The following is a 57,671-nucleotide window of genomic DNA, read 5'->3' on the forward strand; positions in this document are numbered from 1 at the left end:
TGAAATCAGTTTCACTTGATACATAACTTCCTTCACTGGCACTGATACTTTCAATATTTTTGAAATATAGTTTTATTGTAATAGCATCTCCAGATAACAATTGTGGAAATGGCATTCTTATTTTTAGTTCGCCATTTTTATTTACTGTTTCTACTTCATCTGCTCGGTCTCCAGTGATAACTATTTTATTTTCTGAAGCTGGAATTAATTTTACATTGATTTTATCAAATACTTTTACTTCATCAAAATCTCCTAAGTTTCTGCTTACCTGTGCATTTGTTATTTGGGTTAACAATACAAAGGCAATAATCACTAATTTTTTCATTTTTTTTATTTAATTGGTTCTTCAATTCTTCTTAAAAAATTAAAATCCAGTTGTTTTTTAACTAAATCGGCATTTTTTACTTTAACGTAAATTTCATCTCCTAATTGTAATAATTTACCAGAAGTTGCGCCGGTTAATGCATATTGTTTTTCATCGAAGGTGTAATAATCGTCTTTTATATCTCGAATTCTACACATTCCTTCACATTTATTTTCGATTATTTCAACATAAATTCCCCATTCCGTCACACCAGAAATTACTCCTAAAAATTCTTGATCCTGATGATCCTGCATGTATTTTACCTGCATGTATTTAATAGAATCTCGTTCTGCATTGGTTGCCAAGCCTTCCATTGTGGAAGAATGAACACATTTTGTTTCATACGTTTCTTCATCAGCTGATTTTCCTCCATCAAGATAATGTTGTAATAATCGATGCACCATTACATCGGGATAACGACGAATTGGCGAAGTAAAATGAGAATAATAATCAAAAGCTAAACCGTAATGTCCTATGTTGTCCGTAGAATATTTGGCTTTACTCATACTTCTAATCGCAAGCGTATCAATTAAATTCTGTTCTTTTTTACCATTTACTTCTTCCATCAAAGCATTCAATGATTTAGAAATATCTCCTTTGTTTCTAAAATCAATTTTGTAACCAAACTTTGCAATTACCGTTTGCATGGCAATTAATTTATCTTCGTTTGGTTCATCGTGAATCCTGTAAATGAAAGTTTTCTTTTGTTTTCCAATGTATTCCGCTACTTTTTTATTCGCCAAAAGCATGAATTCTTCAATCAGATGATTCGCATCTTTGGAAACTTTAAAATAAACTCCTTGAGGTTCTCCAGCTTCATCTAAATTAAATTTCACTTCTACTTTATCAAAAGAAATCGCTCCATCAGCCATTCTTCTTTTTCTGAAAATTTTAGCTAATTCATCCATTTTTAGCGTCGCAGCAACAATTTCTTTCGAAACTTGATATGAACTTCCAGTTATAGAAATTTCTTCCGGAATCACATCATCCTTGGTTTCTATAATGTATTGCGCTTCTTCGTAAGCAAAACGTTGATCGGAGTAAATTACTGTTCGACCAAACCATTGATTGACCACTTGCGATGTTTCAGTGATTTCGAAAATAGCCGAAAACGTATATTTTTCTTCATTTGGACGCAAAGAACACGCAAAATTTGATAATACTTCCGGTAACATTGGTACTACTCTATCTACTAAATAAACCGAAGTCGCTCTTTGATACGCTTCATCATCCAGGATTGTTCCTTCTTGAAGATAATACGAAACATCGGCAATGTGAATACCAATTTCGTAATTACCGTTTTCTAATTTTTTAAATGAAAGTGCATCATCAAAATCTTTGGCATCTTTTGGATCAATCGTAAAAGTCAACGTATCTCGCATATCGCGACGTTTGGCAATTTCACTTTCTTCTATCGAAGTATCAATTTTTTGTGCAAATGTTTCTACTTCAATAGGAAACTCTGAGGGTAATCCATATTCAGCAAGAATAGCGTGAATTTCTGTATCGTGTTCTCCTGGTTTCCCTAAAACTTTTATTACAGAACCAAAAGGACTATCGGCTCTGGCTGGCCAATCTTCGATATGAACCAAAACTACATCTCCTTGCTCCGCCTCGCCTATTTTATCCTTTGGAATAAAAATATCAGTATACATTTTTGGATTGGCTGTAGAAACAAAAGCAAAATTAGCTTGAATGTCAATTACACCAACAAAGTCGGTTTTATTTCTTTCAATCACTTCAATCACTTCACCTTCAGGTCTTTTCCCTTTTCTACGATTGTAGACATACACTTTAACAATATCTTTGTCTAAAGCGTGGTTCAAATTGTTAGTAGGAATAAAAACATCCTCTTCCATTTCAGGACAAACAAAATAAGCGGTTTTACGTCCTGTCATGTCAATCTTACCTTCGTAATACTCTTTACTTTCAGCTTTCACTAAGTATTTACCCGGTTCTGATTCTATAATTTTATTTTGAGAAGCCAAAATCTTCAAATCTTTGATAATTTGATTCCTGCTTTCGGTATCATCAAGCTCCAGCTTTGCTCCTATTTGTTTATAATTGAATGCTTTATTAGCACTTTGCGATAATATTTTTACAATTTTTTCAGAGAAATCTTTCTCTTTTTTTATCGGCTTTCTTAATCTTTTACTCATAAATCTGTTCTTAAAAGTCTAAAATTACAAAATACTAAATTGTTTTTAGTAAAGAGTTCACAGTTTTAAAGAAAATATAACTTTACAGAATAGTTGTATCTTTATAAAAACAATCAAAATGGAAGACTTTCAAACAATTGCGATTTTTAATTATTCACATGAAATTGTAGTGCTGAAGCATTTATTGGAACAAGAAAAAATTAATTATTTTTTTGAAAACGAAACCTTAGTTTCTGTAGATCCATTTGGGAGTTTTGCTTACGGTGGAATAAAGCTTAAAATTCACATCAATGATTTTGAAAAAGTGCAAAAATTTTTAGATGACTTGAATAACAATCTAAAGATCGTTTAAAACAAAATTAGAACCCTAAAATCTATTTTTTGAATTTTAATTTTTTCAAAGTTGTCAACATATATTTAAATAAACAAAAAGAAAAATTAAATTTAAATTCTTTCTTGGTTGTTATTATAGTGTGTTAATAGTGGCAATAAATTTATTTTAAAATGTATTGAAATCAACTTAAAAGATGTTATACGGACTTATCAACATAGTTATTTTATACTAAAGTCTTCGTTTTAAAGTCTTTTCTAATTTTAATTAACAATGGTTAATAATCTAAAAAGAATTGATTTTGTAAATAAGTACTTTTTTAAAATTTGTTAATAAACTACTTTTTAATAATGATAACTATTCTAAAAATTCAACAAACTAAATTTGGATTTCTAATGTGGGTTTTGGATTACTTATTTTTTGGTTACAACCATAAAAAACTTCTAATATTCTATCTAAAGTTATGAACATTGTATGTTAATTTAAAGTTAACTGAATATCAAGCAATTGCATTTTGCTATTAACAATGTAAATTTTTAACATTTTAAATATAAAATCTACATTGATTCACAGCTATTTATAAACTTATTAGAATTGTTGATAACCGCTAATCAAATAGTAATCTGACAGTTATAAAATCTATTGTCAACTTTTATTTTTACTGACTTTTATCAATTGTAATAATCAATTAAAGAAGCTAAATTTAATTTCTGCAAAACTAGATTTCTTTATTTAAATTTGCACCACACAACTTAATACATACAAGATGAAAATCTCCATAGGAAACGATCACGCAGGACCAGATTACAAAAAAGCAATTGTTGAGATGCTTAAAGCAAAAGGACATGAGGTAACTAATTACGGAACGGATTCAGCAGACAGTGTTGATTATCCTGATTTTGGTCATCCAGTTGCGACTGATGTTGCTGAGGGAAAAGCTGATTTTGGAATTGTTATCTGCGGTAGCGGAAACGGAATTTCTATGACAGTGAATAAACAGTCTAAAGTACGCGCTGCTTTATGCTGGATAAAAGAAATTGCGGTTTTGGCGCGTCAACATAATGATGCAAATATTATTAGTATTCCTGCTCGTTTTACTTCAATTCCACAAGCAGTAGAAATGGTAGAAGCGTTTTTAAATACTGAATTTGAAGGTGGAAGACACCAAAATAGAGTAGATAAAATTTCTTGTTAGAATCTTTTATTGACTGAATTTACATTAATTTGGTCAACGCACTGACTGAATTAGTGTAAATTCAGTCAGTGCGTTGACCGAATTACTATTTTTTGATTATATTTGGTTTAGATTTCTAAATCAAATAGAATGGAAAATTATTTAAAAAGAGCGCTATTTCAAGATTTTACTAAAAAAGTACTTCCTAATAAAGTATTGATTTTACTGGGCGCTCGTCGTGTTGGAAAAACTGAAATACTAAAAAATTACCTTCAAACCATTCCTAACGGAAGTTATTTACAATTGAACGGAGAAGACATCAATGATGCTAATTTGCTTAAAGAACGTTCCGTAGCTAATTATAAGCGATTATTACATAATATAGATTTATTAGTAATTGACGAAGCACAAAATATTCTTGATATTGGTTTGATTTTAAAACTAATTGTGGATTCTATCGAAGGAATTAAAATAATTGCCACAGGTTCCTCTATATTTGATTTAAACAATACTCTTGGAGAACCACTAGTGGGACGAAAAAACACTTTATATCTTTTTCCATTAGCACAAATGGAATATTCCCAATACGAAAATTACAAACAAACTACTGAAAAATTAGAGGAAAGATTACTTTTTGGAAGTTATCCGGAACTGATTCAATATTCGGATTGGGAGGATAAAAAAGAGTATTTGTATGAAATTATTAATTCCTATTTACTGAAAGATATTTTGGTATTTGAAGGAATTAAACATTCAGATAAAATTTATGATTTGCTACGTTTGATAGCGTATCAATTAGGAAAAGAAGTTTCGTTGCAGGAATTAGCAAATCAGTTGCAAATGTCTAAAAATACGGTGGCTAACTATTTAGATTTACTTTCTAAAGTGTTTATTATCTTTAAAGTAGAAGGGTTCAGTCGTAATCTTCGAAAGGAAATTGTGAAATCCAGTCGGTGGTATTTTTATGACAATGGCATTAGAAACGGCATCATTAATAATTTCAACCGATTGGATTCCAGAACAGATGTAGGTGATTTATGGGAAAATTATTTGGCAGTAGAACGCGTTAAAAAGCAAAATTACCTAAAAATAAAAACCAATAATTATTTCTGGCGTACTTATGATCAGCAAGAACTAGATTGGCTTGAAGAAAAAGGAGAAGAACTGGCTGGATTTGAGTTTAAGTGGAGTGAATCTAAAAAAGTCAAAATCCCTGCTGCTTTCGCAAAAGCGTATCCGGAAGCTACTTTTGAAGTAATCAATAAGAGTAATTATTTAGATTTTATAACATAGAAATACACTATAAAAAACTGTAGAATACCAATTAAAAAAAACTTCAATAAAAAAGTTTTTTTTGAGGTTTTATGTTTAAAAAAAAGCATCGCTAACCCGGAACCAATTGTTCCGCCCAGAATACTTGTAAACAATAAATTGCGTTCTGAAATTCTCCATTTTTGCTTTACGGCGAGCCATTTGTCTAGTCCTGTTGTTGAAAATGCAACTAAATTAATAAGCGGAAAATACCAGAATAAAAAAGACATAAATAAGGAGTTTTGACTCAAAGATACTATTTTAGCAATATGATTTTATAATCTTAAATTTAAAATGACTAACATACAATTCATAGCTAAGTCTGTTCAAACAGCAGCAATTAACATTCAAAATACCGTTCAATTATTACAAGAGGATTGTACGATTCCTTTTATTTCGCGGTATCGAAAAGATAAAACCGGTAATCTGGACGAAGTTTTTATTGAGCAAATTGCTAAATTTCAAAAGGAGTATGAAGCGGTGGTAAAACGCAAAGAAGCGATTTTAAAATCGATTCAGGAACAAAATGCACTTAGTCCAGAATTACAGAAAAAAATCCAATATAGCTTCGATTTACAGGAATTGGAAGATTTTTATCTGCCTTTTAAAAAGAAGAAAAAAACCAAAGCTGATGTTGCCCGTGAAAATGGATTAGAACCGTTGGCTAAAATCATTATGGCGCAAAATAATGAAGATGTAGATTTTATTTCAACACAATATTTGAATGAAAATGTCATCAATGAAGAAGCGGCGCTACAAGGAGCCAGAGACATTATCGCCGAATGGATTAATGAAAATATTTATGTTCGAAAGCAACTCCGAAGATTGTACGAACGTAAAGCAACCATTATAACCAAAGTAGTAAAAACAAAAAAAGACGACGAAGCGGCTCAGAAATTCAATCAATATTTCGATTGGTCAGAACCGTTGACTAAAGCACCTTCGCATCGATTATTAGCGATGCTTCGTGCCGAAAATGAAGGCTTTATTAAGTTTAAAGTAGCAGTTGATATTGATGAAGCGTATGATATTATTGATGCTTTGGTTTTAAAAGATCAGAATAAAACCACACCACACGTTCAATTAGCTATCGAGGACAGTTACAAACGATTGTTGAATCCGGCCATTTCAAATGAAGCTTTGCAAGAAGCAAAAGCGAAGGCTGATGCCAATTCTATTCAGGTTTTTGCGAACAATCTTGGGCAGTTATTATTGGCTCCACCTTTGGGTGAAAAACGTATTTTGGCGATTGATCCTGGATTTAGAAGCGGTTGTAAAATTGTTTGTTTGGACGAAAAAGGAGATTTGTTATATAACGAAACCATTTATCCGCATGCGCCACAAAAAGAGGAAGCGATGGCGATGAAAAAAATTCGTTCGATGGTGAATTCGTATAAAATCGATGCGATTTCCATAGGAAATGGAACGGCTTCACGTGAAACGGAATTCTTTATTAAGAAAATAGCTTTCGATAAACCGGTTCAAGTTTTTATCGTTTCAGAAGCGGGAGCATCGGTGTATTCTGCTTCGAAAATTGCCAGAGATGAATTTCCTAATTATGATGTTACGGTTCGAGGTTCAGTTTCTATCGGGCGACGATTGAGTGATCCATTGGCCGAATTGGTAAAAATTGACCCGAAAGCCATTGGCGTAGGCCAATACCAACACGATGTGGATCAAAATAAATTAAAAGAAGAATTAGATAGTACGGTGATCCGTTGTGTGAATTCGGTGGGAGTAAACATCAACACGGCGAGTAAACATTTATTGAGTTATGTGAGTGGAATAGGAGAGAAGCTTGCCGAAAACATTGTGCAATACCGTTCTGAAAACGGTCCTTTTCAAGATAGAAAACAACTGAAAAAAGTGCCGCGTTTGGGCGAGAAAGCCTATCAGCAAGGGGTCGCTTTCATCCGAATTTCGAATGCAAAAAATCCGTTGGATAATTCGGCTGTGCATCCGGAAGCGTATGGAATTGTGGAGAAAATGGCAAAAGATTTGAAATTGACAGTAAATGATTTGATTGCCAATAAAGAAAAAACCGCATTAATAAAACCAGAAAATTACATTACGCCAGAAATAGGTTTATTGGGATTGAAAGACATTATAAAAGAACTCGAAAAACCCGGATTAGATCCAAGAAAATCAGCCAAAGTATTTGAATTTGACCCGAATGTAAAAACGATAAAAGATGTAAAAACAGGAATGGTTTTGCCTGGAATTGTGAATAACATTACCAATTTTGGTTGTTTTGTGGATATTGGAGTAAAAGAAAGTGGTTTGGTTCACATTTCCCAACTGAAAGCAGGTTTTGTAAGTGATGTGAATGAAGTGGTAAAATTACACCAACACGTACAGGTAAAAGTGACGGAAGTGGATGAAGATAGAAAGAGAATTCAGTTGAGTATGATACTTTAAAAAACAAAAAAAAGGCTTTTCAAATTATGAAAAGCCTTTTTTTTATTTTGTTTCTTCTTCTTTTTTATCAGCTGGTTGACTGTCTTTGGCTGCGTTTTTAAATTCTTTAATTCCGCTTCCTAAACCTTTCATTAATTCTGGAATTTTTTTACCTCCAAAAAGTAATAAAACAATGGCCAATATAACAAGGATTTCTGTAACACCTATACTACTCATAATACGATAATTTATGCCGAAGCAAATTTGTAATAACTTTAAAGGCAAAGGTATATAGAATTAGTTAACAGTAACTCATTTTGACACATTTATTTGGTTTCAAAAGCGTTAAAAATTTATTAAAAATAAATTTAGCTTAGGAAAAGTGAACAAAAACAAGCGAATACAATCAACGACAATAATTGTTATATTTGTTCAATAATAAAAAAGTATGTCAAAAAAACGACTAAAACGGCGCAAACTCAAAGAAAATTTATTCAATAAACGACGTTTAATAATACTTAACGAAGATACTTTTGAAGAGACATTTTCTTTGAAACTTACTTTAATGAATGTTTTTGTGGTAGCGACTTTGGGAGCAATAATTATTACATTTGTTACTACTTTTATTATTGCTTTTACTCCTTTACGAGAATTTATTCCAGGTTATTCATCCTCAAAATTAAAGAAGGACGCAATGGAACTGGCTTTGAAATCAGATTCCTTGTCCCGAGCCTTAAAGAAAAATGAAGCGTATATCCAGTCGATTCAAAAAGTGTTGACAGGAGAGTTAGAATATGCAAAATTCAATAAAGATTCCATACTTTCGGCTGCGGATGAAGTACCTTCTCAAGCTGATTTATCTGCATCAAAGCAAGAATTGGAATTGAGAGAGCAAGTGGCTAAAGAAGAAAAAAAACCAAAAAAAGAGTAAAAAAACCAACTTTTATCTTTTAAAGAACAAAAATAAAAATGTCAATAAAATCGAGTGCTGCAAAATTATTTGCACAAAAAATATACAAGAAAACACAACTTTGGGCCAATAATCCTATTGAAACTCAAAAGAAGGTTTTACAAAAACTAATCAAAGAAGCGAAGAAAACACAATTTGGTATTGACCATCATTTTGACCAAATAAAAAATGAGAATGATTTTGCAAAACAAGTTCCAGTAAGAGATTATGAAGCATTGAAACCTTACGTAGATAAGGTGGTAAAAGGCCAGGAAAATATTCTTTGGAAAGGAAAACCGCTTTATTTTGCAAAGACTTCAGGAACTACTTCCGGGGCCAAATATATTCCGTTGACTAAGGAATCCATGCCTTTTCATATTGAAGCGGCTAGAAATGCAATTCTACATTACATTCACGAAACCGGAAATGCTGATTTTGTGGATGGGAAAATGATTTTCTTGCAAGGAAGCCCAATATTAGAAGAAAAAAACGGAGTCAAATTAGGAAGATTGTCTGGAATTGTGGCACATTTTGTTCCAAAATACCTTCAAAAAAACAGAATGCCTTCTTGGGAAACCAATTGTATTGAAGATTGGGAAACCAAAGTAAATGCGATTGTCGAGGAAACATTTAATAAAGACATGAGGGTTATTTCGGGTATTCCGTCTTGGGTTCAAATGTATTTTGAAAAATTAAATCAAAAAGGTGGGAAGCCAGTAGGAGACATTTTCAAAAACTTCAACTTGTTCATTTACGGCGGTGTAAATTATGAACCGTATCGCGCCAAATTTGAGAATCTTATTGGACGAAAAGTAGACAGTATTGAGTTATTTCCTGCTTCGGAAGGTTTTTTTGCGTATCAGGATTCGCAAAAAGAAAAAGGAATGTTGCTGCTTTTGAATTCCGGAATTTTCTATGAATTTATAAAATCGGACGAATTCTATACTGAAAGTCCAAGACGTTATACGATTGGCGAAGTAGAATTAAATATAAATTATGTTTTAATTATTTCTACCAATGCAGGACTTTGGGGGTATAATATTGGCGATACCGTTCAGTTTACCAGTTTAAAACCATACCGAATCATAGTATCCGGAAGAATCAAGCATTATATTTCGGCTTTTGGGGAACATGTGATTGGTAAAGAAGTGGAAAGTGCCTTGCAGGAAGCAATTCTTGGAACAGATATACGCATTAATGAATTTACCGTTGCGCCACAAATCACACCAGCAGAAGGATTGCCGTATCACGAATGGTTCATAGAATTTGAGAACGAACCGGAAGACAGCGTATCTTTTGCGGAAGCGATAGATAAAGCGATGCGAAAACAAAACATGTATTATGATGATTTAATTGTTGGGAAAGTGTTGCGGAAAGTGGTTGTCACCAAAGTGGCTAAAAATGGATTCCAAGATTATATGAAATCGATAGGCAAACTGGGCGGACAAAATAAAATTCCGAGACTCTCCAATGACAGAAATATCGTAGATTTATTAAAAAATAAATAAAAGAGTTACCTTTGAAGGTTAGAAAATAAGTAAAAAATGAAAGAGACTAAAAATATATCACGCTCCAGAGCGCAAGAATCATCTGCGGCAATTGAAAAAATGTACATCACTATGCGTCATCTTTTCAATAGAGGATTTTATAAGCCAATGGGAGTTTCCGGAGATACATTGAGAGAAGCATTATTGGCATTAAGCCCAGAAATATATGGAAATATTGCAGATGAAAAAGTAGAATTGAATGGGCTTTTGTATGTTATAGAGCGTCTTCCGGTAGGAATTGAAGAATGTAGATTCATCAATTTAACTTCGGAAGAAGGGTATTCAAAATCTCATTTTCAAGCGATTGTTCCGCCAAAAAGACGCCGCAATTGTTACCGTATCGATGAAGAACAAATGAACGTGGAAATCACTCGCGGACGTTCTGATATTTATGATATTTTGACGCATTTGACGTTTATTTTCATTGAATCACACAAAATTAGAAATAGGGTTTTACTGGATGATGCCGGTGAAGTTTCCCGTGATTGGTTCAAACTGGAACAAGCAGTATCTCAAAAGAAAAAATTGACCCTTGTAGAAAAAGAAAAAGCCATTTCACATGCTGCGAATATTCTGGGAAGAACATTTGAGGAAGTATTAGATATTTATGATGCATTTGGTTCAACCGCGGCGCCAGATCGATTTTTACACGTTATTTTTTGGTTGGGAAAACTGGCTATTGAAGAAATAGTAGATGACAATAAGAGAACAATAACTTTCAGTCCCATTCTAAGAGAACGATTGGGACATCATATTCACGGCGAAATTTGGGCTACTAACATTAAGGAGGTTTTGAAAGACAACGAACTTTTGGATCGTCCAATTCACGTGATTAGCGCGAACATGCACAGTGTGATGAACTCTATTTTTGCCACTGAGGTTTTAAAAACGAAGTTTAAAGACAAATCTGATTTCTTTATTTATGAAGAATTGAGTAAATCTGGGGCTGATGAAGTTCGAAATCAGGTTTCGGCAGTAGCTTTGAAACAAGGAATGATATCGTTGCCGGATACTTCCGGAACAAATATAGATGTACAGATTTTTGATACAGCCAAAATTGATTGGTCCAAAACATCATTTCCAAACGCAAATACCGGAGATAAAAAACCAGTTTTAATTGTTATGGATTACGCTTTTGGGGAGCAAGCTTACGAGACCATTGATGAGTTATTGAAACCCTATAAAAAAGCCACTTTGCTTAATGTAGAATCAGTTTCTATCATGGGAAAAGCGGGAATTCTGGAAGGTGGAAAAGGAGATATTATGATTCCGAATGCACACATCAATGAAGGAACGGCGGATAATTATTTTTTCGAAAATGAATTGACTGCCGATATGTTTGAAGGAAATGATATTGCTGTTTTTGCCGGACCGATGGTTACCGTTTTGGGAACTTCTTTGCAAAACAGAGATTTATTAAAATTTTTCCATGAATCAACTTGGGGAATTATTGGATTGGAAATGGAAGGTTCTTACTATCAAAAAGCGATTCAATCTGCTTCAAAAATCAGAAAGAGTGTTCCTTGTGATGTCAAAGTGAGATATGCGTATTATGCATCAGATAATCCTCTAGAAACGGGAAGTACATTAGCTTCAGGCGGACTGGGAACTACGGGTGTAAAACCTACTTATTTGATTACAATAAAGATATTGGAACAAATTTTCAACGTAAAATAAAAAACATAGGATGAACAAAAACCAACCCAATAACCAAGAGGATCAAGAGATTGATTTGATGCAAATTTCTAGAAAAATAGGAAGATTATTTGAATGGATTAATACCTTTTTATTCAAATGTATTCAGTTTTTTGTAAAAAATGCGATTGTAATTTTGATTTTGCTGGTAATTGGAGTTGGATTAGGGTTTTATTTAGATGTGACAAAAAAAACCTATGATCATCAAATTATAGTTACTCCAAATTTTGAAAGCACGGATTATTTATATTCAAAAATTGAATTGATTGAATCTAAAATCAAAGAACAGGATACCGTTTTTCTTAAAGAAATTGTAAGGATAAAAAGCCCTAAAGAAATAATTAAAATTGAAATCAAACCTATTACTGACGTTTATAAATTCATTGAAAACAAGACAGAAAACTTCGAATTAATTAAGTTGATGGCTGAGGGCGGAGATATAAAAAAAATCCTCGAAGATAATTTGACAAGTAAGAATTACACGTTACATACTATTACTTTCAAAACCAAAAAACAAACAAAGAATACCGAAACTGTCGAACCTATTTTAAATTATTTAAACGAAACGGATTACTATAAAAAAATCCAAAAAGAAACGGTAAATAATGTTCAAATAAAGATGATTCAAAATGACACTATTATTTTACAAATAAATGGTGTTTTGAATGGATTTTCTAATATGGTAAATGGCGCTCAAAAAAGTGACAAACTGGTTTATTATAATGAAAACACGCAGCTTAACGATGTTATTAAAACGAAAGAAACTTTAATTAATGAACAAGGAGATCATAGAGTAGAATTAGTTGGATTAGATAAAATTATAAAAGACAATAGTGCAACATTAAATATTGAAAATACGGACTCAGTCAATGGAAGATTAAAATTGGTTTTGCCTATTTTATTTTTGTTTTCATTTATTTTGATTCGTTTATTTATCGGTTTTTATAGAAAGCAGTCTGTAAAAGCAAACTTGAGCAATTAAGAAATTAGGATTTAGAGTAGTGTTTAATACATTTAAAAAGCGCAAAATATGATCAATACATAGTATTTCAATGAATATAAGTAGAACAAGATTAAACATGATATCTAACTTTTTTTACATTGGCGTAATGAAGTTTTTGAATATTGGTTCTAAGTATATTCTGGTGGGTTACTTGATTAGAGTTTTGGGGGAGAATGGATATGGAACATTAACTTGGGTAGATTCAATTGTTCAATATTTTATAATGCTAATCAATTTCGGTTTTGATTTGTATGCGGCTAAATATGTAGTCGAAAACAAGAACAATCCTAAAAAGCTGAACGAAGCAATTTCTGCCATATATTATATCAAAGGCATACTATTTCTCATTTCTTTTATTTTATTGATTCCACTGACTTTTAATACAGAAATTAACACTGTTATTAATCTAATTTTTCTGATGCTTGTAATGGGAATCGGTGAAGTGTTGACTCCCATTTGGTTTTTCCAAGGTATTGAGAAAATGAAAACCATTACCATTATCACTTTTTTCTCTAAACTAATTCTAGTTTTACTGACTTTTTTCTTTATCAAAAATAATACAGACATTCATTTGTATATTTTATTTTTAGTATTTACAAATATCATTTGGGGCTTTTTTGGTTTTTTAATGATGAAAAAAGAAGCAAACTTTAAATTTGTTGTGGTTACTTTTGATTTAATAAAAAACTATTTAAAAGAAGGATATCTCTTTTTTATAGGTAAGCTTTCTACTTTTTTGTTTAATCTGGGGACGGTATTTTTAATAGGTTATTTGTTTACCAAAGGTCAAGTTGCAGGTTTTGATATCGCTATTAAAATCGTCTTTGTTTTTATTATTCCTTTTGAAGTTTTGCAGCAAGCACTTTTCCCTGTTATAGTCAGGGGAGTAAAGAAAAGTGTACTTAGAAATATTACAGTTGCAACATTTATTATCAGCACAGCTACCTCAGTTTTGTTATATATTTTTTCTGAAAATGTAATTGTAATTTTTGGAGGAATTGAAATGTATAAATACAGCTATGTTCTTGATTTACTTTTGATTTTAATTCCTATTGTTAGTTTAACAATAGTCGTGGGAAATTGTATTCTTGTGGCAAAGGGATATTACAAGCAATACAATTGGTCTTTGATAGTATCAGCAATAGTATTTGTTTTCTTACTGGTTGTATTAAAAACTACCAATCAATTGAATTTTTTAAATGTTATTTTAATTCGGGTTTTGGCAGATTTCATCCAATTATTAATTAGATTCTACTACAATTTTAAATTTAAAATAATTTAAATAGTACTATGAAAGTGATTAAAAAAGTTAATTTTGAAAAAAAGTATTAAAATGAGAATAAATAACTTATTTGCTTTAGGGCTTTTTTCTTTGTTTTTGGTTTCTTGTTCCAAGAGCCCAAAGGAATTAGTATTAGAGGCAAAAAATGGCAACATAGAAGATGCTTTAATATGTAAATTTTTACCCTATCAAAATTTTTCTGAAGAAGAAAACATCCATTTATATTCCTCAAAACAAGGAGATTCAATAAATGTTAATAGGGTAGTTTTAAGTTTCAAGGAAATTCCTGCTAATATAAAAATTGATAGTGCTTTTTTACAATTAAAATTTAATGCAAAATCTGTAATAGGAAAAGAGAGTTTTGGCGAAAATGGTTTTATTATTCAACGTATAATTTCTCCATGGGATGAGACCGAAGTGAACTGGGCGAATGCACCTGTTACAACAGATCATAACCAGATTTTCACGGATAAAACTAAACTTAACAAAGACCCAAACAGAATTAATGTTACAAGATTAGTTCAAGATATTTCTGATGACAAAGACAATAGTTATGGGTTTTTATTAAAGTTGATAAATGAAAATAGTAGTTCTTTAGTTCTTTTAGCGTCAAGTAATAATAGTGAGGCAAGTTTAAGACCTAAATTAAAAATATATTATTCAGATAAACAATAAAACCATTTTTTTTTTATTTGATGAAACTATATTTTAGAAAAACATCTTTGCCAGTCCTATTTGAATTTATATTATTTATAAGTTTAGTGGAGACTGGTTTTTTTTATTTTTTTAAATTACTTGGCCTTCAACAATTCCAAATGATACCTTACTTGAGGTTAATGTCGTTATTCTTCACCTTTTTATTCTTCTTCAAAAACAAATTTTATCTCAATAATTTTTTTAAAATCAGTTTAAAAGCAAACTCAGAAAACCTTTTGGTTCTAGTATGGGTCAGCTTTACTATTCTAGGTTTTTTCGTGGGTATAGTACACCGAAATTCTATTTTATATCTTTTTACAGATATGATCTATATTCTTTTTGGGTATTTTTTATATCGGATTTTTTATAGCAATCAAAAATTACTGGATGAAATTACAGTTGAATTAACGCTACCGCAAGAACACTATTTTGTTATCTCTATTTTATTTCTTTCAGGAGTAGCATTTGTTTTAAACATCGACTTGCCTTCTTTCACAGTAGTTTTCACCTTAGTATATGCATTATATCATTACAATAAAAAAAACTATGGCCTGATGTTTTTGTATTCACTGCCTTTCTTTTTTCAAATACTTAAATCAAACAGAGCTTTATTGCTAGTTTTTATTTTAGTATTGTTTTTTGCCTTTGTACAAAAAAGATTTTCAAAAAAAAACAGCAACGATTTTCTGCTAATAATTGTAGTTTTTCTGTTGTTGTCTTTTTTCTTTTTAGATGATGTATTAAAAGTCATAATTAGTTATTTCCCGGAGAATTCTGCTTTAAAGGACCGATTGGTTCAAGTGTATTTATTATTAAAAGGCAATATAGATTGGAACTCTCCTGCATTACTATCTCTTAGCCAGCGAATTGATGAAGCAAAAGTGGTGATAGCATATTGGTGCTTAAATCCTTTTAATTTTTTATTTGGAGGAGGAATGGGAGCTACAATTGAAGGTTTTTCTTTTAAAGATATTGGCGTTGCGGACTCTGCGTTATTAGGAAAAACAGCTATTCATAATATTCATTTATTACCATTTTCCTTAATTTTTAGATATGGAGTTATAGGAATTGGTCTGTTTTTGATTCTAATATATAATTTATTTAAATATTTATTTCGGATCATTTTATCGGAACAATCCTTGTTTAAAACATTGATTGTGTTTCAGTTTTGTTGGATATTATATTCCTTTCCTGCAGCTTCTTATTTATGGACCTGCCCATTATTTTGGATAACATTAGCTTACGTCTCAAATGAAAAAAGAATCAACTTTTCTTAATTATATTTTATATTCTATAGCTTTTTTTACACTGTTACCTAATAGTGTAAAAGAATTGCCATTTATGTTATTGGGACTATTTTCTATTGTTGTTTTTATAAGAGAAAGAAAGATCGACACCAAAACGTTTACAATACTAGTGCTTTTTTTTGTTGTAAATCTTTTCAGTTTGTTATATACCAAAGATTTATTTTATGGATTAAAACGAATAGAAGGATTCCTTCCTTTGCTCTATCTTGCTTTTTCGTATTGTGTATTCTCAAAAATGGAATTAAGATTTGAAAGAAAATTTGTAGAGAATTGGATATTAATTTTTAACGGCTCTAATTTTGTTTTTTTAATTGTCGTTAGCTTGTATTTTTATTATCAAAATATTCCAATAACGTACAATACAATCCGGACGGTTTTCAATGAAATCCCGTTGATTAATATGCATCCTATTTACCTGTCGATTACTTCAGTTCTGGGTTTGATGTCTTGTATTTATATTTTCAGGGATAACTTAAAAAAATGCTCTTTTTTGATAGTGGTAAATATTGTTTTGCTTTTTCTAACTGGGGCAAGGGCTACTTTTATTGGTTTTTTTATGATTTTATTTTTGGTGTTATTTTTTGGAAGATTATCTTTAAAAATAAAATTTTCGGTGGGAGTAATTTCTTGTTTTTTGATTTATTTCCTTTTTGCTTTTAATAGTGATTTTAAGAAAAGGTTTATAGAAATGATTATTCCGGTTTCCTATTCAAAGGTAAATCCAAACAATTCCACAAGTGTTCGAATTGCGGTTTGGGATTGCGGAATTCAAAAAATTAAAAGCTCAAATACTTTAATTGGAAATGGGATTGGAGATGTTCCTTCTGTTTTGCAACAATGTTATGATGTACAATACCCTGAATTAGAGAAATATTATAATACACACAATCAGTATTTCAGTATTCTTTTAGGAACGGGTTTGATTGGCTTACTAAGTTTCTTGCTTTTTTTTATGTATCTTTTCGTTAATGCTTTAAAAAATAAAAATAATTTTCTGTTAGTGCTTGTTTTATTTTATCTCTATATATTTAATTTTGAAAATATTATAGAAAGAAAATACGGAATTTTATTATTGCTGTTCTTCTTGTTTTTCGTTTTTAATATTTTCACTAAACCGGCAAATAAACCTGTTGAAACTGTTTAATTTTTGATGCAAAATAAAATTTTAATTATAGGCCCTTTTCCGCCACCAATATCTGGAGTGAGTATTGCAAATCTGGTTGTTTCTAAAGGACTGCGTAAAAAAAACTGGAAAGTTGACAAGATAAATTCAGAATATTCAGAATCCATTACCCATAAACACGGTAGAATTAGTTTTAAAAAATTATATTTTATTAGAACGTATTTACTTGTTGGGAAAGTCTTATTTTCAAAAATCACTTACATTACCATAGGTCAATCTTATTTTGGAGTTTTAAAATATCTCCCATTCATAGTATTAGCTAAGATTGCCAAAAAAAAATTGGTCGTTCACTTACACGGAAACCATCTACTCAAGGAGTATAATGTATTGAAAGGATTAAAAAGAATCATTTTCCGTAAGTTAATTTCAATGTTTGATTATGGAATTGTTTTGTCAGAATCATTGCGCAATAATTTTGAACCTTTTTTAAAAAAAGAATCTATTTTTGAGTTGCATAATTTTTTTGAGGAATCATTAATTCTGCCTCCAGAAAAGTTAATTCAACAAAAAGAGTACTCAGAGTTAAGAGTCGTATTTTTGAGTAATTTAATAGAAGAAAAAGGAATTAATATTTTATTGGAAGCGGTAAAAAAATTAAAAGCAAAAGGAATAAATATTCAGTTAAAAGTTGCTGGTAACAAGATTAAAGAAAATAATCTATCTAATTATTTTAATACTTTAGACGGTGTAGATTATGTGGGAGTAGTTCACGGGGAGGAAAAACAGAAATTATTGCTTTGGAGCAATGTTTTTTGTTTGCCAACCTTTTATAAAATGGAAGGTCAACCCATAAGCATATTAGAGGCAATGGCGATGGGGAATTTAATACTCACAACCAACCATGCCGGAATAACAGATGTTTGCAAAGAACAAAATGCTATCTTTTGTGAAAAAGAAAATGTAGAAGATTTAGCAAATAAATTAGAAGAATTAGTCGATGACCAAAATCAGATTCGACAAAAAGGACTGCTAAATATGCACTATGCTAATGCATATTTCACTGAAGAAATGTTTATTGAAAACGCAAATAAAATTTTATTGCAATGTATCAACTAAAAAAGTTTAAACTTCCCGAGGGATTCAGAGGAAGAAATGCATTTACAGTACAACTCTGGTGGTTGGTTTACTTTTTTTTATTTAAACCATCTCCTCAGGTTATGTATGGCTGGAGACGATTTTTATTAAGGCTTTTTGGTTCGAAAATTGGAAAAAAGGTAATTTTGAGACCATCATGTCAAATAACGTATCCATGGAAGTTGGAAATTGGAGACTATTCCTGGATAGGAGATGAAGTTGTTTTGTATACTCTGGGTAAAATAAAAATAGGAAGCAATACCGTAATCTCACAAAGAAGTTATTTATGTACAGGTTCTCATGATTATACGAAAACTGATTTTCCGATTTTTGCAAAACCAATACTTATTCATGACTCCTGCTGGTTAGCGACAGATGTTTTTGTGTCTCCGGGAGTGGAAATAGTTGATGAGGTTGTTGTAGGAGCCAGATCTTCTGTCTTTAAGAGCATTTTGGAAAAAGGAGTTTATAAAGGGAATCCTTTAAAAAAGGAATAAATAGAACTAAATTGAGCAAATGAATATAACAATAATCAGTAACCATTATTACCCTGAAGATAGTGGAATTGGACTATATTCTGCAGGAATGGCTGAGTTTTTAGCTCAAAAACACACGGTTAAAGTGATTGCTGCAACGCCCTACTATCCACAATGGAAAATATACCAAGAATACGATAAAAAAGGGCTTTTTAGTGCCGAAGTTATCAATGGTGTAGAAATCTTTCGTTTCAAACAATTTACTCCTGAAATCCCCACATTCAAAGGGAGAATATTTCAAATGATTCATTTTTTTATAGGTTCATTTTTTAATGTTTTTAAAATAAAAAAAAATGATATTGTCATAGTTGTGATGCCCTTTACAATATCGGCAATTTTAGGCTTGGCGGTAAAAACATTTCGAGGCGGTAAACTTTGGATACACGTTCAGGACTTTGAATTTGATGCTGCTTTTGAAACTGGAATTTCGAATAAAAAAGGGTTCTTACCCAGAGTTGTTTTTAGAATGGAGCGATTTATATTTAATCGAGCAGATTTCACGAGTACAATCAGCAATGGAATGTTAAACAAATTAGAAACCAAATCAAACACAAAAAAATACTTTTTCCCTAATTGGATTGACCATTCGAAGATAAATCCTGATCTGGCAAAGCCAAGTTCGTTATTCGATATTTCAAAATTTAATATTTTGTATTCTGGAAATATTGGCGCCAAGCAGGATTGGGATTTTTTTATTGATTTTGTAAGTGCTTGTCAAGCAATAAAGCACGTTCAGATTTATTTGATTGGCGAAGGAGCAAAACGGAAAGAAGTAGTCGAGAGTTTGAAACAATTTCAAAATTGCAAATACTATCCGCCCGTTCGTTACGAAGAATTAAATGATGTGTTGTGTAATGCAGATTTGCATCTGCTTTTTCAAAAAAACACAGTTATTGATACTGTAATGCCATCAAAAATATTAGGAATGATGGCAAGTGCAAAGCCCTCTATTGTTACTGGAAATGAATATTCGGAGGTACGGTATAATCTAGAAATTTCAGAAGGGGGATTTTACTTTCATCGAGATAAAAAACTTCAAGAAATTATGGAAGTTCTAAATTTTTTAATTAAAAATCCGGTACAGTCTAAAATCATAGGCAATAAGGCAAGAAAATTTGTAATTGAAAAATATTCTATTGAAAGTGTTTTGAGTCAATTTCAAAATGATATTGAAATGGTTTAATAACGAGTTTTCAGAATTAATACGGGTTGTTTTAAATTCAAATGTGATTGAAAAATGTGGTTTTTTTAATGAAAATATTAACGGTTTATTATACCTTGCATTCGTAAAATTGACTCATGAAAAGAATACTCATCACCGGAGCCGCTGGATTTTTAGGATCACATCTTTGTGACCGTTTTATTAAAGAAGGTTATTTTGTTATTGGAATGGATAATCTCATTACTGGAGATTTAAAAAATATAGAACATTTGTTCAAACTGGAGCATTTTGAATTTTATCATCATGATATCACCAAATTTGTTCACGTTCCGGGTCAACTAGATTATATTCTGCATTTTGCCTCGCCTGCAAGCCCAATAGATTATTTAAAAATTCCGATACAAACCTTAAAAGTAGGTTCTCTTGGAACGCATAATCTTTTAGGATTGGCACGTGTTAAAAAGGCTAGAATTCTTATTGCATCTACTTCTGAAGTGTACGGAGATCCATTGGTTCATCCACAAACGGAAGAATATTATGGCAATGTAAATACCATAGGGCCAAGAGGTGTTTATGATGAAGCAAAACGTTTTCAGGAATCAATAACCATGGCGTATCATACGTTTCATGGTGTAGAAACCAGAATCGTTAGAATTTTCAATACTTATGGTCCAAGAATGCGTCTTAATGATGGCCGAGTAATTCCTGCTTTTATAGGTCAGGCAATTCGTGGGGAAGACTTAACTATTTTTGGAGACGGAATGCAAACCCGTTCGTTTTGTTATGTAGATGATCAAGTAGAAGGTATTTTTAGATTATTGCATTCTGATTATGTATATCCGGTAAACATTGGAAATCCGGATGAAATTACCATCAAGGATTTTGCAGACGAAATTATAAAACTCACGGGTACCAATCAAAAAGTAGTATATCATCCTTTGCCTATAAATGATCCTTTACAGCGTCAGCCTGATATTACTAAAGCAAAAGAACTCCTTGGATGGGAAGCTAAAATAGGTCGTGCCGAGGGAATGAAAATCACCTATGACTATTTCAAATCGTTATCTAAAGAGGAACTTTCTAAAGAAGAGCATAAAGATTTTTCCAGTTATATAAAGTAACAAGAATTTTTTTTAAACCGATAAAAAACCAAACAGGTTATATTCGTTAATTATGAGTGCATCTCAAACAGGAAGATATTCAAAGTACATTAGACCCATTAGTATTTTAATAGATCTGACAGTCATCTTGATTCTTGGTTTTTTCTTTTTCAAAGACCTTAATTTCAAGATTGAGTACTTTATTGTTTATCAGGTAGTTGGATGGGTTACGGTTGCTTTTTTTATAAGATTCTACGGGATATATCGTTTTACGACTCCGCTTGAAATTATATCAAAACTAGTCAAGCAGGGCGTTTTATTTCTTTTAATAACCATTGCTTTTTTTCCGTTTTCAAAACAAGTTGTTTTTAGCGGAATAGTGACAGCCATGTTTATATCCTCCGTGATGTTACTAATTACTATTTCAAAATTTCTATTATTTTATTATTTAAAAGAATATAGAATTATAACAGGGAGTAATTATAGAAGCGCTGTCATTATTGGATATACTCCGGAGGCGATAGAATTAAAGAATCTTTTTGAAACAAGAAATGATTATGGGTATCGCTTTTTAGGCTATTTTTCAGATAAGAAGTCAAATCAAAATATTAAAGGGAAATTAGCAGATTTGAAACCTTTTGTACTTGAAAATTGTATAGATGAAATTTATTGCTCGTTAAACGAAATTTCCAACGAGGAATTAAAAGATTTAATTGATTTTGCGGATGAAAATAATAAAACGATAAAATTTATACCCGATACAAAAGAGATTTTTTCGAAAAATTTAAAAATTGATTACTACGAATTTTTCCCGGTACTCTCTTTAAAAAAAACCATGCTTCATGAACCTGCTACAATGGTATTTAAAAGGGTTTTTGACATTGTTTTCTCCAGTATAATTATTGTAGTTCTCTTATCTTGGCTCATTCCATTATTGGCAATTTTAATAAAATTAGAATCTAGAGGTCCTGTGTTTTTCAAACAAGGAAGGCCTGGAATTGATGAAAATGAATTTTTCTGTTATAAATTTCGATCTATGAAAATCAATAAAACAACAGAAATAGAAGCCTCAAAAAACGATCCGCGTGTTACCAAAATAGGGAAGTTTATGCGAAAAACAAGTTTAGACGAAATGCCTCAATTCTTAAATGTTTTACTTGGTGAAATGTCAGTTGTAGGTCCGCGACCGCATCTTTGGGCTCAAAATAAAGTCTACGGAAATAAAGTTAAAAAATATATGGTGCGCCATTATGTTAAACCAGGGATTACGGGATTAGCTCAGGTGAGTGGTTTTCGTGGCAAAATTGAAACAGAAGCCGATATGATTAATAGAATAAAATTTGATGTTTTCTATATTGAAAATTGGTCTTTAATTTTAGATTTAAAAATAATTTCCCAAACGATTATCAATATTTTTAAAGGAGAAGAAAAAGCCTATTAGAAAATATTTTGTCGAATTAAATCTTCTATTTGTATATCGAGATTAAACGAAGTTTGAACGTCATTAAAAATCCGTTTTTTCATTAAATCCAATTCTGATTTTTGAATATTTGAAATGGTTTGCAGTTTCTCGTTCAAATCATCATAGTTTCCTACTTTGGCTACCCAGCCTAAATTATGCTTTTCTGTTATGGTTTCTCCTTCACCACCACCAAAATATAAAACTGGAAATCCCAATGCGCCATACTCGAAAATTTTAGAAGGAACAGAGCCATAAATTCTTGTTTTTAAAGGAACTATTGTAATATCAAACGTTTTTAACATTTTATGTAAAGTGTTGCGGTCCATCATTCCGTAAAAAATAATTTTCTTGTCTGTTTTGGACTGAATTAGCGCTTCTATTTGTTTTTTTTCAGCGCCATCACCAAACAGGTGCAGCTCGATATTTAAGCCTTCTAAATTGATTTTTTGGCACATTTCTAAAACACCTTGCGCCACACCAAAAAGACCGGCATAGAATATTTTAATAGGTTCGTTTTCTCGGGTTTCCAAATCCATTTCAATCGTTTTGTGGTCTGGAAAATTGCGATATAAAAAACATTTTTTTTCAGGGGAAATAGATTGGATATGAGTAATAATTTCGTTGGATTGTCCTAAAATCAAACTTGCTTTTTTGTAGATAAAACGTTCTAAAAATAAAGAAATACGATGCGAAAATGAATTCGCTTTTAAAGCATTCAATTCAACGGCAGCCAATGGCCATAAATCAGAAACATTCAGAATGATTTTTTTTCGCTTCAGCGAAAGAACAAAAACTGAAATAAAAGAAAGCAGTAACGGCGGGGATTGCACCACTACTTTTTGAGGTGTTTTTTGAAGCAATAAGTAAAAAAGCAAACCCAAAGAAAAGGATAAGACAGATAACAGTCTCTTGATTATATTTTTACTATTGCTCGGATAAATCCAAAGGCGTTTCACGAAAATATTTTGTAGATTTTCAGTAACAAAAAATTTGCCCTTGTATTCCGGAAATAATTCGCCTTTGGGATAATTACCTAAAGGACAAATTACAGAAACTTTATAATGGTTTTGATGTAGTTTTAAAGCCAACTGCTCGATTCGATTCGCTGCAGCACCTTTCTCAGGCGGATAATAATTTGATATGATGAGGATTTCTTCCATTATTTTTTTGAAAGTAAAATATCAATTATTCGTTCAGATGCGTTACCGTCCCAAAGTTCCGGAATTCCAGCTTTTCGAGGACCATTTTGAAGAAAATCTCTAAACATTTTATTTAGATTATCAATCGATGTACCAACTAAAGTATTCGTGCCTATGGTTTCCGTTTCAGGTCTTTCAGTATTGTTTCGCATGGTAAAACAAGGAATTCCTAAAACTGTGGTTTCTTCTGAAATTCCACCAGAATCTGTAATGACAGCAAAACTGTTTTTAATTAAAAACATAAAATTCAAATACCCTTGTGGTTCAACAAATAAGATGTTTTTCAAGTTTAAATCTGTTTCTCCTAAAATCGATTTTGTTCTTGGATGAATAGGGAAAATCACTTTTTTATCACCAACCATTTTATCAATTCCTTGCAAAAGTTGAATCAATGATTGCTCTTCATCAACATTCGAAGGACGGTGTAAAGTCAAAATGATGTAATTCTTGGTTTCTAAATTGAATTCATTCCAAAAAAACGGAGCTGAAATTCGATCTAGGTTTTGATACAAAGTGTCTATCATCACATTTCCAACAAAATGAATATTAGAGGAATCGGCCCCATATTTCAATAAATTTTCTCCTGCCCAAGTTGAGGTTGTGAAAAAATAATCGGTTATGCTATCCGTAACAATTCGATTGATTTCCTCGGGCATTGTCATATCACTTGAACGAATACCAGCCTCTACATGAGTTACTTTAATATTTAATTTTTTAGCAACAATCGCGCAGGCCATAGTCGAGTTGACATCGCCAACCACTAAAACTAAATCACATGGATTTTGCAGTAATTCTTGTTCAAATGCGACCATTATTGCGGCAGTTTGTATCGATTGTGAGCCGCTTTTTACTTCCAAGTTTGCATTGGGCTTGGGAATATTTAATTCTTCAAAAAATGTATCGCTGAGGTTTTTGTCATAATGTTGTCCAGTATGAACCAATCGATAGGAGATTCTGGCACCTTCAGCTTGTTTTTTCTCTATCGCTTTGATGATGGGAGCGATTTTTATAAAATTGGGTCTTGCGCCTGCAACTATTGTGATTTTCATAGCATTATTTTACAAATGAAACAAATTGTTTTAATTTTCCGCTTTTGCTGCGTTCTAATTTTTCTTTTTTATGAAAGATGAACACCAGATCGTTTTCTAAATAGAGTGCAATCGCTTTTTCAATTTTTTTTATTTGTGCCAAATTTAATTTGGTTTCGCTCACATATTCAATTTCAAAAGTATCTATTTTAGTTTGTTTTATCACAAATTCTTTTACGTTTCCATCGTCTTCAATAATACTTTTTGTCACATAATAGAAAGTAAGTCCGGGCGATTTTTTTCCGCTGGGTAAAATGGCAACATCATTGGTCCGACCTATTAATTTTTTGAGAATTGGCTTTTGTAACGTGCTTTTTTCATCTAGAATTCCAATATCACCAATGTCATATCGTATGAACGGATGCGCTTTATTGAACAACGAAGTGATTACAATTCGACCTGCTATACCGTTAGGAACCGTTTTATTATTATCATCCAAAATTTCCACAAATAATGTTTCTGAATTAATCTGCCATTCGTTTTGAGGATTTTGAAAAGCAATCAAATCGAGTTCGGAAGCACCATATTCATTGACAATGGGAATGTCAAATTGTTTTTCTAAAAGGATTTTGTCTTCTTCAAAAAGCATTTCAGAAGTTACCATGCATACTTTCAAAGTGGGACAAATTGTGGTTAATACAATGTTTCTCTTTTGTAAAAACTTAGCAAATAAAATTATCGAACTAGTATATCCATTTATATAATCGAATTTTTTAGTTCTAAAATGATTCAAAAATCCTTCTAAAATCTCATCTGATAAATCGAAAATGGAGAACCGAAACCGATGACTTAATAGGTCTTTAAAACGTTCTTTTTGATTGCCTATGAAATCCATCGGAATTCCATAAAAACGCGCTTGGTAGGAAGTATTAAAATCGATTCCATACCAACCAAAACGGTATATGTTTGAAGCCCAAGTCACGGCATGACAATATTTGTCTTTGGCAAAAATAAAAGGAGTTCCGCTGGAACCGGATGTTTTATTGATATAACTGTTTTTAAGAGAGTAATTTTTGGAAAGCTTTTCCAGCAATGGTTTTTGTAAGTTTTTCTTATTCAAAACGGGTAAATCTTCCCAGTTTGTAAAAGTTGTCATTCCTACTAAATCTTTGTAAAAAGTATTATTTTGCAAATGAAAATTGACAATTTCCACTTTTTTATTTTCAAGGAAAACTTTATGTTCCTTTTCGGTAAAGGCTACAATTTTCCGCAATTCGGCTTTAGCCTCCTTCATTGGGAAGCCATTTAGTTGTAGCGATAAGTCGAATAATGGAAGCATCACGCTACTTTTGGAATATCAAAACGTTTGATAGATTGCAATTCTTCGGCTTTATTTCCCTTTTCTTCTTCAATATCAAAATCATCTTGAAGACCCAACCAAAATTTTGCTGAGTTACCAAAATACAGACTCAACCGCAAAGCGGTATCTGCCGTAATTCTTCGGTTTCCTTTAGTGATTTCAGAAATTCTGGTTTGCGGAATTTTCAAATCTTTAGATAAGCGGTAAGCTGTTATTTCTAAAGGAATGAGAAATTCTTCTAATAAAATTTCACCAGGATGTATGTTTTTTAATTTTTCCATTTTGACTATTTTAATGATAATCTATAATTTCTACGGCAGTTGCATTTCCGTCTTTCCAAATGAAAATAATCCTCCATTGATTATTAATTCGAATGCTATAAAAGTCTTTTAAATTTCCATTTAATTTTTCTAATCGGTTAGACGGAGGAATTCTTAAATCGATCAAATCTTGAGAATTGTTCAGCATTCTTAATTTTCTTCTACTAATTTGCTGTATTTCTATTGAAGGTTTTTTTACAACAATTCCATTCCATATTTTTTCGGTTTCTTTAGATCCAAATGAAATTATCATATCTTTAGCGTTACTAACGTCAAAAGTAAGTAAAAAAAATTATTATTTCAACATAAAACGAACTATTTTTGCACCACAACTAAACACAACTACACATGACAATTTTACTACTGGGTTCGGGCGGAAGAGAACATGCTTTTGCATGGAAAATGATTCAAAGTCCACTTTGTGACACACTTTTTGTAGCACCAGGAAATGCGGGAACAGCTTCTATAGCTACTAATGTTGCTATCAGTCCAACTGATTTTGAAGCTATAAAAACGTTTGTTATTCAGGAAAAAGTAGCAATGGTTGTGGTAGGACCAGAAGATCCTTTGGTAAAAGGGATTTATGATTTCTTTTTAAACGATGCTGCATTAAGTCATATTCCGGTTATCGGTCCATCAAAAATTGGTGCGCAACTGGAAGGAAGTAAAGAATTTGCCAAAGAATTTCTAATCAAACATAACATTCCAACGGCTGCTTACGATAGTTTTACTGCAGAAACGGTGGAAAAAGGATGTGAATTCCTGGAAACATTGCAACCTCCGTATGTATTGAAAGCAGATGGCTTAGCAGCAGGAAAAGGGGTGTTGATTATTCAGGATTTGGCAGAAGCCAAAGAAGAATTAAGAAACATGTTAGTGCATCAAAAATTTGGTGCCGCCAGTTCTAAAGTTGTTATCGAAGAATTTCTTGACGGTATAGAATTAAGTTGTTTCGTTCTTACGGATGGAAAAAACTACAAAATATTGCCAACGGCTAAAGATTACAAACGCATTGGCGAAGGCGACACCGGATTAAATACAGGCGGAATGGGAGCTGTTTCTCCGGTTCCTTACGTTGATGCTGTTTTGATGGAAAAAATCGAAACACGCATTGTAAAACCTACTATTGATGGTTTTCAAAAAGACGGAATTCCATACAAAGGTTTTGTTTTCATCGGTTTGATTAATGTAAAAAACGAGCCAATCGTAATTGAATACAATGTGAGAATGGGTGATCCGGAAACCGAAGTGGTGATCCCAAGATTGAAAACGGATTTAGTCGAATTGTTTTTGGCTGTAGCCAATGAAAAACTGGATGAAGTTACTCTGGAAATTGACGAAAGAAGCGCCACTACAATTATGGTAGTGTCTGGTGGATATCCTGAAGATTTCGAAAAAGGAAAAGTAATTTCTGGATTAGAGAATATTCAAAATTCAATTGTTTTTCACGCAGGAACTAAACTGGATAACGGAAACGTAGTGTCAAATGGAGGAAGGGTTTTAACCGTAACTTCGTATGGAAATGATTTCGAAGAGGCCATAAAAAAATCTTACCAAAACATAGCTAAACTAAATTTTGATAAGATGTATTTTAGAAAAGACATTGGAAACGACTTAAAATAGTTTCTAATTATCGTTCACTTTTTTTTAATTATTATTTTAAGAAAGAGTGAGCGGTAGTATCTTGCTTCTCTGTTCCGGCATCTTCAAAAATTTTCAATTGTTTGATCCAATATACCATTGCCGAAGCACAAATAATCATGAAAATCCAATTGATTGTATTTGCAGCAAACCAAGATGATAGCTCTAATGAGCGTAAAAAGTCTAGAGGAGCAAATAAAATATTTACAAATAAGTATTCTATTCCTTCGAAAAATGATTTCATAATGTATAAAATTAATTTTATTAATTGTTTTTGAGGAACTCTGGGTAATAAAAGTTCTTATTTAGAAGAATCTTTTTGAACTTGCAGGGTTTACTTTTTAAACAAGTATTATATTTACGAACACAAAAGTATAAAATATCCTTATGATAACAAGTGTTTTTAGAAAATCTACACCATTAAATTTTTCATTGGTCGTAATTTTAATGCTGGTTTTCTTTTCTATATACCAATTTCAAGAGGTAAGCTGGGCAAATTCCTTCTTTTTAATTCTAAAAAAGGTGGGGTTGTTCTGTGTTTTATTAGCATCTGTTTTTATTACCGATTTTGTTGCCAAGAAAAATGGATTGAGTAAAGACAGTACCTACACGATTTTTTTTTACTTTTTGTTTCTACTTTTTTTCCCTTCCGGATTAGATAACTTAAATCTGATTTTGTCTAATTTCTTTATTCTATTGGCGCTTCGCCGATTGATTTCATTACAATCCCTGAAAGCTTCCAAAGAAAAAATATTTGATGCTTCGTTATGGATTTTTCTGGCTGCACTATTTCATTTTTGGAGTATAATTTTCTTAGTGTTGGTTTTTATATCAATAATTTTCCATGTTTCCAGAGATTATAGAAACTGGATATTACCTTTTATCGCTTTTTTTATTGTTGTAGTTCTGTTTATGATTTACGCAACGGTTTTCGATTTGAATGTCATTGAATACATCCTTAAAAGTGTTCAAATTAATTTTGAAATCGACTATTTCACAAATAATTATCAAAATGGAGCTTTGTCAATCTATGCTACAGTTGCTTTGTTTTTCCTGGTTTCTATGTTTGCCACATTGTCAAACAGACCACAATTGTTGCATACTTCTTTCAAAAAAATTATCGCTTCTTTTTTTATTGGTGTAGTGATTTTTCTGATTTCTGATAATAAAAGTAATGATTTATTACTTTTTACATTTGCGCCTTTGGCGATGATGGCGACCAGCCATATTGAAATCCCTCAAGAAAAATTAAATCAGGAATTAGTTATGTACGTGCTGACAGCCTGTAGTCTTTTTGCTTTTTTCTCCCAATTATAATTTTTCACCGTACGCTAAATCTCCTGCATCTCCTAATCCCGGAACGATGTAACTATGCTCATTGAGTTTTTCGTCTAATGTAGCCACCCAAAGATGACAGTTTTCCGGCAAATGTTTTTCAAGATAGTCGATTCCTTCGGGTGCGGCAATTACAACGGCAATGTGAATCTCTTTTGGCGTCCCGCTTTCCATCAATTTATTGTAAACGGTAACAATAGATTGTCCGGTTGCAAGCATCGGATCAACTAATATCAGATTTTTTTCATTTATAGCAGCAATAGCTTGGTATTGCACTAATATATCAAAATAATCGTCATTATTGGGATGGTGTCGAAAGGCGGATACGAAACCATTTTCGGCATTGTCAAAATAATTCAAAAATCCCAAATGCAAGGGTAATCCAGCTCTTAAAATGGAACATAAAACCAATTGATCGTTAATCTCAGTAGTTTTTTTTATACCTAATGGCGTCTGGATTTCGACACTTTTGTACTGTAATTTTTTACTTAATTCATACGCCATTATTTCGCCAATACGTTCAATATTTCTTCGGAAACGCATGCTGTCATTGTGAACATTTATATTTCGTATTTGTCCTAAAAAATGATTTAGGATGCTATTGTCTTCTGATAAATAATGAATCTGCATGTTTTTATTTTTGCTATTAAACTTATAAATATTTTTATAATCTATAAAAGTATAAAAAAGTATCTTTGTCCTTTAAAATATAAAGATATGTTTTCAAAATTAGCTTACTCCGTATTCGAACAAAGTATTAAAGATTATCATCAGTTTGATAATGTAGACCAACCGATTAATAATCCTTTTCCAAAAGATAAATTCGAACATTTGTTGTATCATAAAAACTGGATTGATACCGTTCAATGGCATTTTGAGGATATTATTCGTGATCCAAATATTGACCCTGTTGACGCTTTGACTTTGAAAAGAAGAATCGATGCTTCAAATCAAGAACGTACGGATATGGTGGAATATATTGATAGTTATTTTCTTCAAAAATACAGTCATGTAAAAGTAAAAGAAGATGCAAAAATCAACTCAGAAAGTCCGGCTTGGGCTTTTGACAGATTGTCTATTTTGGCATTAAAAATTTATCACATGAGAGAAGAAGCTACTCGTGCCGAAGCTTCACAAGATCACAGAGATAAATGTCAAGCGAAGTTGAATATTTTATTGGAACAAAGAACAGATTTGTCTTTGGCAATTGATGATTTATTGACAGATATCGAAAATGGAGATAAATTCATGAAAGTGTACAAACAAATGAAAATGTATAACGATGATGATTTGAATCCTGTTTTGTATCAAAACAAGAAGTAATTTTTGACAACTTTAAAATTGTCAAATAAAATAAAGCATATAGCCGTCATGAGACTTTCCGCAATGGGAGATGTCGCCATGACGGTTCCTGTTTTACGCGCTTTTGTAAATCAGCATCCCGAAGTTAAAATCACGGTCATTTCCAGACCTTTTTTTAAACCTTTTTTCGAAGGAATCCCTAATATTACTTTTTTTGCTTTTGATGAAAAAGAACGGCACAAAGGGGTTGCAGGATTATTGCGTTTGTTCCAAGATTTAAAACGTTTAAACATCGATGCTTTTGCGGATTTACACAACGTTTTGCGTTCTAAAATCATCCGAAACCTTTTTGCTTTAAGCGGAAAAAAAACAGCTTCGGTGGATAAAGGAAGAGTGGAGAAAAAAGCATTGACCCAACCCGAAAACAAAGTGTTCCAGCAACTGCCAACGATGTTTGAAAGACACGTCAAAGTATTTGAACAACTTGGTTTTACTTTTGATTTATCGCATGCAGTTTTTCCTGAAAAAGCAATTTTGAGCCCAGAAATTCTAGCGATAATTGGAGATAAAAATCAGAAACTAATAGGAATAGCTCCTTTTGCACAATATGATTCCAAAGTGTATCCGTTGGATTTAATGAAGGAAGTAATTGACAAATTAGCTTTGGATACAAGTCATACCATTTTGCTTTTTGGCGGTGGAAAAAAGGAAATCGAACTTCTGGATTCACTTGCTTCCAACAAAGAAAATGTCATCAATGTAGCGGGACAACTCAAATTTCAACAGGAATTACAGCTCATTAGTAATCTGGATGTGATGCTTTCCATGGATTCCGGAAATGCGCATATTGCTGCAATGCTAGGCGTAAAAGTCATTACGCTTTGGGGCGCGACGCATCCGTATGCAGGATTTTCACCTTTTAATCAGCCTATAGAAAATGCTTTGGTTTCCGATAGGAATCTGTTTCCAAAATTACCCACTTCGGTTTATGGAAATAAAAAAGTAGATGGTTATGAAGAGGCGATGCGAACGATTGCTGTTGAAGCGATAGTTGAAAAAATTAAAATTGTTTTGAACTGTTAAGGGATTTAGAAAAATTAAGTCCTAAATGATACATCACAAGATGTTTTACAAAAAAAAAGAGTTTGCACATTGCAAACTCTTTTTTTTAATTGAATACCGCTATCGTAAAGGGAACAGTTTCCTTATACATCATCATAATCCACATAAATAGTTTCTGATGTTGGATGCGCTTGACACGTAAGAATCAAACCATCGGCGATTTCTTTATCGGTTAGGATGGAGTTTTTCGTCATTTCGGCAGTTCCGGATGTTACGCGAGCCAGACAGCTGCTGCAAATTCCACCTTGGCAAGAATACGGAGCATCAATGCCTTGTTTTAAAGCGGCATCAAGAACGGTTTGTTTTTGTGACATTTCGAAAGTCGTTTCCTCGTCATCCACCATAATGGTAATTTTAGAATGGCCTCCTAATGATTGTTCTATTTTATTTTCTTTGGTAGAAGAAGAAAACAATTCAAATTTTATTGCTGCTTCTTTAATGTTATGTTCTTTTAAAACTCCAGAAACAGTATTAATCATTTCTTCGGGACCACATAAATAGAACTTATCAAATTCCAATTCCTTGTGTTTGTTATTTAAAACAAAATTTACCGTCGATTTTTCAATTCGACCAAACAAAGCATGTTCTACTTTGGCTTGACTGTAAACATAATGTACAAAAAGACGCCCTACATATTGCAATTGTAAATCGTGTAATTCTTGGTGAAAGATAGTTTCTTCTGGCGTTTTGTTACCATAAACCAATACAAAAGAACTTTTAGGCTCATTTTTCAATACTGATTTTAAGATGGAAAGTACCGGTGTGATTCCGCTTCCAGCTATAAAAGCGGCGTAGTTTTTTTGTCGGCTAACTTGCGGTTCAAAAGTAAATTTTCCTTCCGGTTTTCCTACTTCAAGAACATCTCCAGCTTTGAGTTTTGTGTTAGCAAATTGAGAGAAAGCACCGTTTTTCACTGCTTTTACTGCAATTCGCAATTCTCCGCTGTCAGGAGCTGAGCAAATAGAATAGGCACGACGAATTTCAGCACCGTCCAGAGTTAATCTTAAATTGATATATTGACCGGCAACATAAGTATAATTCGCTTTTAATTCCTCAGGTACGTTAAAAAGTATGGAAACAGCGTCTTTGGTTTCGCGTTTTACTTCTTTTATTATTAATTTCAGAAAGGATGACATGATATTTTTTTTGCAAATATAGTAAACAGAATAGGTTTTTTGAATTCAAAATATTTGAAAATTTATATACCTAAAACTATTATGTATAAGAATCTTATGTATATTTGTTTTTCAAAATGAGATTGCTTCGTGCCTCGCAATGACAAAAAAATGAAAAATTCTCAATTATACAAAGGAAGTCTGAATACAATTATCATGAAATTGCTGGAGGAAAACGGCAAGATGTACGGTTATGAAATCACCCAGAAAGTAAAAGGGATTACCCAAGGCGAATTGAACATCACCGAAGGCGCTTTATATCCTGCCTTGCACAAACTGGAAGCCGAAGGTTTACTGGATGTGGAAATTGAAAAAGTGGATAACCGCATGCGAAAATATTACAAACTCACGGAAAGCGGCCAGAAAGAAACCGTAAACCGACTCTCAGAACTCGAAGATTTCATTCGAAACATGCAGAGTTTAGTGAACCCAAGTCCAAAATTAGAATTTTAATTTTTTGAAAATGAAACTAACCACTCAGCAAATAAACCAACTTTACCTTTTTACCCGTCAGCATTATGTGGAATATTACGATCTACAAACGGAATTAGTCGATCATTTGGCAAACGCCATTGAAACTGAATGGGAACAAAATCCCAAACTTACTTTTGACGAAGTTTTAAATAAAGAATTTAGGAAGTTTGGCGTTTTTGGATTTATGGATGTGGTAGAAAGTCGGCAAGTAGCTTTAGGAAAAAAATACAACCGTATTGTATGGACTGATTTCAAAGGGTTTTTTACGATACCTAAAATTATATTGACAGGGTTTTTGATTTTGGCAGTATTTTATTTTCTTAAAGAATACTATACGATAGAGATTTTTAGGATAGCGATGTTTTTTTTAATAATTAGTATGCTGCCTTTTTTGTTTTTTGAAAACAGAAAAATGAAAAAACGTAAACAGGAAACGGGAAAAATTTGGCTTTTTGAAAAGATAATTTTCAACTATGGAACTTTTCCGTGGTTAATAATTTTGCCCATTCATTTTTTTAATATCATTAGAATTGATAGAACTTCAAATCCAAGTGACTTGGCACTATTTTGCATGAGCCTGTTTATAGTCTCAATGTCTTTGGCGATTTTCATTGTACTAAAAATAATCCCTTCCAAGGCTGAAGCCTATTTAAAACAAACCTACCCGGAATATAAATTAGAAAATTTGTAACGTTTTCTTATTTTGACTACATACTATAAAACCAAAATAACCAAACTATGATTCAAAAATTTCTTTATCTCGAATGGAAAGCATTTTTTAGATCGGCTTCCTTCGCTACAAATTTGGCTTTGAAAATCCTGATGGGTTTTGTGGCCGTTTATTTCATTTTAATTTTCCTGGCATTAGGAGTCGGGGCATTTTATATTTTAAAGAAAATGAATCTGGATCCAATTGTTAGCGTGAATCAATTCATGATTTACTATATACTGATGGATTTAATCATTCGATTGCTGTTGCAAAAAATCCCCGTGATGAACATTCGTCCGATGTTGATTTTTCCAATAAAAAAATCCACGATTGTTCATTTCTCTTTAGGAAAAACCGTTTTGTCCTTCTTTAATTTGGTACATGGTTTTTTCTTGATTCCGTTTTGCGTTGTTTTAATTATCGAAGGTTATGATGTGGTGTCAGTGGTACTTTGGTATACCGCATTGTCTTCTTTAATATTTATCAATAATTTTCTAAATATTCTACTGAGTAATAAAGACAATTTATTTGCCATTTTCATAGCAATAGCAGCTGTTTTAGGAGGATTACACTATTATGGACTCTTTAATATTACGGATTATACAGCGCCATTTTTTGATGCCATTTTCAATACGTATTGGGCTTTTGCCATTCCAGTTCTGGCTTTAATCGCTATATATTATATCACATTCCAGTATTTCAAAAAGAATTTATATCTGGATGCGGGATTGTCTAACAAACACGATGTTGCCAAAACGGAGGAGTTGACTTGGTTAAACCAATTTGGAACCATCGGAACCTTTTTGAAAAATGACATTAAATTAATCAAAAGAAACAAACGATCTAAAACCACAGTAGGACTGAGCGTAATGTTTCTTTTTTATGGTTTTCTTTTCTTTACCAATGCAATTGAAGTATACAATAATCCTGTAATGCACATTTTTGCAGGGATTTTCGTTTCCGGTGGATTTCTAATTACTTTCGGACAATTTGTACCCAGCTGGGATAGTGCCTATTACCCGTTAATGATGACGCAAAACATTCCTTACAAAGGCTATTTGAGTTCTAAATGGTGGCTGATGGTGATTGCTACAATAGTCACCACAACCATTGCCTCTTTCTATCTTTATTTTGGATGGCAGGTATATTTAACTATTGTTGTGGGTGCGATTTATAACATTGGAGTCAATTCCCATTTGGTTTTGCTGGGTGGCGCGTATACCAAAACGCCAATCGATTTGAGTTCCGGTAAAGGCGCTTTTGGAGATAAAAAAGCATTCAATGTAAAAACCATGCTAATTTCACTACCACAATTAGGATTGCCCGTTTTATTGTATTGGTTAGGCGCTAAATTAGGCAATGCCAATGTAGGATTAGTATTAGTGGCTTCGGCAGGAGTAATAGGATTTGCATTAAAAGACAAGGTTTTCTCCTTGATTGAGAAAATCTATAAATCCGAAAAATACGCGACCCTAGCGGCATACAAACAAAAAGGATAATCCAGCGATTAACGAAATCAAAAAATAACCGAATAAACTTTTTCAAAAATGATACAAGTAAACAACCTTTCGAAAACATACAACGGAACAACCGTATTAAAAATAGATACTTTAGAAATAAAAAAAGGCGAAAGCTTTGGATTAGTGGGAAATAACGGAGCAGGGAAAACTACTTTTTTCAGCCTTTTATTGGATTTAATCCAGCCTTCAACAGGGAATATTGTCAATAACGAGGTACAAGTAAACACCAGCGAAAACTGGAAACCGTTCACCGCTTCTTTCTTGGACGAAAGCTTCCTGATAGGCTACTTAACTCCCGAAGAATATTTTTATTTCATAGGCGATTTACGCGGACAAAACAAAGCCGATGTCGATGCTTTATTGGCTACACACGAAGAATTTTTCAACGGAGAGATCCTTAAAAACAAGAAATATTTACGCGATTTATCCAAAGGAAACCAGAAAAAAGTGGGCATCATCGCCACATTAATCGGGAATCCGGAAGTGATTATTCTTGATGAACCGTTTGCCAATTTAGATCCAACGACACAATTTCGATTAAAAAAAATCATCAAGGATTTAGCCGATAATCCGGATGTTACGGTGCTAGTTTCTAGCCACGATTTGTTGCACACCGTTGAGGTAAGTGATAGGATTGTCGCATTGCACAAAGGCGAAGTGGTCAAAGACATTCAAACCTCTGAGGAAACCTTAAAGGAATTAGAAGCATTTTTTGCAGTTTAAACATAAAAGAACTCAACCGCAAATTCGCTAATTATATACGCTATCAGTCTATGTAATTAGCGAATTTGCGGTTTATTTTTAATCTTCAAATCCATAAAGTTTAATTTGGGCGTGACCCGGAAAAAAATCCGGGTCGGGCTTTCACTCTCAATCTTTTTTATTCTTGAAAAAAAGAATAAAAAAGGATTTCCGCTACATCCCTCACGCGCGCATGAGACTCAAATAAACCCCGATAATTTTCACGATATCAAAAAGAAACGTATTTTTACAAGTCAATATACTAAAATACATTTTTAAAAGTTAATTGATAAAAACGTTTTCCATTGAAAGTCAATAGATTCAAACAGTTATTTTTCCTCTTATTTTTTAGTTTTTTAGTAGCCTGTTCTACTAAGAGAGATACTTTTATGGCCAGAAACTCCCATGCCTTGAGTACAAAGTATAATATCTTGTACAACGGTCAAGTAGGTTTGGACAAAGGAGTTAAGGAAATAAAATCCAACAGTGATGACGATTTCTGGAAACGTCTGCCAATAGAAAAAATGCAAATTGTAGAAGACTTGACTTCTACAACAAAACCTAAAAATACAAATTTTGAATTGGCTGAAGCCAAAGCGACGAAAGCCATTCAAAAACATTCCATGAATATTGGCGGAAGAGAAAAAAACGCTCAAATTGACGAAGCCTATCTTATGCTTGGTAAATCCCGGTATTACGACCAACGATTTGTTCCAGCACTTGACGCTTTCAATTATGTTTTATACAAATACCCCAACAGCAGCAAGATTTATGAAGCTAAAATTTGGCGCGAAAAAACCAATATGCGTTTAGGAAACGATGCTTTGGTAATAAAAAACATAAGTAAATTATTAGAAGACCACGAAGTAAAAAAACAAGTTTTTGCGGATGCAAATGCTCTTTTATCAGAGTCTTTTTTGAATTTAGAAGAAAAAGACAGCGCAGTTGCTAAACTAAAATTAGCCATAGCGTTTACCAAAGTAAATCAGGAAAGAGCACGATATCGTTTTGTTTTGGGACAATTGTATCAACAATTAGGATACAAAGACAGCGCCGTGAGTGCGTATCAATCAGTGATTGACATGAACCGAAAAGCAGACAGGAAATTTGTCATTCAGGCGTATGCTAAAAAAGCAGAGTTGTTTGATTATCAAAACGGGGATTTCAATTCTTTTACAAAAACATTTGATAAACTGGCAAAAGACAGAGAAAATCGACCGTATAAAGATTTAATTTTTCATCATATGGCGGTGTTTTATGATCAGAAAAACGATCAGAAAAAAGCGTTAGATTTTTACAACTTATCCTTAAGAACAGACTCAAAAGATTCCTATTTAGTAGCTTCAAATTACCGAAATTTAGGAAATATGTATTTTAGAAATACGGAATATACTGCTGCTGCAAAATATTATGACAGTACATTGGTAAAACTCAATGACAAAACCAGAGAGCATAATAAAATTCAAAAAATTAGAACTAATCTGGATGAAGTGATTTTGTATGAGGCTCTTGCTAAAAGAAATGATAGTATTTTGAATGTTATTTCATTGAATGAGAGTGATAAAATTGCTTATTTTGAAAAATACATTGTCAAACTAAAAGAAGAGGATGAAATTAAGAGAGTTTTAGAAGAAAAACGAAAAGAAAAACAGGAAAATATAGAAAAAAATAGTGTAACGAGTTCTATTGATCCGGCTTCTAATCAGGAACCAGGAAAATCGGCAAAAAAATCAGCGTTGATGCCACCAATGATTACTAATGTTTCCTCGCAACAAGCAGGGAGTATTTTCTATTTTTATAATCCTACAACCGTGGCTTTCGGAAAAATCGAATTCAAAAAAACATGGGGGGACAGAACTCCGAATGGCAATTGGAGATTATCCTCCAGTGCTGGAAATCCAATTTCGGCCGATCCGTTGAGTGATGACAAAGAAACTCTTGTGAAAGAAGCCACAGCGGAGAAAATTGTGGAGCAATACACCACGGATTTTTATTTGAAACAACTTCCAATAGCACAAACGGAGATAGACAGCATAGGTAAGGAACGTAATTTTGCGTATTATCAATTAGGGATTATTTATAAAGAAAAATTCAAAGAAAATAATTTGGCCATCGCTAAACTGGAACAATTATTAAATAATAATCCAGAGGAAAAACTAGTGCTGCCATCGATGTATAATTTGTATAAATTATATCAAATCACCGATGCAAGCAAAGCAGAAGCGATGAAAAAAAGAATATCGGCTCAATATCCGGATTCTCGTTATGCACAAATTGTTAACAACACAAGCTCAAATGCGGCTTCAGTAAATGAAACACCGGAAAGTGCCTATACTAAATGGTATAAATTATACCAACAAGAACAATTTGTTATGGTTTTAGAGAATTCAGATGCTTTGATTAACCAGTTTTCAGGAGATGAAATTGTATCAAAATTTGAGTTGCTTAAAGCAAATACCATTGGAAAACTGAAAGGAGTAACGGCTTACAAAAATGCTTTGCAAGGAGTGGCTGATAATTATCCGAATAGCGAAGAAGGCAAAAATGCGGTAGAAATCCTGACGAGTCAAGTTCCATTTTTAGAGAAAATGGAGTTGAATACAACTGATTCAAATAATTGGAAAATTCTATATCGTGTAGGTTCACGAGAGGATAAAAATACAAAAGCAATAGAGGAAAAAATCAAAATGTTTGTTGCTGCAGAAAGCCTTCAGAAACTATATTATTCCTATGATATTTATACTGAAAAAGAAAATTTTATCACGATTCATGGAATAAAATCAGAAGTTTACGCTAAAGACATTGTATTTGTATTGAAAGAAAATGTGAAATATAAATTGGTCGATCCTGCAATTGTGGTTTCGGGTGAGAACTACAAAGTGATTCAAATCAAGAAAAATATGGACACTTATTTAGCGCCAAAAAATCCATAAATATGTTTGATAAAAAGCAAAAATCATACACAGATCTTTTAGGCAAAACCAATAGAATTGTTGAAGGAACTACTATAAAAGGCGATATTATTTCGCAAGCTGATTTTAGATTAGACGGAAATTTGATTGGTAATTTCCAGTCTGGCGGGAAAATTGTCATTGGCCCAGCCGGAAGCGTTACTGGCGATATTGTGTGTAAAAATGCGGATATTGAAGGGAAATTTGACGGAAAAATTCAAGTAACCGAAGTGCTTAATGTAAAATCAAAAGCCAGTATTCATGGAGAAGTTACCGTGGGAAAACTATCAGTGGAGCCCGGTGCTGATTTTAGTGCTTCTTGTACAATGAAGACAAATGTAAAAAATCTAATCCAGAACGATGGACAACAATCCCAACAAAAAAAGAGCGAATAAATGGCTTGCGCTGATTAATATTCCGATTCAAATGGGAGCCATCATCTTTCTGTTTTCCTATCTGGGAGAGTGGTTAGACGAGAATCATCCTCACCCGAAAGTGTATTACAGTAAGATTTTAGTAATGATTGGCGTTGCATTGGCTTTGTATAATGTGATACGACAGGTAAACGAAATCAATAAAACACAATAATTTTTCAAAAGAAAAATTAATAAAAACGTGCTGTTAAAGTCTGAAGGGTCGCATAAATTAAAATAACTTTGCACCTTAGTGCCGTTACGGCAAAAAATAAACACAATGAATTTAAAAAATTACAAACCGCTTTTGCCTTTGTTGGCACTTGCTGGATTGGCTTATGTGGTTCATAAGGCTGCTTTTTATGTATTAAATATAGATGATGCGCCTTTTTATTATTCGATAGAAACCCTTTATTTATTATTTCTCGGTTTGTCTATTATGGTATTTGTGGTTTTGTTAAAAGTTAAAGAACGCAGTTTTGATAATGTGGGTATGTCATTTCTTTTGAGTACCAGTATTAAAATGATAGTTTGTTATCTGATTTTAAAGCCTATATTGCAGGTTACAATTCAAAACAATGCAATAGAGAAAAAGAATTTTTTTATGATGTTTATTCTCTTTTTAGCAATTGAAACCATATTAACAATACGTATATTAAACGAAAAGCAATAAATATGTTATTCTAGGAACAAATCCATCAAAAATAATTTTTTATATTCTTTTGAATATTAATAAAAGATGTACATTTGCACCAAATTTCAGAAACGTAATAAATTAAGATAATTAACTGTTATGGTGATTTCAAACAAACCACTTAGATTTATATTAGCGACTTTAGTAGCGTGTCTTCCTTTAATTAGTTTTGCAAATCCTGAACAGGATACTGTGAAAGTAAAAACAGAAGTTGCCCATGAGGCAGCTGAAGGAACTCATGCTGAACCAACAGATGTAAAATCTAAAATTAAGGCATTTATTAATCATCACCTTTTGGATGCGCATGATTTTACCTTTTTAGCAAATGAAGAAACAGGAGAGCATTATGGTTTTTCATTGCCAATTATTCTTTGGGATAATGGTTTGCAAGTATTTTCTTCTTCAAAATTTCATCATGGTGAAGAAACTGCAGAACATAACGGGAACTTCTATGTATTGCATCACGAAAAAATATACAAAACCGATGCTTCCGGAACTTTAACACAAGAGCACGGTCATCCAACAAATGCAACTCCACTAGATTTATCTATTACAAAAAGTGTAGTCGGTATTTTAGGAATAGCAGTCTTGATGTTTGTATTGTTTACAGGTTTAGCAAAATCATATGCTAAAAATGGCGGGATTGCTACAGGAGCTGGTCGTTTCTTTGAGCCACTTGTTCTTTATGTAAGAGACGAAATTGCAATTCCAAACATTGGAGAAAAAGGGTATAAAAAATACATGAGTTATTTATTGACTATATTTTTCTTTATTTTCTTTTTAAACATATTAGGATTAACTCCACTAGGATTTAACGTAACAGGAAATATTGCTATTACAGCATCATTAGCTTTGTTAACGTATTTAATCACAACTTTTACTGCTAATAAAAATTACTGGGGACACATTTTCTGGATGCCAGGTGTGCCAACTCCAATGAAATTTATTTTGGCTCCAATTGAATTATTGGGAACAATCATCAAACCATTTTCATTAATGATACGTTTGTATGCTAATATTTTAGCAGGACACGTTGTTTTGATGAGCATCATTGGTTTAATGTTTATCTTTAAAAGCTGGATTGGAAGTACTTTGTCATTCGGATTGGCATTTGCACTTTCTATCCTTGAAATATTAGTTGCGTTTTTACAAGCGTATATTTTTACCATGTTATCAGCTCTTTATTTTGGAGCAGGAAACGAAGAGCATCATCACGAGGAAGCTCATCATTAAGTCGAAAGTCAAACGTCGAAAGTTTAAAAGTCAGCTTGACTTTATGACATTAGACTTTACAACTTTAGACTATTAATAATAATGTTTAATTTTTAATATATATATTATGGAAATTCCAACTATTGTAGGAGCAGGATTGATTGTTATCGGAGCAGGTTTAGGTATTGGTAGAATTGGTGGTTCAGCAATGGACGCTATTGCTCGTCAGCCAGAAGCTTCTGGAAAAATCCAAACAGCTATGCTTATTGCAGCTGCACTTATTGAAGGTATTGGTTTCGCTGCGTTATTCGCATCTTAATTAAAACTTAAAAAAAACAATAGTTACAACGGTTGGTTGTAACTATTGTTTTTAAAATTAAAACATTACAAATTGCGATTAAAAGCAATTCATACTTTAAAATTTATAATTAGATATAATGGATAAGTTAATAAATGATTTTTCGTTTGGTTTGTTTATTTGGCAAATAGCAATATTTGTTGGATTAATACTCTTGTTAAAAAAATTCGCTTGGAAACCAATTCTTGATGCAGTTAATGATAGAGAAGAAGGAATTAAAAATGCATTGCTTTCTGCTGAAAATGCTAGAAAAGAAATGCAAAATCTTCAAGCTGACAACCAACGTATTTTACAAGAAGCAAGATTAGAGCGTGACAACATGCTTAAAGATGCTCGTGAAATGAAAGAGAAAATGGTTGCTGATGCTAAAAATGAAGCACAAGCTCAAGGATTGAAAATGATCGAGCAAGCGAAAGCAGCAATTGAAAGCGAAAAAAATGCAGCTATGGCAGAATTGAAATTACAAGTTTCAACGTTATCATTGAGTATCGCAGAAAAAATATTGAAAGACGAATTATCTAACAAAGAAGCTCAAACTAAATTAGTTGAGAAAATGTTAGGTGACGTAAAGTTAAACTAACAATTATGGCAAGTACAAGAGCAGCAATTCGTTATGCAAAAGCAATTCTAGACTTAGCAAACTCAAAAGGTGTTGCCGAAGTTGTAAATAACGACATGAAATTGATTGCTTCGACAATTAATGGTAATTTGGAATTGAGTACTTTTATTCAAAATCCAACCATGAAAGTGGAAGTGAAAGAGAAAGCACTGTTAGAAGTTTTTGCAGGTATCAATGGCGTAACTCAAGGGTTGTTTCATTTGTTATTTGAAAACAAAAGATTCGAAATTCTAGAAGCAATTGCAATAGAATACAGTAAATTATCTGATATTATGAATGGTATTGAAGTAGCTCAGGTTACTACAGCTATTCCTATGGATGCAGCATTAGAAGCACAAGTTTTGGCTAAAATTGCAACCCTTTCAGATAAAAAAATCACTATAGAAAATATAGTAGATGCTTCAATCATTGGAGGATTTATTCTAAGAATAGGCGACAAGCAATACAATGCTTCAGTAGCCAACAGATTACAAGTATTAAAAAGAGAGTTAAGTAATTAGTTTTATTGCACATTTAAGTGTCTAAATTATAAATTAAGATGGCGGAAATCAAACCTGCTGAAATTTCAGCAATATTAAGAAAGCAAGTAGAAGGTTTTGAATCTGGTGCTACACTAGAAGAAGTAGGAACAGTACTTCAAGTTGGAGATGGTATTGCTCGTGTTTACGGGCTTTCTAATGTTCAATATGGAGAGTTAGTTGAATTTGACAATGGATTAGAAGCTATTGTTTTGAATCTTGAAGAAGACAATGTGGGTGTGGTACTTTTAGGGCCATCTACAGGAATCAAAGAAGGTTCAACTGCAAAAAGAACACAACGTATTGCTTCTCTTAAAGTAGGAGAACAAATGGTAGGTCGTGTAGTAAACACACTTGGTTTTCCAATTGATGGAAAAGGACCAATTGGTGGAGATTTATACGAGATGCCTTTGGAAAGAAAAGCTCCTGGAGTTATCTTCCGTCAACCAGTTACTGAGCCATTACAAACAGGTATTAAAGCAGTAGATGCTATGATTCCAGTAGGTCGTGGACAACGTGAGCTAGTTATTGGTGACCGTCAAACAGGTAAATCAACTGTTTGTATCGATACTATCTTAAATCAAAAAGAATTTTACGATGCAGGAAAACCTGTATTTTGTATATATGTTGCAATTGGACAAAAAGCGTCAACTGTAGCAGGAATTGCTAAAATGTTAGAAGAAAAAGGTGCAATGGCGTATACCATTATTGTTGCAGCTAATGCTTCTGACCCAGCTCCGATGCAAGTTTATGCTCCTTTCGCAGGTGCTGCAATTGGAGAATATTTTAGAGATTCAGGTCGCCCGGCTTTAATTGTTTATGATGATTTATCTAAACAAGCTGTTGCGTATCGTGAGGTTTCTCTTTTATTAAGAAGACCACCGGGACGTGAGGCATATCCTGGAGACGTTTTCTACCTTCACAGTAGATTATTAGAACGTGCTTGTAAAGTAATTGCAGATGATGGAATTGCTAAAAACATGAACGACTTGCCAGATTCATTGAAATCAATTGTAAAAGGTGGTGGTTCATTGACTGCTTTACCAATCATTGAAACTCAAGCTGGTGACGTTTCTGCTTATATCCCAACAAACGTAATTTCGATTACAGATGGTCAAATTTTCCTTGATGGAGATTTGTTTAACTCTGGGGTTCGTCCAGCGATTAACGTAGGTATTTCTGTATCTCGTGTTGGAGGAAATGCACAAATTAAATCAATGAAAAAAGTAGCAGGTACTTTGAAATTGGATCAAGCACAATTCCGTGAATTGGAAGCGTTTGCTAAATTTGGTTCTGATTTAGATGCCGTTACTTTAAACGTAATTGAAAAAGGAAAAAGAAACGTTGAAATCTTGAAACAAGGTTTGAACGATCCTTATACTGTTGAAGATCAAGTTGCGATTATCTATGCTGGTTCTAAAAACTTATTGAGAAATGTTCCTGTGAACAAAGTAAGAGAATTTGAGAAAGATTTCTTGGAATTCTTAAACAACAAACACAGAGCGACTCTTGATGCGTTGAAAGCAGGAAAATTAACAGACGAAATTACAGATGTAATCGAAACTGTAGCAAAAGAATTATCAGCAAAATATAACTAAAATTAGTCAAACGTCTTAAAGCCAAAAGTCTAAAGTCAAACCGAACGTTTTGACATTTTATTAGACTTTTGACTTTATGACATTACGACTTTAGACTATTATAAAAATGGCAAATTTAAAGGAAATCCGTAATAGAATTACTTCCGTTTCATCTACGATGCAAATTACATCGGCAATGAAAATGGTTTCTGCAGCAAAGCTAAAGAAAGCACAAGATGCAATCACAGCAATGCGCCCTTATGCCGAAAAATTAACGGAATTATTGCAAAATCTTTCTGCTACACTTGAAGGTGACGCAGGTGGAGAGTTTACAACACAACGTGAAATCAAGAAGGTATTACTTGTAGTGATAACTTCAAACAGAGGTTTGGCAGGTGCTTTTAATACGAATGCAATCAAAGAAGCTAAAAACCGTGCTGAATTTTACGCAGGCAAGCAAGTGGATATTTTTGCCATTGGAAAAAAAGGAAATGATGTTTTGAGTAAAACGCTATCTGTGGTAGACAATCAAAGCGCTATTTTTGACGATTTGACTTTTGACAATGTGGCTAAAATTTCTGACTTGTTAACGGAGAAATTCGTTTCTGGTGAATATGATAAAATTGAGTTGATTTATAACCAATTTAAAAATGCTGCGACACAAATCGTTCAAACAGAACAATTTTTGCCATTAGCACCTATAAAATCTGATCTTACAGTTTCGACTGGAGATTATATTTTTGAACCTTCAAAAGAGGAAATCGTATTGACTTTGATTCCAAAATCATTAAAAACACAATTGTACAAAGGAATTCGTGATTCATTTGCTTCAGAGCACGGAGCACGTATGACAGCCATGCACAAAGCAACTGATAATGCAACTGAATTGAGAAATCAATTGAAGTTGACTTATAATAAAGCACGTCAAGCTTCTATTACTAATGAAATCCTAGAGATTGTTGGTGGAGCAGAAGCATTGAATGGGTAATAAAGTATTGATTCAAAATATATTCTAAGAGCCAACAGATGTTGGCTCTTTTTTTGTTTAATTTTATAGTTTAAATAATACTAGGAAGAATGCAATTAGAAATTAGAGAACTCACCACTGTAGAGGAAATGCTTGGGAACATTGAAGTAATGCGATTTTTATACCCCACATTTACGGTAGAAAAATACAAATCGTATCTGGTCGAAATGATTCCGCATAATTACAAGCAGGTAGCCATTTTTGAAAACGAGGTTTGTGTGGCTGTTTCTGGATTTTGGTCAGGAACAAAACTTTGGTCGGGAAAATACATCGAGATTGATAATTTTATTGTTCATCCGGATCATCGTTCCAAAGGTTTGGGAAAAATGATGACAGATTATGTTGATGTTTTAGCCAAAGAAACTGGCTGTACAATGATTGTTTTAGATGCTTTTACCGGAAATTTTACTGCGCATCGCTTTTATTACAACCAAGGTTATGTGCCTAAAGGATTTCACTTTCTTAAGATTTTAAACGAAGAAGGATTAAGCTAAATTGAGAATTATGAAAGTATATAAAATAATTGGTCTCTTATTTATCACTGCAATCAGCCTGACTTTTTGTGCCATGAAACAAGAACTTCAAACAGAATTTCCTCAAGAAATACAATCTGCTTTTTATCAGAAAATGAAAGACGGTACCGATAGCGGCGGAACTCATTTTTATATCGAATTCAAAAAACCGTTTGCGGCAAATATCAAACTGAAGAAAATCTATTTTCATAATCAAGAATCTTCGGTTGAAGAAATCACTAAAAACACCTTTGTAGCACATTTTTATCAAATTAATAAAAAAGAAGATTTGATTCTGGATATTGATCCTGCCAAAGAATATGGGAACAAAGCACCGGTTATTCAAAAATCTAAATTCGATTTAAAACGCAATGAAGCAGTTTTGGAATATAAGAAAGACAATAAAACCCAGTTCTTTAAAATAACAAATCTCATAGAAAAGCCATTAAGATAATTTTGGTGAAAATGAATCAGTTTTTGTCGTAGGTATTTCTGTTCCAAAACAAATATTCACTTCAGATGATTAAACCAAAGAATTCGTTATTTTTGTTTTTATAAATAGTAATAGACACATCATTTTGGGATTATATAAAAATCTTTTTAAACAGACTGCCATTTATGGATTGGCTACGGTTATACCAAGAATGTTCAGTTTTATACTGGTTCCATTGTATACAGATTTGCTTCCAAAAGCCGAATATGGTAAGGTTTCTATCATTTTTGCGTGGATGATCTTTTTTAATGTCATTCTTGCGTATGGATTTGAGACTGCTTTCTTTAGGTTTTATAATAAGGAAACAGACAAGAAATCAGTAGTGGAAACAACATCCGTTTCGCTTTTTTGGACCTCCATTTCGTTTTTATTCATAGCCTTATTATTCCGAAATAAATTAGCCATTTGGTCTGGAATTGATGCGCAGTATATTACGTATACTATTTGGATTTTAGTCCTTGATGCCTTAGTTATTGTACCTTTTTCTAAAGTAAGAGTCAATCAGCAACCCATAAAATATGCCATAATCAAAATTGGAAATGTTGCAATCAACCTGGTTCTAAACCTTTTCTTTTTGAGCTACTTACCGGTAATTGCACAATCAAATCCGGATAGTTTTTTAAGTTCTTTTTACTTAGAAGATTTTCAAATAGGTTATATTTTTGTGTCTAATATCGTTGCGAGTTTAGTTACTTTTCTAATACTTTCCCCTAATTACTTTTTGCTGAAATGGCATTTTGATTACAAACTTTGGAAACGAATGATGCAGTATGGTTTGCCTATTATGGTTGCCGGAATCGCATTTGCCATCAACGAACAATTCGACAAAATTTTATTAGGCTATTTATTGCCTCCTGATATTGCTTCTGCCGAAGTGGGAGTGTATTCCGCGTGTTATAAACTCGGTTTGTTCATGGTTTTGTACCGTACGGCATACACTTTAGGGATTGAGCCTTTCTTTTTTAGCCACGCTGATAAGGAGGATGCGCCTCAAACCTACGCCACGATTACTAAGTATTTTGTCATTTTTGGCTCTTTTATTTTACTGTCCGTAATCGTTTTTGCCGATGTTTTAAAATACATCATGATTCAGGATGAGTCGTATTGGGAAGCTATGAAAGTCGTTCCGTTAATAATTCTGGCTAACTTTTTCCTCGGAATTTACACTAATCTTTCCGTTTGGTACAAACTGATAGACAAAACCCATATTGGAGCTTATATTTCCATTATTGGAGCCATAATTACACTCGCGTTAAATTACCTGCTAATCCCAACAATGAGCTATTACGGCTCAGCAATTGCCACGATTGCGGCTTATGGAAGCATGATGTTTATCTCCTATTATTTTGGAAATAAATATTACCCCATTCCGTACGACACTAATAAAATAGGTATGTATCTATTGATTTCAATAGGATTTTCGGCAGTTTCATTTTATGGCTTCAGAGAAAATTATTATGTCGGAATCACATTATTACTCGTGTTTATGTATTTTATATATCACAACGAAAAAGAATTATTAACCAAAATTTTGAGCCGAAAAAAGAATTAGAACTTAATTTAAATTTTTAGGAGCTATTTCCTGCTATTAGTTGCAAATGAAATTCACTGAACTCAAATGAAAATAAAAGTATAGTGAAGTAATCTTTTCCTTTTTAAAGAAAAAAGGAAAAGGATTTTTACTGCAAACGAAGTTCACAGAACTCCGCTGAAAAATAGAAATCAAGTGATGTAATCAGGGCTATAATCAAAAAAATCCAAAACAATATGTACGGACAAGTCGCGACTTGTCCCTTCTAAATAAAAAACAATGACAATAAATATAATCAACAAATCACAACACGCCTTGCCAAACTATGAAACCATAGCTTCAGCAGGAATGGACTTAAGAGCCAACTTAACAGAATCGATAAATCTTAAACCACTGGAAAGAGCCATCGTAAAAACAGGTCTTTTCATAGAATTACCTATAGGTTACGAAGCACAAGTACGTCCAAGAAGTGGTTTGGCTGCCAAAAAAGGAATTACAGTCCTGAATTCTCCGGGAACAGTAGATGCTGATTATCGTGGCGAAATTGGTGTGATTTTAGTAAATTTATCCAATGAAGATTTCCTTATTGAAAACGGAGAGCGTATCGCACAACTTATCATAGCAAAACACGAACGTGCCGAGTGGATTGAAGTGCAGGAACTAACAGAAACTTCCAGAGGCGAAGGTGGTTTTGGAAGTACAGGAGTGAAGTAGTCATCAGTGCTCAGTATTTTAGTTTTCAGTCACAGTTAGCAGTTGTGAAACGAGATGATTTTTTGGAACAAATTTCAAATAAAAATCCGTGGAAATCGGTTTAATCTGTGGCCAAATAATATAAAAAAAATCTTCGTGAATTTTGCGAAAACCTCGTAAACTTTGCGGTTAATAAAATAAAAAATGAAAATAATTGTTCCAATGGCCGGTCGTGGCTCACGTCTTCGCCCACATACATTAACTATTCCTAAACCACTAATTCCTATCGCTGGAAAACCAATCGTTCACCGTCTGGTGGAAGATATTGCTGGCGTATTGAATCAAGATATCGAAGAAGTTGCTTTTATTATCCACGAGAGTTTTGGTAAAAAAGTAGAAGAGGAATTAATTGCTATCGCACAAAAGTTAGGCGCCAAAGGCACTATTTATTATCAAAATGAAGCTTTAGGAACCGGTCACGCCATTATGTGTGCCAAAGATTCTTTGAGTGGACCAGCTGTGATTGCTTACGCCGATACTTTAATTCGTGCCGATTTCGATTTAGATCAAAATGCCGATAGTGTTATTTGGGTAAAACAAGTAGATCATCCGGAAGCTTTTGGTGTGATAAACGTAAACGAAGCGAATGAAATTGTAGAACTGGTGGAGAAACCTAAGGAGTTTGTTTCGGACCTTGCCGTTATTGGAATTTACTATTTTAAAGATGTTGCCGTTTTAAAAAACGAACTTCAATTAGTATTAGATAATAATATTATTCACGGTGGAGAATATCAAATTAATGACGGAATCAAGCAAATGATGGCAAAAGGCATGAAATTTGTACCAGGAACAGTCGACGAGTGGATGGATTGTGGAAACAAAGACGTTACGGTAGAAACAAATTCCAGAATGTTAGGTTTCTTGCACAATGACGGGACACATTTGGTAGATTTTGATGTCAAGTTAGAGAACTCCACAATTATTCCGCCATGTTATATTGGGGAAGATGTAGTGTTGATAAACGCAACCGTTGGTCCTAATGTTTCTTTAGGAAAAGGATGTCATGTAATAAACAGCAGTATTAAAAACAGTTTGGTACAAACGCACTCTAACATAAAAAACGCGAATTTGGATAATGCGATGATTGGTAATCATGCCAGTTTTGATGGTAACTTTACAAGCATCAGTATTGGTGATTATTCGGTTTTAGAATAAAAATGGTTCAATTCTTGTATGATTTAAAACAATTCAGGAATAAAACAACAGAATGAAAAAAAGCGCTTTAATACTTTTATTTCTGGTTTTGCAATGCAATTCAGCTTTGCTATTGGCACAAACGGAACCTGAAGAAATTAAGCTCGATGCAGATCAGTTTCAGGAATTTTTTTATGAATCATTGCTTCAAAAAGGAATCGAAAATTATGATAAAGCAGTAGTGGCTTTGGATAAATGTATCAAGATTAACCCAAATGATGCAGCTGTATATCATGAATTAGGAAAAAATTATTTAGCATTAAAGGAATATAAGAGCGCCTATACTTCATTTGAAAAAGCCACACAAATTGATCCAAAAAACAAATGGTTTTGGGTGGGAATGTATGATGTGAGTTATGAAACCAGCAACTATAACCAGGCAATAGTGGTTATCAATAAACTGATAGAATTTGACGAGAATTATAAAGAAGATTTGACATCACTTTATATGGGAACCAAACAGTTTGACAAAGCGTTGGATTTAATTCATGAGTTAAACGAAACATTTGGAAAAACGGACAGAAGGGATTTATACAAAAACCAGATTTTATCGGAAGGGAAATTTCAGAATATGGAAGCTTCAAATTTGTTAGAGCAAATTGAAAAGAACCCAAAAGAAGAGTCTAATTATATCAGTTTGATTTTTTTGTATTCTAAAAATAATGAAGAAGTAAAAGCTTTTGAAATTGTCAAAAAACTCGAAAAAGCGTTGCCAAATTCCGAATGGGCTCAAGTAACGCTATTCAAAAATTATTTGGATAGTAATGACGGACCAAAAGCAATAAACGCCATGAATGTGGTTTTGGCCAGTGCCAAAATAGATGCCAAAATAAAGCACAGAATATTAAATGAGTTTTTGATTTTTGTAGATAAAAATCCTCAATACACAACTGATTTAGAAAAAGCGATTTCGTATTTCGATAATGACAAAGAAGTTAATGTAGCTAAGGAAATAGGAAAGTTTTACCATGCGAAAAAGCAATGGGCAAAAGCGATTAAGTATTATGAACAAGCATTAAAAAACGGTTCAGGAGATGATATCGAAACCAATTTGCTTTTGCTTCAAACATATACAGAGACAAAACAATTTGAATTGGTAGTCAAAAAAGCGTCGGCAATGGTGGATACTTTTCCAACACAGCCCCAGTTTTATTACTATTCAGGTATGGCGAATAATCAATTGCAACAATTTAAAAAAGCAAAGGATATGCTGGAAATGGGCTTGGATTATTTGGTTGAAGACAGAGCATTAGAAATAAATTTCAACATTCAGTTGGGAGAAGCATACAACGGGTTAGGAGATTTTAAGAAAAAAGAACAGTATTTTTCCAAAGCCAATCAATTATTAAAAGAAAAAAAATAATGAAAAAAATAGCAATAGTAGTAGTATTAGCTCTTTTTATGGTTTCGTGTAAATCGAAAGCCATTGCAGTTGCGGCCAGTAATGCACCAACAACGGAGGCGAGTAATATGACGTCCAAAAAAATCATAGAAAATTATTACAACAATAAAAATCAATTTTCTACATTATATATTAAGTCAAGCGCACGTTATGCTGACAACAAACAAACGCAGAATGTTACAGCCGAAATTAGGATTAAGAAAGACGAACAAATTTTGGTAAGCATCCGTTTTCTTGGAATCACAATGGCGAAAGCATTGATTACACCAAAGTCAGTGAACTATTATGAAAAGATAAACGGTAGTTATTTTGAAGGTGATTTTAGCAGTTTAAGTCAATGGCTGGGAACTGATTTAGATTACAATAAAATTCAAAATATGTTATTGGGACAAGCGATTGATGATTTGACGAAAGGGAAATATCTGGAATCATTATTGGAACAAACGTATCGATTAGATGATACTTCGAATGCAAATACGAAAAAATCATTCTTTTTGGATGCCGATAAGTTTTTGGTTCAAAAACAAGAAATCACGCAAACTGCCGAAGAACGAATGATAAAAGTGGCTTATGCTGACAATAAAGTTTACAACGAGGCAACGTTGCCTACAAGTGTTCTGATTAATACTTTTCAAAAGAAAGGCAATACCGAAATTAATCTGGATTACAACACGGTAACCTTCAATGAAGAACTTTCTTTTCCATATAGTGTTCCAAATGGGTACAAAAGAATTATAATTAAGTAAATTAGCAAAAATATTTTTTTAGTATGCCAAAATTTCTCCTTAGCCTAATCTTTATCTGTATGACTTCATTACTATGGAGTCAGGAATCCCAACAAGAAAAATTAGAAGAGCGTAAAGCTCAAATTCAAAAAGAAATTAGAGAAAATGAAAGGTTGTTACAAACCGTTAAGAAAAAAGAAAAATCTGCGGTTAATGTAGTAGTCATTCAAAGCACTAAAATAAAGCTTAAAGAAAAATTAATAAACACGACCGAAAAGCAAACTAAATTGCTTGGAAATGATATGTATATCAATCAAGTGCAAATTAATAAGCTAAAAAAGGAATTGGCTGTACTTAAGGAAGATTATGCTGAAATGATTGTGAAATCATATAAAAGCCGTTCCGAAGAAAGTCGTGCCATGTTTTTATTGTCTTCAGAGAATTTTTTGCAAGCGTATAAAAGAGCGCAGTATATGAAACAATACACTAGTTTCAGAAAAATGCAGGGTGAGGAAATAAAATCAAAATCCAACCAACTTACGGATTACAACGAGAAATTAAATGTTCAGAAAAAGGCCAAACAAAAACTCATTGCCGAGAACGAAAAAGAACGATTATCACTTGAAAAAGAGAAAAAAGAGCAATTGAAGTTGGTAAGTGTTATCAAAAAAGATAAGAATAAGATTTCCCAAGAAATTAGAAAAAGACAACAGGAATACAGAGCAATTGACAGGCAAATTAATAAATTAATACGAGAAGCTATTGCGGCTGCAAATAGAAAAGCGGCCTTAGAAAAAGCAAAAGCTAATCCAAGTGCTCCAGTTTCAAAAGCTGCTGTTTCTTCATCAAAAATAGAATTAACACCAGAATCTAAAATAATTGCAGATAATTTTAGAGCCAATAGAGGAAGATTGCCTTATCCTGTAGAGAAAGGGTTTATATCTCTGGGTTATGGTAATCAGACGCATCCATTATTCAATACCATAACGGTTCACAATAGCGGTGTTGAAATCACCACAGATCGTGGCGCAAATGCAAGAGCCGTTTTTGGCGGAGAAGTAACGAGCGTTATTGTTTTATCTCCTGTAAACAAAGCGGTAATGATACAACACGGGGATTATTTTACGGTTTATCAAAATTTGAGTTCTGTGAATGTTAGTAAAGGCGATAAAGTGAGTATAAAACAAAGTCTTGGAAAAGTAAGAACCAATGGCGAGACAGGAAAAACGGTAATTAAATTTTTAATCCTTCAAAATACAACTTACAATAATCCTGAAGGTTGGTTGTCACCAAGATAAAACGGTTATTCTACCATAAAGAAAAAGCACTATTATATTCGAATATAATAGTGCTTTTTTTATGGAGGGTATTTCTAGTTATAAAGACTTAGAAATAAAGGGTAAAGGCTGTTTGGTGAGTTTTATCAACCAACTTAATTTAAGGAAACCAATGTCTTTTGATTTTAAAATAGGATTGGTTTATCAATTATTCTGTTTTATTAAAGGAAGAATTTATAGAGTTGATCATTCCTTCAGTAGACCAAGTTCCAGAAACGATGATGCGTCTGATGGTGTACAAGGGATCTACAGAATCCCTTTTGGTAGACAATATATAGGCCATTTTATAATCGCTCTTTTTTATTTCAGGAATTGCGGCTGTATTCCATAAACCAAACGGATAGGCAAAATCCTTAACCGGTTTTCCTATGATATCTTCCAGTTTTGCTTTTGGTTTTACCAATTGTGTATTCCAGTCATCTCCGGTGTATTTTGTGACCATATGATGATCCCAAGTATGAGCGCCTACAACATGTCCGTCGTCGGACAAGCTTTTAATTTGCTCTTTGCTCATATATCCAGGACGGTTAATAGATACGGTCATGACAAAAAACACGCCTTTGAAACCGTATTTTTTCATTTCGGCTGCGCCAATGCTAAATTGTTCTCCTCTGGTATCATCAAAGGTTATCATAATAGGTTTTGCAGGTAATGGACCATCATAGACTAAATAGTCATACAATTGTTCCGGCAAAATAGTTTCGTAACCGGCATCGGCTAACGCTTTCATTTGTGCTGCAAAAGCGGGAGGTTTTACGGTGTACACTTTTATGTTTCCACTTGCGCTGCTGCTAAAGTCTTTAATGTTATGATAGCATAAAATGGGAACTTCTTTTTTCGAAATAATGGTAGCGGCGTCAGCCATGACTTTTTTGGTCACGACTTTTTTTACGGGCACTGTAATAAGTGGAACTTCTGGAACTATTTTACGAGGTTCTGATTGACAGCCGACCAATACTATAAATCCACCAAAAATAAGGCATAGAATATTTTTCATAAATCAAATAGTAATTATTGGTACTGAATGTAAATTGGTTTTGGAGTGAATTTTACCAATTCTTCCGGGCTGTACATTTTCCAATCTTTTTTGTTGTCATTTTTATAGAACAATTTAAAACCGGTAAATTGCACAGGCTCTCTATAAATATAACTTAGGTAAGTAGATTTTTTTAATATTTTACTACCAAAACCATCCATATCCATTACGATTTGAACTTCAGGAACCGTTTTAATTGCTTTATAATTTTTGACCATTCCTTGAGTAAAACGGTGTATTACCAATACTTTTGGAGTCAACTTATTTTTGCGCACAATATTTGCCAAAATATCAATTGCATCGTTAATATCTTCGGCATTAAAATGTCCGATTTTAGAACCTGGACGCTCTCCGTTTTTCATCGAAAATTCAGGATCAATTCCTAGATGAACATTTGGCAAAGCAAGATATTGTTCCAGTTGTTCTACTTCGGCCTTAACGGTACTGTGTCCTACTTGTACATCTAAAAATACCAAAGCATTAATTGGTTTAGCCCAACTTATAATTGTGTCTATTTGTTTAAAAGGCATTCGCATGCGGTGCATATTATTTTTTCCCGGAGCGCCTTGAGCGGTAACGGCGATGTAATGTAAAGCGGGAATTGCTTTCACAGTAGAGTCAGCTGCTTGCCATTTGGCTACTTCTCCTTGTAGTTTTGCTAACATTTCTTTTCGAGGAAGCTCACCCAAAATTCCCATTCTTGTAGAATATAAATTCCCGTAATAGGCAATAATTCTATTGTACGGTAATAATGCACCGGGTAAAGGATAGGGCGCTTTTACAGGCCATCTGCCAGTAGTATCATTATTGCTTAAGGCTACCATTCTTTTGTTAAAGTCAACAGTATCAATGGTAAGGGTTGTTGTTTTTTCTGTGGTATCTGTTTTTACAGTATCTGATTTCTCTGTACCATTTACAGCATCAGCCGCTTTTCCTTTTTCACAAGAAATATTTAAAAGCAGTAATGGAAGTGTAATAAATGCAATAGCTGATTTTTTCATAAATTAATTCTATTTATTTTCAATGTAAAGATAAAGTATTTTAGAAGTGTGATATCAATTATAATAGTGTTTCAGGCGGCTATTTTTTATATAATTCACGGATTTTAATTTTTTTCAAACTGCCTAAATTCGAACTTTAAGTTTCTTCTAATTTAATATTCAAACGGAATGTACTTCAGTTAATTGTTCGACTGTCAATTTTAATAAAAAGACAGTTTGCCTTTATTACAATTTCAGAATAGCTTTTGGGAAATACAAAGAAAAGGCTAACTTTATAAAAGTTTTTACTCATCTAAATACCAAACAATTGTTCAAAAATTTCCTTTCTTTTCTTCTTTTTTTATGCAGTGCCACTGCTATTTTTGGACAAATAAAAAAAGATACTATTGCACTTTCAGAAATCACTTTGAAAGGTTCGCCTATCAAAAATGTGCTTCAAAATGTTGCTTCCTCCGTTTCAGTGATTACTTCTGCTGACATCAATAAAAGCGACGGAATTATACTGACTCCGGTTTTAAATAAAATTCCTGGCGTTACCATGCAACAAGGTGCTTTGAATACAAACAGGATTACGATTCGTGGTATTGGCGCACGATCTCAATACGGAACCAATAAAATAAAAGCTTATTTTGATGGGATTCCATTGAGTTCCGGTGAAGGCGAAACCACGATTGACGATATCGATTTGGCTTCCATCGAAAAAATAGAAATTATAAAAGGACCAAATTCCACCAGTTTTGGTTCCGGTTTGGGCGGAGTGATTCAGCTGTTTTCAAGAGAGACGCCTTTGCTGGAGTCGTTTGGAAAATCAACGGTCACTTTTGGAAGTTTTGGGTTATTACAACAACGACTTTCGGCAGGATACAGCGATTCCAAAACGAATGTATTTACGAGTTTTACAGACTTACAAAGTGATGGATTTAGAGCCAATAGTTCCTACAATAGAAAATCATTTAACTTGCACGCCAAACAAAAAATGGGTTCCAAGGGCAGTTTGTCATTTTTGGGAACGTTCACCCGATTGAAAGCTTTTATTCCAAGTTCTATCAATGAGACGGATTTAAAAAACAATCCTGAAAAAGCAGCCGCTACTTGGGCTGCGGCACAAGGTTTTGAGTCGTATGATAAATTCATGCTTGGATTGGGGTACGAGAATCAGTTTTCTCAGAAATGGTCCATGCAAACCAGTGTTTTTTCTAATTTTAAAGACGCTTACGAACCCAGACCGTTTGATATTTTGGATGAAAAAACAAGTGCAGCAGGTTTTCGTTCCAATGTAAATTATAAAGACCGATTGTTTTCTTTGCCGTTTGAACTGAGTTTGGGAACCGAATTATTAACGGAAAAGTATGAGTATTCGCTTTTTGAAAATTTGTACCAATCGCAACCGGGGCAGGGCAGTATAAAAGGCGACGAGTTTAGCGCCATCAAACAAAATAGGAATTACACCAACTACTTTTTACAAATGGAACTGTGGATTTCAGAAAAACTGCATCTGGAAACCGGTGTGGCACTAAACACAACCAAATATTCGTTAGAAGATGTTTTCGAAAATAATTCTGGCGGTCAAAAGATGCCGTTTACTTTTGGAAATGTTTGGTCACCAAGAGTTGGTTTCTCGTATAAAATAAGCAATGGAAAAAACATATTTACATCCGTC

58 protein-coding genes (2 of these 58 running past the window's edge) are annotated in these 57,671 nt (G+C 32.9%); 44 read left to right on the forward strand and 14 right to left on the reverse strand.

The genetic code is table 11. From position 1 onward, the window contains the following. Together QLS97_RS02240 and rnr are read right to left on the reverse strand one after the other, a co-directional pair. Positions 1-325 carry the 5' portion of a head GIN domain-containing protein gene (locus tag QLS97_RS02240; RefSeq protein ID WP_282714053.1) on the reverse strand. 344 nt of this gene lie to the left of the window's left edge, so the window shows 325 of its 669 coding nt (coding positions 1-325); it begins with the start codon at positions 323-325; the stop codon falls past the left edge of the window. Positions 326-330: 5 nt separating this feature from the next. Further along, positions 331-2,523: a ribonuclease R gene (rnr, locus tag QLS97_RS02245; protein WP_282714054.1), complete on the reverse strand. Its 2,193-nt coding sequence runs from the start codon at positions 2,521-2,523 to the stop codon at positions 331-333. A 118-nt stretch (positions 2,524-2,641) separates the two neighbouring features. Here rnr and QLS97_RS02250 point away from each other — a divergent pair, with 118 nt between their 5' ends. From QLS97_RS02250 to QLS97_RS02260, 3 genes are all read left to right on the forward strand, one after another. Further along, positions 2,642-2,875 carry a DUF2007 domain-containing protein gene (locus QLS97_RS02250; protein ID WP_282714055.1) on the forward strand — a complete coding sequence of 78 codons (234 nt, stop codon included), beginning with the start codon at positions 2,642-2,644 and terminating at the stop codon, positions 2,873-2,875. 745 nt (positions 2,876-3,620) lie between these two features. Further along, positions 3,621-4,049, forward strand: coding sequence for a ribose 5-phosphate isomerase B (gene rpiB, locus QLS97_RS02255; protein WP_282714056.1), 429 nt, complete (start codon positions 3,621-3,623; stop codon positions 4,047-4,049). Between the two features lie 129 nt (positions 4,050-4,178). Beyond that, positions 4,179-5,321, forward strand: a complete 1,143-nt coding sequence (locus QLS97_RS02260; RefSeq protein ID WP_282714057.1) for an ATP-binding protein — start codon at positions 4,179-4,181, stop codon at positions 5,319-5,321. Here the strand turns inward: QLS97_RS02260 and QLS97_RS02265 are convergent. Then, entirely contained in the window at positions 5,300-5,569 is a 270-nt protein-coding gene (locus QLS97_RS02265; protein WP_282714058.1) for a DUF1294 domain-containing protein, read from the reverse strand. The genes QLS97_RS02260 and QLS97_RS02265 overlap by 22 nt on opposite strands. A 64-nt stretch (positions 5,570-5,633) precedes the next feature. Between QLS97_RS02265 and QLS97_RS02270 the strand changes: the two genes are divergently transcribed. After that, on the forward strand, positions 5,634-7,757 hold the full coding sequence (locus QLS97_RS02270; RefSeq protein ID WP_282714059.1) for a Tex family protein: 2,124 nt from the start codon (positions 5,634-5,636) through the stop codon (positions 7,755-7,757). Positions 7,758-7,799: 42 nt separating this feature from the next. Here the strand turns inward: QLS97_RS02270 and tatA are convergent, their stop codons facing one another. After that, complete coding sequence (tatA, locus tag QLS97_RS02275) at positions 7,800-7,973, reverse strand: twin-arginine translocase TatA/TatE family subunit (RefSeq protein WP_131914599.1); 174 nt, start codon at positions 7,971-7,973, stop codon at positions 7,800-7,802. 211 nt (positions 7,974-8,184) lie between these two features. Here tatA and QLS97_RS02280 point away from each other — a divergent pair, with 211 nt between their 5' ends. From QLS97_RS02280 to QLS97_RS02340, 13 genes are all read left to right on the forward strand, one after another. Continuing rightward, a complete protein-coding gene (locus QLS97_RS02280) occupies positions 8,185-8,667 on the forward strand; it encodes a peptidase (RefSeq protein WP_282714060.1) in 483 nt (160 codons plus the stop codon). A gap of 38 nt (positions 8,668-8,705) precedes the next feature. Further along, positions 8,706-10,193, forward strand: coding sequence for a GH3 family acyl-acid amido synthetase (locus tag QLS97_RS02285; RefSeq protein WP_282714061.1), 1,488 nt, complete (start codon positions 8,706-8,708; stop codon positions 10,191-10,193). 36 nt (positions 10,194-10,229) lie between these two features. Then, positions 10,230-11,909 carry a DUF6909 family protein gene (locus QLS97_RS02290; RefSeq protein WP_282714062.1) on the forward strand — a complete coding sequence of 560 codons (1,680 nt, stop codon included), beginning with the start codon at positions 10,230-10,232 and terminating at the stop codon, positions 11,907-11,909. 10 nt (positions 11,910-11,919) lie between these two features. Then, positions 11,920-12,909, forward strand: a complete 990-nt coding sequence (locus QLS97_RS02295) for a hypothetical protein (RefSeq protein WP_282714063.1) — start codon at positions 11,920-11,922, stop codon at positions 12,907-12,909. A 97-nt stretch (positions 12,910-13,006) separates the two neighbouring features. After that, on the forward strand, positions 13,007-14,212 hold the full coding sequence (locus QLS97_RS02300) for an oligosaccharide flippase family protein (RefSeq protein WP_282714064.1): 1,206 nt from the start codon (positions 13,007-13,009) through the stop codon (positions 14,210-14,212). Between the two features lie 33 nt (positions 14,213-14,245). Continuing rightward, positions 14,246-14,887, forward strand: a complete 642-nt coding sequence (locus tag QLS97_RS02305; protein WP_282714065.1) for a DNRLRE domain-containing protein — start codon at positions 14,246-14,248, stop codon at positions 14,885-14,887. A gap of 344 nt (positions 14,888-15,231) precedes the next feature. Beyond that, on the forward strand, positions 15,232-16,185 hold the full coding sequence (locus tag QLS97_RS02310; protein WP_282714066.1) for a hypothetical protein: 954 nt from the start codon (positions 15,232-15,234) through the stop codon (positions 16,183-16,185). Then, complete coding sequence (locus QLS97_RS02315) at positions 16,160-17,359, forward strand: O-antigen ligase family protein (protein ID WP_282714067.1); 1,200 nt, start codon at positions 16,160-16,162, stop codon at positions 17,357-17,359. Before QLS97_RS02310 ends, QLS97_RS02315 begins: the two co-directional genes overlap by 26 nt. Before the next feature lie 6 nt (positions 17,360-17,365). Then, on the forward strand, positions 17,366-18,454 hold the full coding sequence (locus QLS97_RS02320; protein WP_282714068.1) for a glycosyltransferase family 4 protein: 1,089 nt from the start codon (positions 17,366-17,368) through the stop codon (positions 18,452-18,454). After that, a complete protein-coding gene (locus QLS97_RS02325; protein WP_282714069.1) occupies positions 18,442-18,969 on the forward strand; it encodes a WcaF family extracellular polysaccharide biosynthesis acetyltransferase in 528 nt (175 codons plus the stop codon). Before QLS97_RS02320 ends, QLS97_RS02325 begins: the two co-directional genes overlap by 13 nt. Before the next feature lie 19 nt (positions 18,970-18,988). Next, a complete protein-coding gene (locus tag QLS97_RS02330; protein ID WP_282714070.1) occupies positions 18,989-20,191 on the forward strand; it encodes a glycosyltransferase in 1,203 nt (400 codons plus the stop codon). 116 nt (positions 20,192-20,307) lie between these two features. Next, the gene (locus QLS97_RS02335) at positions 20,308-21,291 is read left to right on the forward strand and encodes a UDP-glucuronic acid decarboxylase family protein (RefSeq protein WP_282714071.1); all 984 of its coding nucleotides are present in this window, start codon (positions 20,308-20,310) and stop codon (positions 21,289-21,291) included. A 52-nt stretch (positions 21,292-21,343) separates the two neighbouring features. Further along, positions 21,344-22,711, forward strand: coding sequence for an undecaprenyl-phosphate glucose phosphotransferase (locus tag QLS97_RS02340; RefSeq protein ID WP_282714072.1), 1,368 nt, complete (start codon positions 21,344-21,346; stop codon positions 22,709-22,711). On the opposite strand, the gene QLS97_RS02345 is transcribed toward QLS97_RS02340, so the two are convergent. From QLS97_RS02345 to QLS97_RS02365, 5 genes are read right to left on the reverse strand one after another with little or no spacing between them, the layout of a single operon-like run. Next, the gene (locus QLS97_RS02345; protein WP_282714073.1) at positions 22,708-23,892 is read right to left on the reverse strand and encodes a glycosyltransferase family 4 protein; all 1,185 of its coding nucleotides are present in this window, start codon (positions 23,890-23,892) and stop codon (positions 22,708-22,710) included. The genes QLS97_RS02340 and QLS97_RS02345 overlap by 4 nt on opposite strands. After that, positions 23,892-24,980, reverse strand: coding sequence for a non-hydrolyzing UDP-N-acetylglucosamine 2-epimerase (wecB, locus tag QLS97_RS02350; RefSeq protein WP_282714074.1), 1,089 nt, complete (start codon positions 24,978-24,980; stop codon positions 23,892-23,894). The genes QLS97_RS02345 and wecB overlap by 1 nt, the downstream gene beginning before the upstream one ends. A gap of 4 nt (positions 24,981-24,984) precedes the next feature. Beyond that, positions 24,985-26,298, reverse strand: a complete 1,314-nt coding sequence (locus tag QLS97_RS02355; RefSeq protein ID WP_282714075.1) for a phenylacetate--CoA ligase family protein — start codon at positions 26,296-26,298, stop codon at positions 24,985-24,987. After that, the gene (locus QLS97_RS02360; RefSeq protein WP_282714076.1) at positions 26,298-26,600 is read right to left on the reverse strand and encodes a HigA family addiction module antitoxin; all 303 of its coding nucleotides are present in this window, start codon (positions 26,598-26,600) and stop codon (positions 26,298-26,300) included. The genes QLS97_RS02355 and QLS97_RS02360 overlap by 1 nt, the downstream gene beginning before the upstream one ends. Before the next feature lie 10 nt (positions 26,601-26,610). After that, the gene (locus QLS97_RS02365; RefSeq protein WP_282714077.1) at positions 26,611-26,892 is read right to left on the reverse strand and encodes a type II toxin-antitoxin system RelE/ParE family toxin; all 282 of its coding nucleotides are present in this window, start codon (positions 26,890-26,892) and stop codon (positions 26,611-26,613) included. 95 nt (positions 26,893-26,987) lie between these two features. Between QLS97_RS02365 and purD the strand changes: the two genes are divergently transcribed. After that, on the forward strand, positions 26,988-28,262 hold the full coding sequence (gene purD, locus QLS97_RS02370; protein WP_282714078.1) for a phosphoribosylamine--glycine ligase: 1,275 nt from the start codon (positions 26,988-26,990) through the stop codon (positions 28,260-28,262). Positions 28,263-28,293: 31 nt separating this feature from the next. Here the strand turns inward: purD and QLS97_RS02375 are convergent, their stop codons facing one another. Further along, positions 28,294-28,524: a DUF6341 family protein gene (locus QLS97_RS02375; RefSeq protein WP_113664732.1), complete on the reverse strand. Its 231-nt coding sequence runs from the start codon at positions 28,522-28,524 to the stop codon at positions 28,294-28,296. A gap of 143 nt (positions 28,525-28,667) precedes the next feature. On the opposite strand from QLS97_RS02375, the gene QLS97_RS02380 reads away from it, so the two are divergent. After that, positions 28,668-29,597 (forward strand): DUF6427 family protein, encoded by a 930-nt coding sequence (locus tag QLS97_RS02380; RefSeq protein ID WP_282714079.1) that lies wholly within the window; start codon positions 28,668-28,670, stop codon positions 29,595-29,597. Here QLS97_RS02380 and upp read toward each other — a convergent pair. Further along, positions 29,592-30,245: a uracil phosphoribosyltransferase gene (gene upp / locus QLS97_RS02385; protein WP_282714080.1), complete on the reverse strand. Its 654-nt coding sequence runs from the start codon at positions 30,243-30,245 to the stop codon at positions 29,592-29,594. The genes QLS97_RS02380 and upp overlap by 6 nt on opposite strands. An 87-nt stretch (positions 30,246-30,332) precedes the next feature. Between upp and QLS97_RS02390 the strand changes: the two genes are divergently transcribed. Together QLS97_RS02390 and QLS97_RS02395 are read left to right on the forward strand one after the other, a co-directional pair. Beyond that, positions 30,333-30,938, forward strand: a complete 606-nt coding sequence (locus tag QLS97_RS02390) for a DUF4254 domain-containing protein (protein ID WP_282714081.1) — start codon at positions 30,333-30,335, stop codon at positions 30,936-30,938. 48 nt (positions 30,939-30,986) lie between these two features. Continuing rightward, complete coding sequence (locus QLS97_RS02395; RefSeq protein ID WP_282715526.1) at positions 30,987-32,000, forward strand: glycosyltransferase family 9 protein; 1,014 nt, start codon at positions 30,987-30,989, stop codon at positions 31,998-32,000. A 122-nt stretch (positions 32,001-32,122) separates the two neighbouring features. Here the strand turns inward: QLS97_RS02395 and QLS97_RS02400 are convergent, their stop codons facing one another. Continuing rightward, entirely contained in the window at positions 32,123-33,175 is a 1,053-nt protein-coding gene (locus tag QLS97_RS02400; protein ID WP_282714082.1) for a ferredoxin--NADP reductase, read from the reverse strand. A gap of 150 nt (positions 33,176-33,325) precedes the next feature. Here QLS97_RS02400 and QLS97_RS02405 point away from each other — a divergent pair, with 150 nt between their 5' ends. From QLS97_RS02405 to QLS97_RS02510, 22 genes are all read left to right on the forward strand, one after another. Next, positions 33,326-33,667 carry a PadR family transcriptional regulator gene (locus QLS97_RS02405; protein WP_282714083.1) on the forward strand — a complete coding sequence of 114 codons (342 nt, stop codon included), beginning with the start codon at positions 33,326-33,328 and terminating at the stop codon, positions 33,665-33,667. Positions 33,668-33,677: 10 nt separating this feature from the next. Further along, positions 33,678-34,379, forward strand: a complete 702-nt coding sequence (locus QLS97_RS02410; RefSeq protein ID WP_282714084.1) for a hypothetical protein — start codon at positions 33,678-33,680, stop codon at positions 34,377-34,379. Positions 34,380-34,426: 47 nt separating this feature from the next. Beyond that, positions 34,427-35,896, forward strand: a complete 1,470-nt coding sequence (locus QLS97_RS02415) for a DUF5687 family protein (RefSeq protein WP_282714085.1) — start codon at positions 34,427-34,429, stop codon at positions 35,894-35,896. Positions 35,897-35,944: 48 nt separating this feature from the next. After that, complete coding sequence (locus tag QLS97_RS02420; protein WP_099713984.1) at positions 35,945-36,640, forward strand: ABC transporter ATP-binding protein; 696 nt, start codon at positions 35,945-35,947, stop codon at positions 36,638-36,640. A 323-nt stretch (positions 36,641-36,963) separates the two neighbouring features. After that, positions 36,964-39,591: a type IX secretion system periplasmic lipoprotein PorW/SprE gene (gene porW / locus QLS97_RS02425; protein WP_345956934.1), complete on the forward strand. Its 2,628-nt coding sequence runs from the start codon at positions 36,964-36,966 to the stop codon at positions 39,589-39,591. A 2-nt stretch (positions 39,592-39,593) separates the two neighbouring features. Beyond that, positions 39,594-40,004 carry a bactofilin family protein gene (locus QLS97_RS02430; RefSeq protein WP_282714086.1) on the forward strand — a complete coding sequence of 137 codons (411 nt, stop codon included), beginning with the start codon at positions 39,594-39,596 and terminating at the stop codon, positions 40,002-40,004. Next, positions 39,970-40,197, forward strand: a complete 228-nt coding sequence (locus QLS97_RS02435; RefSeq protein ID WP_282714087.1) for an AtpZ/AtpI family protein — start codon at positions 39,970-39,972, stop codon at positions 40,195-40,197. Before QLS97_RS02430 ends, QLS97_RS02435 begins: the two co-directional genes overlap by 35 nt. A 105-nt stretch (positions 40,198-40,302) precedes the next feature. Further along, positions 40,303-40,695 (forward strand): hypothetical protein, encoded by a 393-nt coding sequence (locus QLS97_RS02440; protein ID WP_282714088.1) that lies wholly within the window; start codon positions 40,303-40,305, stop codon positions 40,693-40,695. Positions 40,696-40,815: 120 nt separating this feature from the next. After that, entirely contained in the window at positions 40,816-41,949 is a 1,134-nt protein-coding gene (gene atpB, locus QLS97_RS02445) for a F0F1 ATP synthase subunit A (RefSeq protein WP_282714089.1), read from the forward strand. A gap of 106 nt (positions 41,950-42,055) precedes the next feature. Then, positions 42,056-42,247, forward strand: coding sequence for an ATP synthase F0 subunit C (gene atpE / locus QLS97_RS02450; protein ID WP_073353856.1), 192 nt, complete (start codon positions 42,056-42,058; stop codon positions 42,245-42,247). Positions 42,248-42,365: 118 nt separating this feature from the next. After that, positions 42,366-42,866, forward strand: a complete 501-nt coding sequence (locus QLS97_RS02455) for a F0F1 ATP synthase subunit B (RefSeq protein WP_099713990.1) — start codon at positions 42,366-42,368, stop codon at positions 42,864-42,866. Positions 42,867-42,871: 5 nt separating this feature from the next. Next, positions 42,872-43,405 carry an ATP synthase F1 subunit delta gene (gene atpH / locus QLS97_RS02460; protein ID WP_282714090.1) on the forward strand — a complete coding sequence of 178 codons (534 nt, stop codon included), beginning with the start codon at positions 42,872-42,874 and terminating at the stop codon, positions 43,403-43,405. Positions 43,406-43,443: 38 nt separating this feature from the next. Then, positions 43,444-45,021 (forward strand): F0F1 ATP synthase subunit alpha, encoded by a 1,578-nt coding sequence (gene atpA, locus QLS97_RS02465; RefSeq protein ID WP_073209437.1) that lies wholly within the window; start codon positions 43,444-43,446, stop codon positions 45,019-45,021. 106 nt (positions 45,022-45,127) lie between these two features. Then, positions 45,128-45,988 (forward strand): ATP synthase F1 subunit gamma, encoded by an 861-nt coding sequence (gene atpG, locus QLS97_RS02470; protein ID WP_282714091.1) that lies wholly within the window; start codon positions 45,128-45,130, stop codon positions 45,986-45,988. 89 nt (positions 45,989-46,077) lie between these two features. Beyond that, positions 46,078-46,521 carry a GNAT family N-acetyltransferase gene (locus QLS97_RS02475; protein WP_282714092.1) on the forward strand — a complete coding sequence of 148 codons (444 nt, stop codon included), beginning with the start codon at positions 46,078-46,080 and terminating at the stop codon, positions 46,519-46,521. A gap of 10 nt (positions 46,522-46,531) precedes the next feature. Then, complete coding sequence (locus QLS97_RS02480) at positions 46,532-46,993, forward strand: hypothetical protein (protein WP_282714093.1); 462 nt, start codon at positions 46,532-46,534, stop codon at positions 46,991-46,993. 124 nt (positions 46,994-47,117) lie between these two features. Further along, positions 47,118-48,584 (forward strand): lipopolysaccharide biosynthesis protein, encoded by a 1,467-nt coding sequence (locus tag QLS97_RS02485; protein ID WP_282714094.1) that lies wholly within the window; start codon positions 47,118-47,120, stop codon positions 48,582-48,584. Between the two features lie 258 nt (positions 48,585-48,842). After that, positions 48,843-49,277, forward strand: a complete 435-nt coding sequence (dut, locus tag QLS97_RS02490) for a dUTP diphosphatase (protein WP_282714095.1) — start codon at positions 48,843-48,845, stop codon at positions 49,275-49,277. A gap of 183 nt (positions 49,278-49,460) precedes the next feature. Then, positions 49,461-50,471: a sugar phosphate nucleotidyltransferase gene (locus tag QLS97_RS02495; RefSeq protein WP_282714096.1), complete on the forward strand. Its 1,011-nt coding sequence runs from the start codon at positions 49,461-49,463 to the stop codon at positions 50,469-50,471. Positions 50,472-50,523: 52 nt separating this feature from the next. Further along, positions 50,524-51,873 (forward strand): tetratricopeptide repeat protein, encoded by a 1,350-nt coding sequence (locus QLS97_RS02500; protein WP_282714097.1) that lies wholly within the window; start codon positions 50,524-50,526, stop codon positions 51,871-51,873. Further along, positions 51,873-52,658 (forward strand): lipoprotein insertase outer membrane protein LolB1, encoded by a 786-nt coding sequence (gene lolB1 / locus QLS97_RS02505; RefSeq protein WP_282714098.1) that lies wholly within the window; start codon positions 51,873-51,875, stop codon positions 52,656-52,658. The genes QLS97_RS02500 and lolB1 overlap by 1 nt, the downstream gene beginning before the upstream one ends. Before the next feature lie 59 nt (positions 52,659-52,717). Then, the gene (locus QLS97_RS02510) at positions 52,718-53,935 is read left to right on the forward strand and encodes a murein hydrolase activator EnvC family protein (RefSeq protein WP_282714099.1); all 1,218 of its coding nucleotides are present in this window, start codon (positions 52,718-52,720) and stop codon (positions 53,933-53,935) included. Positions 53,936-54,122: 187 nt separating this feature from the next. Here the strand turns inward: QLS97_RS02510 and QLS97_RS02515 are convergent, their stop codons facing one another. Both QLS97_RS02515 and QLS97_RS02520 read right to left on the reverse strand, forming a co-directional pair. Next, positions 54,123-54,971 carry a polysaccharide deacetylase family protein gene (locus QLS97_RS02515; RefSeq protein ID WP_282714100.1) on the reverse strand — a complete coding sequence of 283 codons (849 nt, stop codon included), beginning with the start codon at positions 54,969-54,971 and terminating at the stop codon, positions 54,123-54,125. 14 nt (positions 54,972-54,985) lie between these two features. Further along, the gene (locus tag QLS97_RS02520) at positions 54,986-56,011 is read right to left on the reverse strand and encodes a hypothetical protein (protein ID WP_282714101.1); all 1,026 of its coding nucleotides are present in this window, start codon (positions 56,009-56,011) and stop codon (positions 54,986-54,988) included. Positions 56,012-56,318: 307 nt separating this feature from the next. Between QLS97_RS02520 and QLS97_RS02525 the strand changes: the two genes are divergently transcribed. Continuing rightward, positions 56,319-57,671, forward strand: partial view of a TonB-dependent receptor family protein gene (locus QLS97_RS02525; RefSeq protein WP_282714102.1) — the 5' portion only. It continues 726 nt past the right edge of the window; the window shows 1,353 of its 2,079 coding nt (coding positions 1-1,353); it begins with the start codon at positions 56,319-56,321; its stop codon lies off the right edge, out of view.

This window comes from Flavobacterium yafengii (assembly GCF_030010375.1).
GTDB classification, from domain to species: Bacteria; Bacteroidota; Bacteroidia; order Flavobacteriales; family Flavobacteriaceae; genus Flavobacterium; species Flavobacterium yafengii.

Bases quoted from the DNA above. Each gene is read 5' to 3' on its own strand.
- QLS97_RS02415 (WP_282714085.1), top strand. From the start codon at position 34,427: ATGATTCAAAAATTTCTTTATCTCGAATGGAAAGCATTTTTTAGATCG.
- atpB (WP_282714089.1), top strand. From the start codon at position 40,816: ATGGTGATTTCAAACAAACCACTTAGATTTATATTAGCGACTTTAGTA.
- QLS97_RS02375 (WP_113664732.1), bottom strand. From the start codon at position 28,524: ATGAAATCATTTTTCGAAGGAATAGAATACTTATTTGTAAATATTTTA.
- QLS97_RS02250 (WP_282714055.1), top strand. From the start codon at position 2,642: ATGGAAGACTTTCAAACAATTGCGATTTTTAATTATTCACATGAAATT.
- QLS97_RS02475 (WP_282714092.1), top strand. From the start codon at position 46,078: ATGCAATTAGAAATTAGAGAACTCACCACTGTAGAGGAAATGCTTGGG.
- QLS97_RS02315 (WP_282714067.1), top strand. From the start codon at position 16,160: ATGAAAAAAGAATCAACTTTTCTTAATTATATTTTATATTCTATAGCT.
- QLS97_RS02420 (WP_099713984.1), top strand. From the start codon at position 35,945: ATGATACAAGTAAACAACCTTTCGAAAACATACAACGGAACAACCGTA.
- QLS97_RS02345 (WP_282714073.1), bottom strand. From the start codon at position 23,892: ATGGAAGAAATCCTCATCATATCAAATTATTATCCGCCTGAGAAAGGT.
- QLS97_RS02325 (WP_282714069.1), top strand. From the start codon at position 18,442: ATGTATCAACTAAAAAAGTTTAAACTTCCCGAGGGATTCAGAGGAAGA.
- purD (WP_282714078.1), top strand. From the start codon at position 26,988: ATGACAATTTTACTACTGGGTTCGGGCGGAAGAGAACATGCTTTTGCA.
- QLS97_RS02410 (WP_282714084.1), top strand. From the start codon at position 33,678: ATGAAACTAACCACTCAGCAAATAAACCAACTTTACCTTTTTACCCGT.
- QLS97_RS02435 (WP_282714087.1), top strand. From the start codon at position 39,970: ATGGACAACAATCCCAACAAAAAAAGAGCGAATAAATGGCTTGCGCTG.
- QLS97_RS02520 (WP_282714101.1), bottom strand. From the start codon at position 56,011: ATGAAAAAATCAGCTATTGCATTTATTACACTTCCATTACTGCTTTTA.
- QLS97_RS02355 (WP_282714075.1), bottom strand. From the start codon at position 26,298: ATGCTTCCATTATTCGACTTATCGCTACAACTAAATGGCTTCCCAATG.
- QLS97_RS02280 (WP_282714060.1), top strand. From the start codon at position 8,185: ATGTCAAAAAAACGACTAAAACGGCGCAAACTCAAAGAAAATTTATTC.
- QLS97_RS02390 (WP_282714081.1), top strand. From the start codon at position 30,333: ATGTTTTCAAAATTAGCTTACTCCGTATTCGAACAAAGTATTAAAGAT.
- atpA (WP_073209437.1), top strand. From the start codon at position 43,444: ATGGCGGAAATCAAACCTGCTGAAATTTCAGCAATATTAAGAAAGCAA.
- wecB (WP_282714074.1), bottom strand. From the start codon at position 24,980: ATGAAAATCACAATAGTTGCAGGCGCAAGACCCAATTTTATAAAAATC.
- QLS97_RS02320 (WP_282714068.1), top strand. From the start codon at position 17,366: ATGCAAAATAAAATTTTAATTATAGGCCCTTTTCCGCCACCAATATCT.
- QLS97_RS02300 (WP_282714064.1), top strand. From the start codon at position 13,007: ATGATATCTAACTTTTTTTACATTGGCGTAATGAAGTTTTTGAATATT.
- QLS97_RS02295 (WP_282714063.1), top strand. From the start codon at position 11,920: ATGAACAAAAACCAACCCAATAACCAAGAGGATCAAGAGATTGATTTG.
- rnr (WP_282714054.1), bottom strand. From the start codon at position 2,523: ATGAGTAAAAGATTAAGAAAGCCGATAAAAAAAGAGAAAGATTTCTCT.
- QLS97_RS02395 (WP_282715526.1), top strand. From the start codon at position 30,987: ATGAGACTTTCCGCAATGGGAGATGTCGCCATGACGGTTCCTGTTTTA.
- atpH (WP_282714090.1), top strand. From the start codon at position 42,872: ATGGCAAGTACAAGAGCAGCAATTCGTTATGCAAAAGCAATTCTAGAC.
- QLS97_RS02335 (WP_282714071.1), top strand. From the start codon at position 20,308: ATGAAAAGAATACTCATCACCGGAGCCGCTGGATTTTTAGGATCACAT.
- QLS97_RS02400 (WP_282714082.1), bottom strand. From the start codon at position 33,175: ATGTCATCCTTTCTGAAATTAATAATAAAAGAAGTAAAACGCGAAACC.
- atpE (WP_073353856.1), top strand. From the start codon at position 42,056: ATGGAAATTCCAACTATTGTAGGAGCAGGATTGATTGTTATCGGAGCA.
- QLS97_RS02270 (WP_282714059.1), top strand. From the start codon at position 5,634: ATGACTAACATACAATTCATAGCTAAGTCTGTTCAAACAGCAGCAATT.
- dut (WP_282714095.1), top strand. From the start codon at position 48,843: ATGACAATAAATATAATCAACAAATCACAACACGCCTTGCCAAACTAT.
- QLS97_RS02310 (WP_282714066.1), top strand. From the start codon at position 15,232: ATGATCTATATTCTTTTTGGGTATTTTTTATATCGGATTTTTTATAGC.
- QLS97_RS02515 (WP_282714100.1), bottom strand. From the start codon at position 54,971: ATGAAAAATATTCTATGCCTTATTTTTGGTGGATTTATAGTATTGGTC.
- QLS97_RS02285 (WP_282714061.1), top strand. From the start codon at position 8,706: ATGTCAATAAAATCGAGTGCTGCAAAATTATTTGCACAAAAAATATAC.
- QLS97_RS02365 (WP_282714077.1), bottom strand. From the start codon at position 26,892: ATGATAATTTCATTTGGATCTAAAGAAACCGAAAAAATATGGAATGGA.
- QLS97_RS02430 (WP_282714086.1), top strand. From the start codon at position 39,594: ATGTTTGATAAAAAGCAAAAATCATACACAGATCTTTTAGGCAAAACC.
- QLS97_RS02510 (WP_282714099.1), top strand. From the start codon at position 52,718: ATGACTTCATTACTATGGAGTCAGGAATCCCAACAAGAAAAATTAGAA.
- QLS97_RS02405 (WP_282714083.1), top strand. From the start codon at position 33,326: ATGAAAAATTCTCAATTATACAAAGGAAGTCTGAATACAATTATCATG.
- QLS97_RS02480 (WP_282714093.1), top strand. From the start codon at position 46,532: ATGAAAGTATATAAAATAATTGGTCTCTTATTTATCACTGCAATCAGC.
- QLS97_RS02495 (WP_282714096.1), top strand. From the start codon at position 49,461: ATGAAAATAATTGTTCCAATGGCCGGTCGTGGCTCACGTCTTCGCCCA.
- upp (WP_282714080.1), bottom strand. From the start codon at position 30,245: ATGCAGATTCATTATTTATCAGAAGACAATAGCATCCTAAATCATTTT.
- lolB1 (WP_282714098.1), top strand. From the start codon at position 51,873: ATGAAAAAAATAGCAATAGTAGTAGTATTAGCTCTTTTTATGGTTTCG.
- tatA (WP_131914599.1), bottom strand. From the start codon at position 7,973: ATGAGTAGTATAGGTGTTACAGAAATCCTTGTTATATTGGCCATTGTT.
- QLS97_RS02360 (WP_282714076.1), bottom strand. From the start codon at position 26,600: ATGGAAAAATTAAAAAACATACATCCTGGTGAAATTTTATTAGAAGAA.
- QLS97_RS02330 (WP_282714070.1), top strand. From the start codon at position 18,989: ATGAATATAACAATAATCAGTAACCATTATTACCCTGAAGATAGTGGA.
- rpiB (WP_282714056.1), top strand. From the start codon at position 3,621: ATGAAAATCTCCATAGGAAACGATCACGCAGGACCAGATTACAAAAAA.
- QLS97_RS02340 (WP_282714072.1), top strand. From the start codon at position 21,344: ATGAGTGCATCTCAAACAGGAAGATATTCAAAGTACATTAGACCCATT.
- atpG (WP_282714091.1), top strand. From the start codon at position 45,128: ATGGCAAATTTAAAGGAAATCCGTAATAGAATTACTTCCGTTTCATCT.
- QLS97_RS02455 (WP_099713990.1), top strand. From the start codon at position 42,366: ATGGATAAGTTAATAAATGATTTTTCGTTTGGTTTGTTTATTTGGCAA.
- QLS97_RS02500 (WP_282714097.1), top strand. From the start codon at position 50,524: ATGAAAAAAAGCGCTTTAATACTTTTATTTCTGGTTTTGCAATGCAAT.
- QLS97_RS02440 (WP_282714088.1), top strand. From the start codon at position 40,303: ATGAATTTAAAAAATTACAAACCGCTTTTGCCTTTGTTGGCACTTGCT.
- QLS97_RS02380 (WP_282714079.1), top strand. From the start codon at position 28,668: ATGATAACAAGTGTTTTTAGAAAATCTACACCATTAAATTTTTCATTG.
- QLS97_RS02260 (WP_282714057.1), top strand. From the start codon at position 4,179: ATGGAAAATTATTTAAAAAGAGCGCTATTTCAAGATTTTACTAAAAAA.
- QLS97_RS02265 (WP_282714058.1), bottom strand. From the start codon at position 5,569: ATGTCTTTTTTATTCTGGTATTTTCCGCTTATTAATTTAGTTGCATTT.
- QLS97_RS02290 (WP_282714062.1), top strand. From the start codon at position 10,230: ATGAAAGAGACTAAAAATATATCACGCTCCAGAGCGCAAGAATCATCT.